This is a genomic window from Legionella saoudiensis (genome assembly GCF_001465875.1).
Classification (GTDB): Bacteria; Pseudomonadota; Gammaproteobacteria; order Legionellales; family Legionellaceae; genus Legionella; species Legionella saoudiensis.
Map to the genome: position 1 here is coordinate 1,556,899 of NZ_LN901324.1, position 57,671 is coordinate 1,614,569.

Consider the following 57,671-nt stretch of genomic DNA (forward strand, 5'->3'; position numbering starts at 1 on the left):
TAGGACGAAGCAAGCTCGCTTAGTTGCTTCGCTGTAATAGTAATGGCAAATATTCTAATTCAAAATATTGCTCAATGGGCAATTCCCAATTAAAAAAATAATAAAAACTTTTTTTCTTGCCCTTTTGGTTTAAAATTAAATCAAATACACATTAATAATGTTTCTTATGCCTAATTTTTCATTCGATACTCGCTTTCTTAAAAGAACCATTTTATAGAACCAGTTAATACCCAACAGATATCCGCATTATATAATGGTGAGCCACCGATCTACTTCGAGGCTACAGGAGATCCTGATACCAATGCTCAATTACAAGCTTTTAAAGCAAGCCCCTCATATCCGTCATTTCAGCACCAATACGAGCGTCTATTGGTCGACATAAAAAAATGGTGCGTAGCGAATAATGTTCCAGTAACACGAGTTAGAACCGATGATCCTCAAGGAATATCGGCAATTAGATTATTTTATTATCGTTTATTTGCTGCGGAAGACTTTTTTAGTATTCGTGCTGCTCTACTTTTTGATGAAGGTAAAAAGTCTTTAGAAGAACTATACATTTTATTGCTTGATGAACGAATTTCTCTTGATAATAAAAAAAATGTGTTAATGAACTTTCAAGAAGGGATTGTAGTATGTGGCGATGGAACATTAACCAATATTATTGACGCTAAAGATGATTTAAAAGCTGCAACAGGTCTTGAGCAAACTATAGAGTCAGCTAAAAGGAAACTACTTCAACAGCAGATATTAAATTTTATCAAACTAAAACGTATCAACATCAAAGCAGGTAATGAAATACACCTTGTTAATGCCTTCTATGATCTTGTAGCAGATAGCTATGGAGTCCTTAAAAGAAATGATAATGTAAAAACTCCTGGCGCTGAAAAATACGTCAATGAACTGGTAACCTATTTAAATAGTCAACTCACTCCCCAAGTTGTTATTCGCTATTTAACCGAGCAAATGAATCTGGATCTCAAGTTTGCTCAAGAAACCTTGTTTAAAGGGAAAGAAGCCGTAGAATGGTCCGCTGATTTCATAGTTCAAGCAGAAAAACTTATTAAGACATTTAATGATCGTTATAGTCCTTTAATGACGATTGATATGCACTCAATAATACACGCTCAGAAAAAAATAGAACTAATCAAACAACTTTTTCGAAATAAGGCAATAACGAGCACACAACTTGCTGTAGATAATCAATGGGAAATTTTGGCCTTATTAATAGCAGAAAACGCAATTCGCTCAGAACATTTAAGTGATAAAATAGGTTCAGGAACTAATTATCAAAAAAACACTGTTTTTATTTTAATCATGAATAATCAAAAGGATTTGTTTCTGAAATTACTCGATCAGCAGCTCCTCAAAACGGAGCACTTCATGGCCAAAGCCGGAAGCGGGATTTATAAAGGAAAAACCGCTCTAGATTTGCTCTTTAAAGCCGAAGAATTAGATTTAATTAAATCGCTCTTAGAGAGAAAAGCCATTAGCGTATTAGAACTTGCAGAAAAAAAAGAATTTCCCGCATTAGCTAAGTTAGTCGAACTTCAGCTATTAACGGCAGAAGATTTAAATGAAGAAGTTAGAACAAAGAGAGATACTAAATCCCTTCTCAAATTTCTTGTTAAACATAAACAGTTCGAGTTATTGCACAAATTGGCTGCTCAAGGTCTATTGACGGAGGAGCACCTGTCTAGGCGAGTAGAACCGGGTAAATACCTTGAGCAGTTACTAAATGAAAATCAACAACAAAGCTTAGTAAAGCATATCAGAAATGCCGCTGAAACAGCCTCAGCCCCAGAACGTATGGATGTAGATTTTGATTTTGAAAATCCTCCCAATAGGCCCAAAAGAAAGAATATGGGAAAAGATTTAGAGCAGGCATTTCCAGGGGAAGCACCTGCAGCTAAAAAAAGACGCTCTAGTGCTATTACATTCTTTTCTGAAACTCCGGAACCTGATGAAAATGATTCTTTATCTAATACGCTGCCAAATGTTAATAAGACTGGAAGATCTTAAGAATCACATTGTAACCATGGCGAAGCAACCCAGAACGATGCTTCGTTCAGACTCAGTACTGGGTTGCTTCACTTTGTTCGCAATGACAGCAGTTTTTTTAATACAATACATACAGCGTGACGCTTACGTAGATTGTATCCCTGGCCAATAAGTCGAGCCAGGGACAAAAGCGAGGCTACCCTAATGTAGCAAGAGGACGTACCCATGGGTTAAGCCGTTTCAATGAGGGAGGCAATTTCTTAATAGACTGCTGAGCATCAGTCATGTTACTGTATTCGCCGATTGTAAGTACATACCAAACAACATTATGCTCTGTGTAATGGTTTAGCTTCGCAGTAGAATAAAGTAATTTATTACTTTTGATGTAGCGTTTCATATCAATTTTATCAGTGCTGGCAACTAGTTGGATCGTATATAACTTCTCTTCCAAAGCCTTAGCAATCCCTGCTTTCTTCTGCTCAATCTTAGCATGCCGCTTTGCTTGCTCCACAATGGCAATTGTTGCTCCATTTGCCTCTTTACTGATCAAATCTAAATTTTGTTGGGCTGCCAAAGAATGTTTTATTAATTCTCGCGTAGCTGAATCTTGCCAGGAAGGAATTTGACTTGCTAATACTACTGATTGAGCAGATTTAGTGACTGAAGCAGTGATCTTACTGGCAGGAGGCTCTTGGTTAAAAGTCTTAGCAATAAACAAACAACACAGTGTAGAAAGCGCTGCACTTCCTATAGGGATACCAAATTTTTTCACTATATCAAAAGCTGTGAGTTCTTTTTTATTGCTACAGTTAAAAATAAATGATTCTAAACTCGAATTGATCTTGGCTACATTTCCCTTAGTTAGCTGGTAAATTTTTTTAAGCTGAGCTTCAGAAAGCGGTTTAGTAATCAAACGGGAAGCGGTAGCCCGCTCAAGAACATAAGTTCTCGTCTCTGCCTCAGTTAATGCACCCAACTCAATGGTATGCACTAAACCATTAAAGAATGACGCTGAAAAGCTATTTAACGCAGCAACAATCGAGTAATCGGATAATAAACACAGATGGAAGAAATTAAAATTCTCCTGGTTCTTAATTGCAAGCATTACTTCTTTAATAAAGACTTCTGGTAAATGTTGCGCCTCATCAATTAACAGCAACACGTGTGCTCTGCGCTCATTAATTTGCGCTACCAAAGAAGACATATCGGTATGCTCATCTTGTTTTAAATGAAACTGTTCAGCAATACTGCTGATAATGTCTTCGCGGTTGCAGGGGGCTTTTATGGTGATTAATAAGGGTTTTATTTGCGGGTCCAAATTCTCTTGCAGTAGTGAAGCAAATGAGGTTTTACCTCCAGATTTTTCAGATAATACGGTAATTAGCGTATTATTAAAAAGAATCAAATGGTTAATGAACTCAATCTTTGACAACCACGATTCTGGCTTTAACAATGTTCTAGGTTGTATCACCGCTGCTAACTCAGATTGAAACAATCCATCCCTCATTTTTACTCTCCTTCTACTGCAACACTCAGCGTATCATATAAACTATCTTCTGTTACCTGTTCTTCCAGATAACAATCTCCTGGATTTCTAATCAGCACAAAACGTAAACAACTATTTTTAATTTTTTTATCCAAACTCATCAGCGCTCTTAACTTTTGCAAATCAATCGTCGCTGGAATTTTATGAGGAAGACCCGCATCACGTAACATCTGTTCAATAAATTTAACGAGCGGCTCATCAATCAAACCGATTTTATGAGATAACACTGCAGCACAGTATAAACCTATAGCAACAGCCTCCCCATGCAACCATTGCTGATACTGAGTGTAAGCCTCCAAAGCATGCGCAAAGGTATGCCCAAGATTTAATAAGGCACGTTGCCCTCTTTCTCTCTCATCCGTTTCAACAAAACGAGCTTTAATCTGACAACAGGTAGCAATAAGCTGTGGCAGCTCTGGGCTCCTCGTACTCAAACCTTGCTTTAATGTTTGGCTTAATTGTGCTAAAAAATTGCCTCCTGCCAGCAAGCCATATTTAATTATTTCCGCAATACCCGCACGAAACTCTCGTTCAGGTAGAGTATCTAACGTTGCCATATCAATTAGCACAGCCTGCGGCTGATAAAAACTACCAATCAAGTTTTTACCTTGAGGATGATTAATTGCAGTTTTTCCTCCAACCGAAGCATCAACCTGGGCTAATAAGGTAGTTGGTATTTGAATAAAACCAACTCCACGTTGATAGGTTGCGGCAGCAAAACCAGCCATATCGCCAATTACTCCACCGCCTAGGGCGATGATTGTGGTATCGCGATGATGTTTATTTTGAATTAATGCATCATAAATGGCAAACAAACTATCTTGATTTTTATACTGTTCTCCATCTTCTAAAATGACTACATCGCATTGAATTCCGCTCAATGCGGATTGTATGTAGCTTAAATATAGTGGAGCAACAGTGCAGTTTGTGACAATCAGGGCTTGTGAGGACTTCACGAAGGTTCGCAACCAAGGAATACAGTCCAAACCATCGCGACATATATTAATGGAATAATTATGCCCGGTTAATGAAACATCAACCTGTTCATAAACCTTAAAGTTCGCCATAAATATATTTGATTATATTATTTGCCACCGCTTTAACTGTTAATTTATCTGTTTCAAAACTTACGTCGGCTAACTCATCATAGAATGGCTCACGCTCATCTCTTAGTGATTCTAATCGTCCCTCAAGGTCATTTGTTTGTAACAGGGGGCGTTTAGTATCACGTTTGGTTCGCTCAAATTGTTGTTGCAATGACGTTTTGAGGTAAATAACAGTCCCTCGTCCAGCAAGTGCATTTCTATTTTCAGGCGTAATGACAACACCGCCACCGGTGGCCAAAACTATATTGGTCTTTTGCGTTAACTCATCAATAACTTTTTGTTCACGGCGTCTAAATCCTTCCTCGCCTTCAATATCAAAGATCCAAGATATATCTGCACCAGCGCGCTCTTCAATGACCTCATCTGAATCAAAAAATTCTAATTTGAGCTCCTTTGCCAAAGCACGACCAATTGTGCTCTTTCCAGCACCCATAGGCCCAATCAGAAAAATATTTCGTACTTTAACTATGCTCATTTTTTATTACATACCTCGTTCAACTGTGATGTCATAAATTAAACATGTTATTATAACAATAAATTCTACTATCCGCAGTCATTAACTGTGCTATTTGTAGGAGATTTATCAACTATTCCTAAAACCACGTTCAATATTCTACACAAATACAGGACAAAAACCCATAAAATTATTTAATATGAGTCGGATATAACAAATAATACTACTTTTTATATCGATTTTGCGCCTAATTTACAACTGTAGCCCTATCACCATTACTCCCAACAAGATCAACCCTACAAGGTCACACTGCCTTTTATAAATTGTAGGTTGGGTCGAAACCCAACTTACAGGGCTGCCTGTAGAGGAATTACAAATTATTGGCCTACTTTTTAGGGGAAGTACTAGCCAAATAATTTATTATTTTCGGCGTAATAAAAATAAGCAACTCATCATTTTTTAATGAGACTTGCGTATTTCGAAATAAATTCCCAACCACAGGCAGCTGCCCTAAAAAAGGTATTCTCGTGATTGTCTTACTCTTGTCCTGTTGATAAATACCACCCAGCACAATAGTTTGACCATTACTTACTAGCACATTTGTCTTAATTTCCTTTGTAAGTATAGCAGGAACGCCATTAAATAGTTGCGTTGAGGCGGTATCTTGATTAATTTTTAATTCCATCAAAATCTTACTGTCTGGAGTAATTTGTGGCGTAACTTTTAAACTTAAGACTGCTTTTTTAAATGAAACTGAGGTGGCGCCACTAGGCATAGCCTCCTGATACGGAATTTCTTGTCCTGAGTTGATAACAGCTGGTTGCTGGTTAGTTGTAATCAACCTAGGGCTAGAAATTAATTCGGCGCGCCCCTCGCTTTCCAAAGCGGAAAGCTCCAAATCAAGTAAAATGTTATCACTTAGCTTTGCTAGAGCAATTCCGATAGAAGCCGGATTCATTCCCGCAATGGGCAAGGCAACCAAATCTAAATTTAATCGTTGCGAATAGGGGTTAACATCCGCAGGAGGGATGCCCTGCTCCATTTGCTTCACCCCGGCTAATGTACCACTGAGCCTACCTGGTTTGGAAACACCCCAACGAATCCCTAAATCACGAGAAAAGTCCTTTGATACTTCAACAATACGTGCTTCAATTAAAACTTGTTTGACTGGCACATCCAGCTGCCTCACTAAAGTACGAACCTCCACAATCTTATCGCTGCGATCTTGAATCCAAATGGAGTTAGTGCGAATGTCTGCACTAATCTTTCCCTGCTCAGAAAGTACAGAGTTTTGGCTGTCTTTCACCAAAGCAACAATATCAGCCGCCTTGGCATAATTAATTTGCACCAGTTCGGAGCGTACAAGTGCTGTATGTTGTCGGCCTTTTACATGAGGTGGTCCAAATTTATTCGCCGAGGCTTTAGTATCAATGAAAATAACATTATTTACTCTATGCCTCACCAAACCATGAGTCGTTAAAATAATATCCAAGGCTTGCTCCCAAGGAATATCATTTAAACTCAGTGTAATGGTTCCATGGACTCGCTTGCTTACCACAATATTCAAATGGGTAAACTCCGCGATTATCTGCAATACAGCACGAACGCTAATGTTCTGGAAATTAAGAGAGATGTGTTTACCCGCAATGCGGATTTTCTTAGTCTCCTGTTTTTGAGATAGTCCAGGCACGGTAATTAATCTGGAAGGATAAACACTATTTTGAGCACATACCTTCGTAAAGCAAGCCGTGATTAAGCTAATGAATATAATGATTTTTTGCACCGTCACTCCCATTTTTTTGTATGCAGCTTGAGCGTAGTTTTATGCTTTTGCCAAACTCCATCGTCCCTTTTAATACTCTCTTCCAAACTAATTTCATCTATAGTAATGGTTAAAATGCGCCCAGCATTATTTCCTAAATAATCACCAACGCGCACTTGGGTAATTGCCCTATCAGGCCCGGCAATTAACCCCCAACGGCGGGTTCCTTGGATTAAAACACCCACCAATTTTAATGAATGCAAAGGATGCGCTTCTAAACATCTTTTTCCAGGCAGTGGGTTTAATTTTTGCAAGCCCGTAGGTTTAAATGGATTACGCTGTTTCATTGCCCCAGGAAATTTAAACAGAGGTTCTGGCTCTAAAAGAGGATTTGTAGGTATGTCCCTTGGTTTTTGATGCTTTACTTGCTGAATATATGAGGCTAAATCTTGATTATCATTGGAGCAGCCTGCCAATAATAAAAAAAATAAACCCAATGGAATGTGCAGTTTATGGTTCATTTATGAATACGGTAGCGGTATATTTTAGCCGTGACATTCATCACCAATACATCTTCGCAGTGTGGTTGATGGCAATGTGACAGCTCCCCTTTAATACTAAAATCATGGAAGGTAATAAGACGCTCCATGGTTGCTATTCGACTTAGAAAGGACGCTAATTGAAAATAATCTCCTTCAATAGACATTTTTATTGGCTGTAGGATATAAAACCCATGTGTCTCTTCAGGCTGAGGGGCAAATAAGATAAATTTAAGACCAGAAGCGATACGGGTTTTAGAAATTTCCTCTAATAATCCATAGGGTTCATTTTCTGCAGGCAAGTACTTAAGCATATCGCTAAATTGCTCCTGCAACAGTTGTAACTGATGTCGGTAAGTATTCATATCAACCACCTGACGTTGCCTTGTTTCAAAATCGGCTTTTAATGTAAGCTCTTGAGCTTGTAAGTCCGCATAATGAGTGAGGTTGCCATGGAGTATCAGCCAATAACCTAAAACTATAATAAAGCTGTTGAAGCCCAAAAGCAGACTTACTTTAAGTATTTTGGGCCACTGCCCCATTGACTCTAAAGTTAATTCATGAAAAGAAATACTGCTCATGATGGTGTTCCAATTGGATGCTTCGGTCCAAGAATAAAGGTTAATTTAAAATAATTGATTAGCGTATTTTGCTTATCTTCTACCTGTTTCACCATGTGAAGAATTGGTTGTTTTATCCATTCGCTATGCTCCATATTTTGCAAAATCCAAGAAACATCGGCATTAGACTGTGCATAGCCTGAGAGAAAAATCACATTGCCCTTGCTTTCTACTTTACTCAAATAAATGCCTGATGGAACAACCCAAGTTAGCTCATCAAATAAATGAACAAGTAGCGTTCGCCGTGCAAGTAAGTTATGCATGGTAGAAATTTGTGACAAAAGCCGAATTTCTGTCTTTTGCAAAATTTTTGCTTCTTTTATGGTTCGCTCATAAAGAGTAAGCTCTTGTTGCAGCTTTTGATTTCTAATTTGCTGATTATTTATTAAATTTAATACATGATAATTAATTGAACCTATTGTTAATAAAGCGAAGGCACTGCCCAGGCCTAAACGCCTGATAAATACCCGTTTTTCTTGTTGGCGTTTAAGTTCACGCCAAGGCAATAAGTTAATTTGGACCATGATGTCAGGCTATATTCCTTAAGGCTAATCCACAGGCAATCATCAGTTCTGGAGCGTCCTGATGAAGTGCACTCCTATCAACGGCCTCTCCACACACCATGTGAGAAAATGGATTCGCAATCGATATAGTCACTCGAATTTGTTCCTGAATTATTCCTGCCAAACCGGGTACCTGCGCTAAATCACCCGCTAATACAATATGCGTCACATTATGCTCGGGACTAAGCGAACAGAAAAAGTGCAGCACGTGTTTTATCTGGATTAAAAGATATTCTTTAAGAGATGCAAATGCTGTAGGTAATTGAGCAGCACTCAATGGCGTTTCCCTAAAATAGATTAATTCCATTTTCTGCATTACAAACAAGTTGATACCTTGTGTATTAAGCTGAATAAGCGCTATTGTTTTATCACGGCTTTCTACAGGCAAATCCACACTTAGGTGTTGTATTGCTCGGGCCACTGCATAAGAGGCAACATCAACAATGTGGACATCCAAACCCGCCTTGTTTACTAAGGCAACCAGGCTGGTTACCTGTTCAGCCCGCGAGGCCACAATGAGCACATCAACCAGGGAAGAATTTTTTGTCGAGGCCCCCATTATGGTAAAATCAAAGTAAATTTCATTTAGAGGATAAGGAATATGTTTACTCGCTTCGAGGTAAACGTACTCCTCAATTTCGACCTCATTTAAATAAGCATTGACCTGAATAATTTTAGTAATAACCACCGCATCAGGAAGCGCCACAGCGACCCGCTTGTACTGAGGGTGTACCTGATGTAGTAATTTTTTTATCGTATTAGGGACTGCATCAATGGTTCCCAAAGCATTAGGCGATAAGAACTCGCGTCCATAGCAGTCGACGCACAGTACCTTATCTTTCTCGGACAGCGCCAATATAGCTACCGCTGTTGAGGATATGTCTATTCCTATAATTGAATTACGCTTAGGTTGAACCATGTTATGCAGGCCTCGTATTCCATTGAGTAGCCTATGCATCACAAAAACTCCATTAATCCAGCCGCGAATAGTAACGTAACTTTATAACAAATTGAATATTTTTTTTTACCTCCTACAAACGTCTTGAACTCCCAGAAAACATTTAATATAGTGAAGAATCAATCTGGCATGGAATTTCACATTTGTTTTATGGAGGAAGAGTTATATGGCACACTCACTAAATGATTTAATTATATCACTTGCGACAATTTTAATTCGTTATCACGACAGCCAAAAAATCAATGTCTGTATTAAAGAAAATGAACCTGCAGCAATGAAAAAAGCCGCTCGGGAATACGCAATGAAGCTGTTGCAATCAGAAGATTTTGACCAGGAATTTGCACGCCTCAATGTGGAATGTACCAAACAATATGCAGACTTTAAGCGCATTGATTTGCTCACATTTATCAAAGATGAAATAAAAATACTTAAAGAAGTATCGCTCCGAACAACTCCATTTCAAGAATCAGATGATGAGTCAACAAATAGCGAATTTAATGAATACAAGAACAAAATAGCCATGTTGCTTACGGACTTTAAAGGTTTATTAAACACGCAAAAAACTTCTGTATATGAAGCACGTATTAAAAAATTCAATGATCCCATTGTAACTAAATTAGGCCTACATGGCATGATTGACTCAGTAGGTGTTAGCAATATGTTTGGGATGCTAAAAAGCTCTCCTTTGTGTAACTCAGGGGATCTTGTTAAAGTCGAACTCTTAGATAGATTTAATCTTACAGAGCTATCTACTTCGAGCGAGATCAGAATGGTCGCAGAGCACATCTGCGAAGGTCATCAACACGCACTTATGGCTGCTCGTCACCGAGAATTACAAACAACAATTCTAGAACTGAAAGAACAACATGGCCAAGAACGTACTCGTTTTGAACATGAGTTGGCGCTTTTAGAAAAAAAGCTTCAAGAAAAAGAAGAAAAATTGCTGGAGTTACAAAATAGTACTAATGAACTGCAACGAAAAATCGAGGCCGAAGCCCAAGCACGTAAGATATTAGAGGGCAAACTAAAAGAAGCAGAAGATTCATTACAAGAGTCCAAAGTTAAAATTTCTGAGCAAGAAACAGAAATTCAACGATTGCAGCTGGAAGTAAAAACACTCAAAGAAGAAAAGGGAAGGCAACCGTTTACCTCGGGCATTGTTCCTCCATTTTATGTAAGGCCTTCTCAGTTTCTATTTTATCAAAACTTTCAACATGCAGTAAACCCAGATTCTAAACAGCCTGGCACTGCGAATAATACATCAACATCATCATTGGATATTTAATTTAGCATGGTGGAGCCGTATTAGACAAAGTCGAATACGAAATGTTTGACCTCAAATCCCGTATTACACTGTGCTAATGCGGGCCACAAGCTCTCAGCAAAATCAAATTTAATTACCAAATTCTGCTCTTTTTTGTACAAAACTCGCAATCTTGTGAGGAATCACGGTATAATACGCGCCTAATTTCATTTAACAACTTGACTCTATGAAAAAAATGGCATATTTCTGGCGTAAAGGTCTATGGGCATTAATGAGCTTGTTTTTCCTTTTATTAGCTGCAGGAAGCCTGGTGTACCTCTACCTAGAAAGCCAGCTCCCCAATGTAGACTCATTAAAAACAGTGCAATTGCAAGTTCCTTTGCAGATTTTCAGTAAGGAAGGCTTATTGATTCAAGAATACGGTGAGAAAAAACGTATTCCCGTAACTTATGATGAAATACCCCAAACTTTAATCCATGCTCTTGTGGCAACCGAAGATCAACGCTTTTTTGAACATCCAGGCGTAGACATTATGGGGTTGGGGCGTGCTGCAGTGCGTATGGTCCGTACCGGAACTAAGTCTCAAGGTGGTAGTACCATCACCATGCAGGTAGCGCGGAACTTTTTCTTATCACGTAAAAAAACATTTTTACGTAAATTTAATGAAATCATGTTGGCTATTAAAATAGACCGCGAACTAAGCAAGGAAAAAATCCTAGAGCTTTACCTAAATCGTATTTATTTAGGTAACCGTGCCTATGGCGTTGGTGCAGCCGCTATGGTTTATTATGGTAAGCCCTTAAAAGAGCTTAATTTAGCTGAGCTGGCAATGCTTGCCGGACTCCCCCAGGCACCTTCAACGCAAAATCCTATTGCCAATCCACTCGCCGCTAAAAAGCGCCGGGACCACGTATTAGAACGCCTTCTGGAAGAAAAGTATATTACGGAAGAGCAATACCAAAATGCGATTAATCAACCAATCACTGCAAAATATCATGGCACAGACATTAAAGTCAGCGCGCCCTATGTTGGTGAAATGATTCGCCAATCATTAGTCGATAATTTTGGCCCTGACGCCTACACTAAAGGATATAAGGTATATACCACCATTGACGGTAATCTGCAAAATACGGCAAACCAAGTCGTCGAAAAGAATTTAATTGCCTATGATCATCGTCATGGCTACCGCGGCCCAATTGCCACCATTGGTGAGCAAGACAGCAAATCATTACGTGCAATCCAAAAGAATTTGGAAAAATACCCTGCCCTTAATCATTTAGTTCCCGCAGTAGTTACAGAAGTTCATGACCGTGCAGCAACCGTTACTTTACAAAATGGCCATACAGTGATTATCCCTTGGTCAGGTTTATCTTGGGCCAGACCCGCACTTAAAAGTGGCTGGATGGGTAAGGCGCCCACTAAAGCTATGCAAATTGTTGCTGTTGGTGACATAGTTTATGTGCATTCCACTAAAGAACATTGGGAATTAGCGCAAATACCGGAAGCTGAATCAGCCATGGTAGCGTTAAACCCTAATAATGGTGCCATTGAAGTATTAGTTGGCGGATTTAACTTCCAAAAGAGTAAATTTAACCGGGCTACTCAATCAAGCAGACAACCTGGCTCCAGCTTTAAGCCTTTTGTCTATGCAGCGGCATTAAATAATGGTTATAGCTTGGCTACCTTAATTAACGATGCCCCCATCGTTGTTGATGATCCAAGTCAGCCTAATTTATGGCGCCCTCATAATGTTAATTTAAAATTCAATGGACCCACACGCTTAAAGCAAGCCTTAGTTCAGTCGAAAAACTTGGTATCCATTCGTATTTTGGATGATATTGGCATTAATTACACCATCGACTTCTTAGCGCGTTTTGGTTTTAACAAGAAAACTTTACCAAGAGGTTTATCTCTTGCCTTAGGAAGTTTATCAATTAGTCCTATGGATTTAACGGCCGCCTATGCGGTATTTGCAAACGGTGGTTATAAGGTAGAGCCTTATCTTATCGATCGCATCACCGATAAGGATGGTAAAATTCTCCTGCAAGCGAAACCTTCCGTTGCCTGCACTCACTGTGACCCGAGTGTTGATCATTCGGCCTTAGCACCAAGAGTAATTCCTGGCGACATTGCCTATCTAATGACTTCCGCCCTAAAAGATGTCATTCAACATGGTACAGCGCGAGCAGCAAGAGTACTTAATCGCCAAGATATTGCGGGTAAAACAGGTACCACCAACGATCAAGTTGATGCCTGGTTTGCTGGCTTTAATGGTGATTTAGTCGTTACTTCGTGGATAGGTTTTGATAACCCTAAATCTTTGCATGAATATGCCGCAAATCTTGCCCTACCCTTGTGGATTGATTTTATGAAGGTCGCTTTAAAAGGTAAGCCTGAACATGATATGAAGCAACCGGAAGATGTGGTTGCCGTTCGCATTGACCCAAGTAGTGGTTTACTGGCAAGACCGAACCAACCCAACGGTATCATTGAGTTTTTCCGGCAGAAGGAAATTCCTGCCGAAGAAGATCCAACTCCGATTTATAACGCCAGTAATGATCAGGGACAAATGGCGCCTGTCGAAGAGAGCTTGTTTTAATCAGTCTATAGGCTAAATTAAGCTTCCTAATTCCAGGAAGCTTAATTTAGATACGTCATTCAGGAGCTCCCTCGCAGGTGCTCGGGATGATGAGCTTCTCAAAAAACGAACTTATTGTTCATAAAATAGCAAAAAGACGAAGTTCAACTATACTCACTTTGAGGATATAACAACTTAAAAAAGGAGTGATTCTATGTCCCATATGAAAAAAGTTGTATTAGGCTTAGCTATTATCAGTTTTACCTCTACCAGCTTTGCAGCTTGGGTCACTAATAGAAATCAGACTAAATGTGTAGGCAACACATGCCATCATACCTCGGTTCATAAAACCTGCTACCACGGTAATTGTAAAGTCGTGAAGCGTGGTAACACCTGGCATAGATAAGAGCTAGATTGACCTTATCAAAAGCCTCTGTAGCCTTGCATTAAGGCTACAGGTTTTGCATCCAGTCATTGATAGTGAAGCTAAATTTAATCATAGCTTTTTTTATGAACATCCTTATCTAATAATAGTGCAAACGCTCCAACTCCCTTCAAAGACAAGCCAGCATTCAGGCCATAACAGTGAGCATTAAATTTACATGCCATTTACAATTCATTTGAATAGGTATTATTATGCAGATAATCTTGGAAGGAAATCTCAACTAGTAATGATTACACTACGTGATGTTCACAAATCATTTGATGGCAATGTATCTTACGCAGTTAAAAACGTTAGCCTATCGATTGCTGACGGTGAAACATTAGTGCTTTTAGGTTCTTCAGGTAGTGGAAAGTCCACATTACTGCAATTAATTAATAATACCTTGGCCCCAAGCTCTGGTAGCATAGAAATTGATGGGAAATTAATCAGCGAATATCCTCAAACCCAATTACGACGCTCAATGGGATTTGTATTCCAGCATACAGGCTTATTTCCTCATATGACTGTAGCTCAAAACGTAGCCGTTCTCATGCGCTTAATGAGAATCAAAAAAAGAAAACGAATTAGTCGTGTTAATCAATTATTAGAGTTAGTGAATTTGGAACCATCACACTATGTGAATCGCTATCCTGATGAGCTATCCGGTGGCGAACAACAACGAGTTGGCGTAGCTCGAGCCTTAGCTACGAATCCTAACTACATACTCATGGATGAACCTTTTGCCGCCCTGGATGCGATCACCCGTGAAGCCTTACAAAACGAAGTCATCAGCTTAAAGGAAAAAATTAATAAGACTATTATTTTTGTCACTCATGATATTAATGAAGCTTTTCGTTTGGCCGATAGAATTGCCATTATGCATCAAGGTCACTTGGAACAAATTGGCTCCAAAGAAGATGTATTCGCTCAACCTGCTACTGATTTTGTGAAGCAATTACTGAATAAAACAAAATATGGATAATTATTGGGATCTAATAAAAACACATTTACCTGAGCTATACACAAAATTAATTGAGCATGTCTCCATATCGCTTTCAGCCTTGCTTCTAGCAACTGGCATTGGCATAAGCCTAGGGCTGTTAATTAATCATTTGCCAAAACTAAGAACCCCAATCCTTACTTTAACAAATATATCCCAAACCATACCTAGTATCGCCTTATTAGGATTTTTGATCCCCTTTGTAGGAATCGGATTAACCCCTACATTAATTGTGCTGATTATCTATGCATTATTACCGATTACCAGCACTACGTATACCGGCTTAAAAGAAGTTCCAGCCAACTATCTGCATGTTGCAGATAGCATGGGTTTTACCCGTTGGCAGCGCTTATACCTGATTGAACTCCCCCTCGCCCTTCCAGTAATTATGACCGGCATTCGCACCTCAATGGCAATGGTAATAGGGATTACCACCATTGCAGCGTTTATCGGTGCTGGTGGCTTAGGCGATTTTATTACCCAGGGCTTATCGTTAAATGATCCTACACTGATTTTATTAGGTGCAATCCCGGTAGCCTTACTTGCCTTAAGTGTCGATTATGTCATCGGAACCTTGAGCGTATTACTATCAGGCAGACGTCGCTTAACACTATGCTTTAAAAAAACGAAACTCATTTTAGTCAGCCTCATTATGGGAATACTGTTTTTTATGGCAGCACAACCGCTAATCTCTTCGTGCCTCCCCAAAAATGTTCTGATTATAGGTTCTAAAGATTTTACCGAACAATACCTCTTAGGTCATTTAATGGCTGAAATACTAGAGGCAAAAACTGATTTGCATGTAGTTAAAAAATTTAATCTGGGAACCACCGCGATCTTACATAATGCATTATTAGCAGGCCAAATTGACCTTTACCCAGAATATACAGGAACAGCATATCATGTTGTGCTTAAAAAAAATGAGCCGCTCAACTCCCAGCAACTTTATAATTACATCAGCTCAGTTTACAAAAAAAATTACGATCTTATTTGGCTACCACCTTTTGGATTTGAAAACTCTGAAACCTTAGCCGTTAAAAAAGAACTGGCGCAACAATATCAGTTGCGCAATTTAAGCGACTTAAGCCGAATAGCCAACACGCTTAAGCTTGCCGTCCCTGCTGAGTTCTTAAAACGTTCGGATGGGTTGCCAGGCCTTACACGAACTTATAATTTTCATTTTCAGAAAATCGTCCAAATGCAACCTAACCTAGTTTATCAAGCGATTAAAAACGATGCTGTGCAAGCAATTGAAGCCTATACAACCGATGGAAAAATATCCGAATTCCAGCTAAGTATCTTAAATGATGATAAGCATTTTTACCCACCCTATGATGCGGCTCCTATAATTCGTAACAGCATTCTGAAGAACAATCCTCAAGTTTTATTGGTATTAGCTCCATTATTAGGTACCCTAGACAATAAAACCATGCAACATTTAAATTATCTAATAGATGTTAAAAAAATCCCGCCGCAAAAAGTAGCTCATGATTTTTTAGTTAGCCGAAATCTTATTTAAACCTCACTTAGTGAAAAATAGATGATGTTTTAGTGTGGTGACCTAAAAAGTATAAAAAAACCTAAAAACCAGCTGGAATGGACATTAGTTTAGAAAGCATTTGCTTAATCTAAACATGAGCATTTATTATTTATGCTTTCAATTATTAGACCCTATAAGATTTATGTTTCATATTGTTCTTTATCAACCCGAAATCCCTCCGAACACCGGAAATATTATTCGCTTATGCGCCAATACGGGTGCAAAATTGCATTTAATTCATCCGCTTGGGTTCTCCCTGGAAGAAAAAGCCTTAAGGCGGGCAGGCTTAGATTATCATGAATGGGCCTCTATTACTCAATATGAAGATTGGGCGGCTTTTATTCGGCAACATCAACACAATACTATTTATACCTTTAGTGCTCGTGCAAGCACATGCTATACCAGTGTTCGATATACCGCAGATGATATGCTTTTATTTGGTCCTGAATCCCAAGGCTTACCACAAGAAATAAGGGAGCAATACCAGTCACTTTACATTCCCATGCGAGAGAATAATCGTAGTTTGAATCTTTCAAATGCAGTAGCTGTTGTTTTATATGAGGCGTGGCGGCAATTTAATTTTATGTAATGCTCTCTTATTTAGTTCGATGATATTTATTTACGGCCCTAAAATTGAACCGAATCAAGAAGTTCAAGTTACTTTGAAACCCCTACCAAGGGCGAGGTTAAAATTTTCTCATCAACTTGAGAAATATCTTACACAAATTTAAGCATATTTTATGATGCTTTTTTAACCTGCGTGTTCTAAACTTAAAGAGTAAGAAGAGACAATGGATGTCGGCACAGGGAGTATCAACGCTTCAGGGACGCGAGGCGGCGCCACAAGGACGTGGCATATCTTTCCCTTTACCCCCAAGAATAAACCACTATTTGCCCGCTTGACAAAATCCCAAGAGAGAACCAAAGTTAAAATGTCTTGCCTTAGATGTTTTCTCTATTGGAAATTTACAGTTTAATAAGGATATTTGTCATGAAAAAAGGTCTAATCTGTATCCTATTATTGCTAATTAGTTGCTCTGCCAGCGCCAAAAACTCTAATTTTACTGTATGCAAAAGTAAATTTGCTTTATGTACTACCGCCTTGTGTGATCCAATACCAGGAAAAAAAGATTGGGTTTCTTGTCATTGTAGCGTTCAGCAGGGGTATTCGGCTGGTACAGAATCCTGCGCAAGCTTAGAAAAAAACACCCATGGCTCAGCGATAAGATCACGTTATTATCCTATTAAATCCTATGCGATTTGTAAAAATAATAGGCCTTGGGCTTGGTGCTTAGATAGCCCCTGCAAAATTGACCCTAAGTCCCCAGACAAAGCAGCCTGTCTTTGCTCCGTTGTCAAAAATAAAGGGGATTATATTATTGTAACCGATACATATAATGATAAAACCTGTACTACTGGCATTTATTCATCGGCAACCATTAAAGGAGTCAATGAGGTTCATAAGTTTTTAAAAACCAATAAGAATTTACAACCCTTTGCCATTAAAGTATTAAATTAATGTTGAGGCTAAATATAAGCTTTAGCTATCTCCTACGTCTTGCAGCATGCCTGGGAGACGTAGGAATGTAGCGCAGGACCGATTATCCCTTACATACCTGAAGATCATTTTCTAAATATTCATAACTACAAAATGAATTAATATTGACCAGATTTGGAATTTTGTTATACTCCTGGCTTCTAAAATATTCATATCAGAGGCCTTATGAACTACAGTAATGAATTGAATCAATTAACTAAAGATGGTTATTTACCTGATAGCAATTATCTTTCTGCTGAACGATTTACCGCGCCCTTTGAAAACAGCGCAGAATTTTGGTGCCATGTTGTTATTTCAGGGGGACTACCATTGGTCAATGGTTTGGCAACCTGCGCTTACGCGGCTCGTGCGGTATGGGCTGTCATGCGTGCTGTAGGGAATTTATTAATTTTAAAGCCGGGTTATATGTTAGATGCACTCGAAGATGTAAGTAGTTGCATTACCCTAGGACTTTGCCTGGCGGTTATGGCTCCAATTCATGCCTTAACTAAATCAATTGAACTACTTACTCGACTCATGGCCTCATGGTTTGTTGGGCAAGAGCCTCTTGAAACTTTAAGCGAACGCGGATTGAGCGACAAGTTTTCTAAAGAAATTGATAAGCACCCAACGACCCTTCCCTCAAGAGCTTATTTCCAAAGTCCACGATTCTTCGCTCCATATAAAGATGCAACAGCGCTTATAGGTCAGTTTTTTTCTCCTGTTGCAATTACATTTGAAACCAGCTTTGATTCATTAGTGCGCGCAGTGAAGGCTGTCACTGAAGCAATTGATTTACTTACTAATATAGCTATATGTAAACCAAGACATGCTTTGCAAAATGCTCGTAATCTAGGCATAAACTTTAGCTTATCTTTGGGGCTTGCCGTTATGACTCCAATTAATGCTCTAGTAGAAAGTTTTGCCTTTGTTACTCGACTATTATCAACTTGGGTTGATGCATGTCAGGCTGATGAGCAACAGAGTGAATACAGGAGAATGTCAGTGAACTAATCTATCCGTAAGGCCTGTTACAAGCTCGACGGCTAGAATTGCTGGGCTAATAATAGCCCAGCCTACTTTTGCTTTTACCCCTGTTTGACTTTATTCTTTTGGCGGAGTGGGCGATGTTTTGAAAGGATTAAATGGGCTATCATCCGGACCAGTCATCTCGCTCAGTGGAGATTCCAAACCTATACGTTGTGTTCTCTCCGAAATGGCAGAATTAAATTGTTGTAAACCCGCGATTAAATCATTTTGCTGTTTACTGCCAAACCCACTTTGTTGAATATCATTTTGAATCTGAGATTTAATGTTATTTGCACTTCCCTCATAAAGAGTACCTGAGCCAGAAGAAAACATATATTTATCAAGATTTTTAAAACTCACTGAACCATCGATGCTGTTAGACACCCCCATGGCACCACAACAAAATTGCGTGCAATTTTCTGCCTCTTTATCATAGAACTCTTTTTTTTGTTTTTCATAAAACGATAAAACTGGGGGAAAAGCATTTAAAAAAAGTTTTCGCTCACTATTAGGCGGTTCATCCTTTAAGTAAGTATCCTTATAGCGATCAATAAAAGGAGAGTTTTGCGTTCCAGGAACTAAATTTTGAAAAAAAATTAACTGTTGATTATCTAATTTATTTTGACTCATTTTTTTCCCTGCTTGCCATTATTATTAATGAGTATAGATCAATCATTCATTGTCTACTTCAAGCGATATGCATTATTTTTCCCATCGTCTTTACTCTCTCCCGTAAGTACCGAGGCTAAGAATCCAAATTGATGTAATCCTGCTGTCGAGCGAAATTGAAGATGCTCAATGACTTGGCCATGGCATGAACTTAAAATAAGTTGTCCTTTATTATTAAAAAGGGAAAAGTTCGTACGGTCGGATAAGTTTTCTATGGCCCTCTTCGATAAAGAAGCCATCCTGGGATTAGTAATAAGTGCCGTATATAAAAAATCCATCTTCTGTTCTAAAGTTGCCTGAGGAATCGCTGCAAAATATTTTTGCACACAAAGAGATAAGGACGCCGCACTACCTGCAAGTATTTTTACTAAACCTTTTTCACCAGTCGGCAGAATTCCCTCTTTCATCAGAAAATCCCCTGTACCATTGGTCAAATAAAAACTCGCCTGCTCTTGGCAAATATCCAGTGAGCCTAGTTTATATAATCCATTCTTGCACCCCGCCGGGCCTAAAGCATCGGTTACCAGAATAATCTTATTTTGAATCGTACTATGAATCAGCGAAATAAAAGAATTGGATAAATGTACTCCGTCTGTAATTAGCTCTACGCCTGGTGGACAGCGTTCGGGATTGTTAAGTACCCATTGTACTAAATTGCTTTTTACATCATGCACACTAAGTTCGCGAGGATCTCTGCTACACGACTCTTGACATGCATTACCTAGATGAGTAAATCCACAAGCTCCCGCATCAATGGCACGTTCAATCGCGTCCCTATTTTCTGGATTACAATGTCCAAGAAAAACCTTTACAAAAATACCTTGTTGCTCCAGCGTCTTACTTTGTTTAATAAATTCTTCAGCACCGGGCAAATCAGGTGCAAGAGTTATCTTCCAGTGTGTAATATTTGGAGCCACATCAATAATCTCTCTAAATAGGCTCATAGAAATGCTCTCTTGCAGCACCTCTTCAGCATGGGCTCCCTTGCATTGTTTTGAGATAAAAGGGCCCTCTAGATGTACCCCTAAAATTTGTGTGCAACCGGGAGTCGGATTTTGTTCCTGCTTTTGCACAAATCCATTAATTTTTACCAATGCTTTTTTTAAAGAAGCAATAGGCATCGATACCAAAGTGGCCAAGGCATATGAAAGGCCAGTTGCTCCTAGCGCCTTAACGATATGTTCTAATTGCTCTTCCTCTACCTCATCATCTAAATCAGCAAAATCAATGCCGCCTTGGCCATGCACATGTGAGTCAAGCATCCCAGGCATTAAGAAGTACTCGCCCCTCGCATCGATAATATCTGTTTCTTGAATCTGAGTTATGTCCGTATCGATAGGAAATGCTATTTGCTCTCCCTCATCAGTAATTAGAACATGCTTTAATTCCTTAATTCCTACAGAGTGATACACATACGTATTTTTAATTAGCATAAAGCCGCTCTCCATCCTTGTAAAAGCTAGTTGATCGTCAAGCTTGCATCGTGCGTAGACACATCCGCTTTTATTTGACGAGGACTTGCTGGCCTATCAAAAAAGCCACTTCCTTGTTGCCTTGATGTTGCTTGCTCTTTTTGCTCAAGTAATAAATTTACCACTTGTTCTAAACGTAGAACCATTTTATATATATCTGAAAATCGGGTGTAACCATAGTGTGCTGTGACGCGGATATTATTGGGCGGACGCACATCTACTTCAAACCTCCCTAAACCACTTTCTTGCTTTAGTAAAGTTTCTACCTGCCTCACGTCATTAATGCCACGCAGGCGAAATACGAGCATAGCACCACGCTGTGAAGGCGCTTCAGGAGTAATCCACTCGATATTCTCTCCCATATGCTGTTGCAACACCAAGTACATATAACGAGTTAGGCATTCTGATTTAGCATAAAGCTTATCCCAGCCAATTTGACTCATTGTCTTGATGTAAGTTTTTACAGGGGCAAGATCGACGGGAGAAGGATTACTGCAACGAAAGGCCCATGCTCCTTCTGACATCATAATTTGGGCATCATAGCCATCAATCACACTAAAAACTTTTTCTGAAGCAGCAGCTTTCCATCCTTGAATAGGCGGATACTTTTCTAAGTCCGTTGCATTACTCACATAAATACCAAAACCGCTACCTGCAGAACCGCAGATGTGCTTATAGCTACATCCTACAGCATAAGTAATGGGCAATTCGCGTAATATTAATGTTCTATTTCCACCGGTATGGGCTAAATCCAAACCCACAATAATCTGATGTTGCTCAAGCAGTTCTTTTAATTCAGTGAAGATATGCTTTAGATTAAGGCGTTGGCCTGTACTAAAAACCACATCTGATAAATGAATAATTTGAATTTGTTCGACATGTTCTTTAATAAAAGCGATTATTGCCTCTTCAGAATAAAGGCCCTTTTCATTAGGTTGAATTTTTAAACTAAGTTGTTCTGCATTTGGGATGGATGTGGATTGGGCAAATACACCAAAATTTTTCGCCTGTTGGATTCCTCTTTTTAAAACGGATTCAATAATCGCCTGATCCGAAAAAAACTCCTTTCCTAAATGACAAATTGCGGTTTTTCCTGTCTGCCAATCAATTAATGTTGGTCGGTAAAATGTATCGAGCAAACGACCGAGGTTAGCTGATAAGCCCTCTTGTGTATAAAGAAACTCATTAGGCTTTGCAAAACCTAACATGTCTTGCATGGCCAAAATAGCATCTTGCTCAATGTCACAGTCAAACCAATTTCCACTTGCATCTTTTGTTTCAGAAAAATGCCCTTCATGTAATTGCGTTACCTGCAATTGATGAATACGTTTTATTTCCTCAACAGCAGGTTTAAATACTGGTCCTAAAGAATGGCCGGCAAAGGGAATCAAGTCCGCATAAGCAAATAATTCTTGGGTACTTTTTAGGGGATCGAGTTCATCTAAATAGGTAGCATACTCCAGGGAAAAGCCTTGGGGATTTTCTGAAAGTAGGCGGATAAATTCATCCGGGTTCGTGGTTATAGCCTGTATTAATTCCTTCATAATTCCCTCTATAAATAATTCTTTGCTGTGAATTCAATCCGGTTCTGGATTGTAAAACACTTCCAACAAATCGAACAGAACCCTATAAAATTAACCCACTATAAACCAGTAAAATTATGCTATAAAATGCAGGCACAAAAATTTAGGGTAGATTGAGCGTGACCTATCGTCCAGATATTGATGGATTAAGAGCAATTGCTATTTTATTTGTTTTATTATTCCATAGCGGACTTAAATTATTCCCCTCTGGCTTTGTAGGGGTTGATATATTTTTTGTCATTTCTGGATTTTTAATTACCAGCATTCTGCATAGTTCTTTACAAAAAAATCATTTTTCTTTCACTGAATTTTACAGCCGCAGGCTGTGGCGATTACAGCCAGTCTTTATTTGTTTAATTCTTACCACCATCTGCCTCACCTGTATTTTTTATTTACCTGAAGATTTAGTGAATTACTTCAAAAGTGCTCGTAAGACCACTCTTTTTATTTCTAATACCTTTTTTGAAAAAGCTACCAAAGGGTATTTTTCAGCTAAGGCAAACGAATTGCCTTTATTACATACCTGGTCCTTATCCATAGAATGGCAGTGCTATCTTATCCTTCCTTTGGCCATGTACGCGTTACACCGTCTTGTTGCTCCTCAAAAGCTGAGCAAAATCATCTACCTGCTCACCTTAGTCTTTTTGGTACTTGCCTTATATTACTCGGCAAAGGCACCCGCCAAAACCTACTATTATCTATCAAGTCGTATTTTTGAATTTTTAATTGGCTCCTGTGTTGCCATTGGCTCACATCGGGTTGTTTTAAATAAATATGTATCCGAATCGCTTAATGCCGCCGCACTTTTTGTAATTTTTTATATCGCAACACGCAGTAATATTAGCTGGGGCTTTCCAAATGCTTATGCATTTATTTTATGTGTCGCTGTAAGTATTCTCATCGCCGCAGGCAAAAATAACTCTCACTCTCTGCTTACCCGTTTACTCTCCATAAAACCTTTAGTATTTATCGGCCTCCTTTCTTATTCATTGTATATTTGGCATTGGCCAGTGTTTGTATTAATGCATTATTTGGCAGTCCCTGAAACAGCTCCGTTTTTCGTACTAGCGTTTAGCTGTATTTTTATTATCTCTTTTTTGTCCTGGAAGTTTATTGAGAAACCAGCCCAAAAATTTAATACGCTTAAATTCGGTTATAGCTTAGCGATTTTATTCATAATCCCTCTGGCGTTAATTTATATAAGCAGCTCTTTAGTCAAGCACCATGATGGTTATCCACAGCGTTTTGCAGAAACAGCTCGAATTGCAAGTCAACTTAAACGTTACCATAACTCCCAAAGACCATTGTGTCTGGATGAGAAAAATGTAGCCATTCATAGCAATTGCATGCTTGGAGCCCATCATTCCAACAGCAAACGTGGCTTTATGTTTGGTGATTCACATGCAAACCATTTATGGGGGTTTATGGATAGGCTAGCTCAACAAGCCAATTTATCAGTACTTTCTCATGCCACTTCAGCCTGTCTTTCTTTACCCAAGATACGTCAATATGACTGGAATGTGCAAAATTACACCGCCTGCTATGAGCAAACTCAACGCTACTATGCGATGATCAAACAAAATCATTATGATTTTGTAATATTAGGCCAAAATTGGGATGGTTATTTAGCCAATAAATTGATTCCTGAAAAGCCTGAAATTCCGATAAAAAAGCGCATTGAATACGCGTTGGAGGAAGCATTACAAATTATTATTGATTCAGGGGCAAAGCCTGTTTTAATTAAATCCATTGTAGTCGGTAATTCATATCAGTGTTTCCTTCATCACCTAAAAACACGCACAAATTATGATCCAGAACAATGTGAGTTTGATGTAACTTCGAAAAAGTCACAATGGCAGGATGATCTATTTTTACGCATGAAAAAAAAATATGCTCAACTAATTATTATCGACCCAGCAAAAGTGCAATGCCCACAAGGTAAGTGCCAAGCAGAAATAAACGGCATCCCCTTGTTTCGTGATGCTGCGCATATAAATGATTACGCGTCTTATCATTTAGCAACCAGGTATTTAAAGCATTATAACAATCCTTTAAATTCATAAATCTCAAACCTCGTCATTCTATTTAGAATAACATACTGAGATGAAACCTTGTGACATCCCCATAAGTGTCCTAAAATAAATCAATAAAGCTCAAAAAAATCACTTTGTGAAAAATATAAGCGCCGGGGATTATGACTAAATTAACCCATTATGATTTATATACTTTAGGTAAGTTACTGGGTTATCAACTATCAGAAATGGGTCTATGCCATGGTGTTTCGTTAATGTTGACCCAAGCATTTTTAGCTGAAGATGAGCAATATTTTTTTGATCGACTGCACTTTATTGCATCTTATAAGCCCCATTTTGTGCAACTAAAAAAAGACATCCAAAAAGCTAAAAAGAAAATTCAATCTGTCATAGAACCTATTGGTGAACAAAACGAGAAGTTGCTTGAAGTACTGGCTTTTTTTGATGGTATAGAATTATATTTAAAACCTAATGAACATCTTGATTTATTTGAAGAGAGTACCTCCCAGGAAGACATCAATAAGGTTTATTCCTTCCTGAGCCCAGAAAAACTTAAAGATACGAAATTAACCCACCTACTCAATAGACCGTATGCTTTTGATAAAAAAAATCTAAACAATTATTTAAGCAATTTAGCAAACATATTTAAAGATACAAATGCCTCGCCCCCAATTATATTAAGAAATATCCACCATACGGTTTGTTTCAAATACAATAAAAATGGTGGAACTTGGCTCTATGTAGACACCAATGACTTTGATGATCCAGAGAATAACTCTTATTTTCGTAACTTGAATACAGAAGAACTTGCCAATAGCATTTTTAAATCATTTGATTCAGAAGAAAGGCCGCATGTTGTTATTAATATAGAAATATTAACGAACCAGGAAAACTCCGCACTCGAAGCGCAGCTTGATAATTTTCAGGCTCAGCACCCTATTACAGCAGAACAGGCTACGATACATGATCATCTCAATACAGGGCTACTTGTTTTGGCATGTAGACATAGAAATCTAAAGATTGTTCAGGATTTATTAAGACAACCTAATATATTGATTAACACGAAAACCCAAAAAGGTGAAACTCCTTTATTAATTGCCTGCGCCCAAGGGTATATTGAAATTGTTCAAGAATTAATAGCACATCCGGATACTGCAGTTAATGAAAGCAATTTAAAAAGACAAAGCCCTTTATCCTTTGCTTGCGCAAAAAGACATGCTGAAATCGTTCAAGCACTATTACAACATTCAGAAATCCTAGTTAATGAACCATCCGAAGCAGGTGAAGCTCCCCTACACCTCGCATGCCAATACGAGGATGAAACAACTGTTCAAGCATTATTAGAGCATGAGCTAATTAAGGTGAATCAAATAATTGATGATGAAAATAAAAAATTTCCTTTGTACATCGCTTGCGAGTATGGTACAGAAAATATTGTTTTAAAATTGCTCAAACATGACGATATTCTAGTGAATCAAGGCAATGCTGAAGGTATAACCTCTTTGTGTGTGGCTTCTTATCAAAGTCTTGTTAATATTGTTTGGGAATTATTACAAAAATCAGATATAAAAATTAATCAGCCTACAGATGCTGGGAATACCCCTTTGCACTATGCTTGTTCCTCCTCTGAGTCAACAGAAAATCAGTATGTAATTCAGCTCTTACTAGAACATGGGGCCAGTTTAACAGCGAAAAATGAAGAAGGTAAAACTGCAATAGACATTGCATTTGCCTCAAGTAATGAGCTAGCCCTTTATCTTTTGCTGGAATTTACTTTAAAAAACAAGCTTTATCCAGAGAAGGTTATGTCTGTTGATACATTTGAAGAGCTGGATAAAGAATGGCTGGAAGAAAACCTGCCGGGATTTATGGATTATGTGTATCAGGCTGGGCAAGAAAAGGCGAGTAGCTCTGGGGTAAGCAGACATTCTTTTTTCATCCCCACTGTTGAGTCCGATGGGATTAATGACAATACATATAATAATACTATTAATAATACTATGGAAAAGAAATAAATAGTTTAGCCCGTATTATCTTTCGCTAATACGGGCCTCGTTGTTTATGGTCCAGTTGGGCCTGCGTTTCCAGTATCAACTACGGTTGCAGGTTCTTGCTGCGCTGTAAACGGATCACCACCCAGTTGTTTGATGCGCTCATTCATTTGCTCCAAGACATTTAACTGACTTTCCGTGGGTGTTTGTCCATCGGGAACAAAGGTAATACTGCGATCAGGATGATGTAACTCAAGAAGCGCCTCAAATGCAACATTAATGTTCCCCTGATTCACAAAACCAGAAATGACAATCGCTTTATTATGCAAGTTTTGATAATAATTCACGACTATATCGTTCTGCTGGAAGGTGAAACTTGCTGCAAAATAATTATTAATCGCTTGCTGTAAATTTGAAGTCATATTAATAACCGCAATGCGGAAATTGCAGCGTAAATCCTGAGGAAATCCACTAACTTCTACCAACAAATCGCGCAAAGTATCTGTAGGAAAATAAGCATGTTTATAAGGAAATACCCCAGAACAACCAGATGATTCTGGAGCTTTGGAAGAAGAATAATAGGTAGTGTAATATTCGGGTGTAACTTCCTCATCCATAAAGAACCATTGAACTGCTGGATAGGTGAAATAATTGTCTATTTCAAAATAAGGTCGCACCGGATACCAAAATCCACCATAAAATCCCCATCGATACCAAGCGCTGTACCAATCATGGTAGTAGTTATTTTGCCAGTAACGGCCATAAACGTTAAAACGCCGCAGGTTATTATTGTAAAATTGATTATGATACTGCTGTCGATACCCATTGATTTGATGCAAAAACTGCGCATTATTTGGGGCATTAATAAATTGCTGATTTTGATGTATCGAAGTATGCAGGTTGCCCTGAGTATAACGGTTAGACAGATAGCTGGGATTAGTATTGGTAATTACACGTACGGGAGCATGAGTATTAATAGTATTCGGTTGTGCGTGGTTAGTGATATGTCCTGGGGCAGGAGTTGTTTGCTGAATCACGTTAGGTGCCCCTGGATGCATTGGCTGGTTAGGCGCCTGATGCCCTTTAACTCCCCCCTGCTCAATCGCAGGACCATGAAGATTAGGATTTGGAGCGCTCGACGGTTGATGCATATGTCCCTGATGTATTTGCACATGAGGTTGTTCTACATGGGGTTGCCCTACATGAGGTTGCCCTACATGAGGTGCTTGCACATGGGGTTGCTCCACATGAGGTGCTTGCACATGGGGCTGCTCTACATGAGGTGCTTGCACATGGGGTTGCTCCACATGAGGTGCTTGCACATGGGGTTGCTCCACATGAGGTGCTTGTACATGGGGTTGCTCTACATGAGGTGCTTGTACATGGGGTTGCTCTACATGAGGTGCTTGCACATGGGGTTGCTCCACATGAGGTGCTTGCACATGGGGTTGTCCTTCTCCCCCATGGTGCTGCTCAGGTTCAGCTTGTGCTGCTGCAGCAAAAGCCAATAAGGATATTAATGTGGTTCGCCGTAGAGTCGTGATTCGCATTATTTTTACTCCTTTAAAAATTAAATGGATTCTGATTTTTCGCCATACGCACAAATTTTAAAGAAATGTCATTCGGAAGCATAACGTGTTCCTCTGCAATAGCCTCATAAGCTAAAGCAGAATATAATCTCACTCCAGGAAGTGTAGCCATCATTTCAAATTGAGTAAACCCATGTAAATTAGCTTCTCGCTCACAATGATGTAATAGCATGCTCCCAAGGCCTTGCCTAGCAAATTTCGGATGAATAAAAAAAGCTCTTATTTTGGCTGCATCTTTTTTTGGATCAAGATAAACAGGTTCTTCCCTTGCTGAGAATTGATTACCACCAAACAAAGTTTTACGTCTACTCCATCCCCCACATCCTGCTGTTTCGCCATTTTTCTCAATCACGAAATAGGTCTTATCATTAAGTAATTCGCTATCTACGCCGAATATATACTGGATAGCAGCTTCAATTTCTTTTTCTGAATAAAGGTCACGACTTAACTCCCTGGCCGATAAAGTAATTAATTCATTTAGACTTGGGGTGTCCTCAAGCTTGGCAACTCTTATGCGTATCATATTTTTCTCTATGTTTTTAGGGAGATACAATCTAACATAAAATTACAATGCCCACTGTTTTATCTGAAGACTAAATGAATAAAGAATGCATCTATATCTTGCTGTACTTTTTTTCCTGTTTTTTATCTCAGGACTTATTCATCGCGCGTATAAAAAAGAACCGCGAACTCAAACGGCTGATGGCAGTATTGTGATGGCCAAGGGATATTTCCTTTGATGCCTTACCCCAAATTCCTGGTATTCCTGAGGCGATTAAACAGTTTATTATTCTCGAGTTACTGATTATTTGCTTATATTTAGTAAGGAACTACTTTGGCTGTTTTTATTTGGTTGAGTTATGTATCCTGCATCAACTTAGGAATGTTTGTTGTTAAACGAGATAGGGTAACAAGGGGTATTATTTTATTACCACCGTAAGCACGCAAGCAATAGCCTTATTGGGCTACGCTTTATTTTCCACCACCCTTCCATATGGTGTTTTGACAATTTTATTATTTGAAATAATGAATTACCCAGGGCATCAACTTAAGAGTAGTTGCTAACGTGATGCCAATTTTTATCTTGGCGCTCACGGCAGCATATGGCAATACCAATGATGCCAAAGATTCTGGACAGAGGTCAAAATGAGGCCTCAGATTTTAAATCTAACGTATTGCTCTGTGCTGATTTAGAAATATCCTGTAAAAGAGTTTCTGTAGTGCTGTGGCTTGTCATTTTTGAACTAATAAAATAAAGCCCAGTGCCTCTGTTAAGAATTAAACTGTGGTTCTTGTTTTCAAGAATAGCATCTACTCGCTGTTTTATTTCCTCTGCAGGCAGGGTTTCTAATTCTTCGACTAAAAATTTTATTTCATTGCCTTTAATTTTCCCTTTGATCTCATTTCCCTCACTTAACTTTTGGCCATACTCTCTTAAAGCTGTAATGGCTTTTGCTAATTCCTCTGAATGCTCAACTTTTGGACCTTTTGGTTGTTTTTGAATGCAGCCCATATCGGTTAATCCAGAAAAAAGATCCTGTTTGGGATCATTTTCGTAAGGTAATTTATACACGGTAATAAATTTAACCTCTGAATTGCTGGCTTGGGCCTCATGCAGTAGATGACCTGCCAGGAAATTAACTGCATCTTCCCGCGTATCAAAACGTACTATACCGTAGTTATTTTCATAATATTCAATGCCATCTCCCACCATTCTTAACCCTGTAGAGTGAAAGCCACTGGTTAAAAAGTTAAAGTTGAAAATTGTTTTCTCATCTAAATCTTTTAACGCATTCCAAATTGCGTCTCTCATTTTTTGTTCTTGTTGTACGGAGAAATACCAACCAACTCTCCTAAAAACAATATCTGCCAAGGTAAAGTTAGTTTGATATGTGTTATATACTTTTTTACTTGATGCCTGAGTGAGATTCTCCAAACGCCCTTCAGAGGATAATTTTCCATATTCATGAGTATGTCCCCAACAATATCCTTGGAAGTCGGATCCTTTAAAAGGATCATTAGATTGGTTAAAAGGGATGTAGTGGGTTGCATAGCTCTTTGCAAGATCATAATAATGATCATTATTTACATAGTCCTCATAATTTTTAAGTTGAGACTTGGCCGTTGTTTGAATATCTTTAAGAATCAGACTAATTAATGAAAAACTAGGTTCATTTTTAATAGCCGCTTGCTCCTCAATGCTTTTCCGTATTGATTTAATGCCATTAACTACTTTTTCCAATTGCATAAGATCATATTGTTTACGTAACGCAAAAATATCTTCACCACTATCTTTATTTTCTTTTAAAAAATCAACAATGTTAGGGTTATTGGCTTCTAACTCTAAATTTTTTAAATCTTGCTCTAATTTTTTAGCAAAGTCTTTATCTTTTATGTTCTTGACGTATTTATAGCAATCAGAATAGTGCATAATAAAACCATGTTGATGTTTAGTTAGCCTTATTATAGCTTAAAACTAATTCGTGTGCCTCGGACAACCAAAAACCCAGCTCTAAACCTGACCTTTACTAACGCTTAAGTAAGTTAACCGTTTCATTACGTCAGATCCACATGAAAAATATACTAGAATTATATACAAGCTATAGTTAGGAGCTTTTATGCCTAAACCTCTAACCCCATTGTTCCCTCAAAATGAAAAAATCCATATTATTCAGGGTATGGTTAGTGATTGTTATTTATTAGCATCCCTTGATTGCATGTTTAGTTCAGAGGAAGGATTAAAAAAAATAAAATCTCTATTCATTGAAAATCCAGAGGGAGTTTTTCTACGTATTCCTGCTAAATTGGCATCCAATAGCTTAAATGCAGCTAAGTTAAATAGTCGCGGTAAATACAAACACTACCGTGATGTGGATACTCAAGAGGAAATTTTCTTCATTCCCAATGAGCAACTAATAGACATTGATAAGGAAGATTCAAAGGGAGTTAAAACAAATGCCTTAGCAGTAAAAATTTTGGAACATGTTTTTCCTTATTATTTTAGATACGATTGGGACAGTAAAACAGCAGAGGCTTCTTTAAAAGCGCATGGGGTCAAAGGTCAGGGCGAGCGGTTTGAAAAAATGGCTGATGGTGCATTTATTGCTGCTCTGACTAAGGTGCAAACCGCTGATTTGTCATTAACATCAAAATCGCCTCAAGATGAAGACCTACAAAAATTGTTGCGTCTGAAAATGCTAAATCCCGATCATCCTGTATATATTGGTATTGATTTTGAAAACTCGCACAATGAGCGGGGAAGGCATGGCTTACGTCTTGCCGAAATCAGACCTAATCAAGCCGGAAGTTATGATTTTATAATGGCAAACCCTTGGGATAATCAACAAAAAATTGTGACTTACTCTTTAGATGAAATCCTTAAACGAGATCCCAAATTTATAATTTATCATATCCCAAAACGAAATTTAGCTTTGCACAGCCTTTTAGAGGATTTACCTCTCGAAGAAGTAGAATATATTTCTTTAAATCAAGATGTTTATCAATTATTAGTTGATTTTTCTTCGGTTGATTTTTCTTTAGCTGATATAAAACTTTTTAATAAAAACATGATTGAGGGATTATTGACTCTTCATAAAAAAATTCCGCACTTATCGTTTTTTTTGCACGGATTGAACGAGAGAGAGAAAAATGAATTTGTAAAGATAATGTGTGCTGAGGGCACTTTATCTACCAAAGAAATCATTAATAACCTGAGCCGGTTAAGTGAAACCCAAAGTGAATTGGCCAATAGCTTAAAACATCAATTCCAAGGAGCTAACCCAGGCTTGAAGATCGTATTAAAAGAAGGTAAAGCCCAACAATGGTGGCAAGGGGACGTCTCTGAAAAAGCGCTAAGTTATTCGTTAATATCAGATATTATTTGGCAAATAAACAAGTTTCCAGCTTCTTTTGAATCAATATATGAGCCAGACGCTGTTGCCCAGCATAAAGCACAAGTGATTCAAGCACTACATGAGACGATTGAGGCATTAACTCCAGCTCATCTAAGCCCCGAAGAGAAAAATCAAATCACCATTCATCTTAACAAAAAAAGCCAGGAGATTAATGAGAGCGCCTCAAAAAGACATCGATATTTAAAGGCTGCTGAAACTATTGAATATAATGCTATAAAACAAATAGAGGCATTTTCATTTTCTTTGAAAACAAGCAGTATGAAGGTTTTGAGTCTTCAAGAGAAGTTAATTTTCCTTAATTTACATGATCTTGTGGACGAAAATCCTAACCTCCAAGGATTCCAATCACAAGGATATCCTTTTTCCGGAGTAAAAAAAGCCCTTAAAAGTAAAGAAGAGGAAATCAGACTAGCTTTATCAATACAAAAACAATTGTTAGCAGTCGATCTCCTCGAATCGGTAATCACAGACACACCTAAAAAATTGAGTGAGTGTACAACTATTGAGGATTTGAATGAAGAAAAAGAGGAGGTCTTTAATTTGTTAGACCGCATCAAAACCCACCCTAAAATAGTTACCATTTTAGAGAAAAACAAACTCCATCATTCAATATTAGATGAATTCATTGATGAAAAAAGAGAAGAAATAAATAATTTATATTATGAGCGCGTTACGCTCCTAGGGGAATCTACCACTGCCCTTCTTAATTGTATGAAAGCTATTGATGCAATAGTTTTGGATTTTAGCGAGTTGATTACTACCTCTGATATTGAATCTCATGCGCAAGCTTTAAGAGAGAAAGTAATAGAACTAGTTAGTTCTGAAGAGGTAAAAAAAGCTAAAAAAGTGCTTTCTGATGTCCATCTCTTAGACATTGCACTCGATGTAAAGCTTAAGAATATTACTAGAAGAAAAGAAGATCGCTTGAGAGTAGTGGATGAATCAGCCACTATCTTACTGGATTGTATTGCAGAAATTGAAGGAATAGCAGTGGATTATAATAATCTATCTACTGAGGTAGAGGTGGAAGATCATGCTAGAAAACTTATAGAGCAAGCAAGAGGCATGCTAAAAGATGAAAACATAAAAAATGCTTCCATTATACTTAATGAGTATGCCAACGTTGTTGAATTAGCAGTGGAAAAAAAAGTTACTGAAATTACCCATAAAAAAGAGGAGCAACTCTTAATATTTTCAGCAAATGCGCTTTTAGCAAATATACAAAAAGTTAATTATAGCTTTTCTACAGCAAACTCAATTACCCAAATTAGTGCCTTACATGAAAAATATAAGTGCTTATTGGAAGAAGCAAAGGAAAAACTGATTGCCATGCTACCAAGTGATCATAAAGGGCGTATTGGAAAATTAATTGATGAGAAATTACAGCAAATCAACGAGCTTGCTAATGAGGCGAAAAATGAGTATTTAACTCATCAAGAGAAAAGTGTGAAAAGTATTTCAGAAAATATTGAACTACAAACACATCTTGATAGCTTCTTACATAAAACTGAAGAGTTAGAGCAACAAGCAGAAAAAACTGCAGACCCGAAAGTTAAAGCAGCGGCTATTAGTGCAAGAGGGACTTACAACAAACTTGAGCAAGCAAAAGAAGACTTAAAAAACTGCTTGCCATCTGAAGAACTGAAAGAAACTCTCAATAATTTATATCAAAAAGGACAAAAGGCCATTGAGGAATCACGAGGTATTTTAGAAAAGTATCAAGGTTGGAAAGAAGTTTTTGAAAAGGTTGATAATTGCTTACATAAAATGACCTCTTTTTTTGACACTTATTCCACAACAAATCGATTTAGAATGCACAATGATTCCTTAAGAAAACTTCAACAGTCAGAAGAGATGAATAACGACGTGCTTAAAGGCCCCACTTAACGTATCCCACTTATTGAGGCCCATTCTTGGAGATAATATTAGTTTATGCTCGCTCATTCAGGCTCATTGCAAATGAACGATGGTTTATACTGCATATCTAAAACTATTAATGAAATATCAAATGCAAATCTCATTATATGTTTCTAATTAATAGTCGCTTAATTTTCTCTCTAAATAGCTGATTAAGTTCAACAGGTAACGGTAATTTACAGGTTCACTTCCAACAATAGTTAATTAATCCCCTCTCACGCGTGAAATAGAGCCTTTTTTTACTATACTTAATAAAATTCCCCAAAAGTATGAATCTGTCTTTCTTTAATTTAGGTGGTAAATATGAGTGCTCAAGTTAAAAATGTTATTGAGTTATTTCAAGAGCGCGTACAAGGTACTCCTGAAAAAAACGTGTATCATTTTTCCGAAACAGGATCCTTTAAAGATAATTTAACTTATAACTATGGTTCGCTCGAGGAAAAAATAATACCCATTGCAGCGATAATTCAAGCGCATACATCTCCTGGAGACCGAGTATTAATGATTTTTGCTCCTGGAATCGACTATATTCTGGCATTTTGGGCATGTTTATATGCGGGAGTAATTGCTGTTCCTGCATACCCTCCTTTTAATAAAAATACCGTCGAAAAAATTCAAGCAATTATAGAAAATGCTCAACCTACAGTAATTCTCTCCAATACGAAAATCATTACAAGCATAAAGCGTTTGAGCCTCGTAAAACAAATTGCCGAAAATCGTTTGATGAAAAAGTTATTAAAGCAATTTGCCAGCAAAACAACAGATCTTTTAGAGTGGGATTTTAAAAGCTTTTTTTGGCTTGATATCAATCAAATTACCACTGTATCAAAAAACTGGCAACATGTAGATAAAAGAAGTGAGGATGTGGCTTATCTACAATACACCTCTGGTTCTACCTCAATGCCTAAGGGTGTTGTTATCACTCACCAAAATATTCTAGCGAACATAGAATTGGTTTTTCAGACAATTGGAAAAACAAAAAATGAACGTTTGGTATCTTGGTTGCCGCCTTACCATGACATGGGATTAATCAGCAGCTTACTATTTCCCGTCTATTGCCAATATGAAGTAATGATGATGTCACCAATAGTATTTTTGCGCAATCCTCTTTTATGGTTGCAAGCAATATACGAATTTCATGGAACAATCAGTGGGGGACCAAATTTTTCCTTTGAATATTGCGCCAATAAAATAAAAAACGAAGAACTCCCATCTGAATTTAATTTAGCGCATTGGCATGTAGCATTTAATGGAGCCGAACCTATCCAGCACAGCACGTTAGAAAAATTTTCTAACAAATTTTCTGCTTTCGGATTTAAAAAAAATGCTTTTTATCCTATTTACGGCTTAGCAGAAGCAACTGTATATGTCAGTGGAGAAAAGACCCACTCAAATGACTCTCCTCAATATCTTTGTGTAGAGCAAGAAGGTCTAAGGAAAAATAAAATAATAATTGCTGCAACACAACAAGACTCAAAAATATTAGTAGGTTGTGGCAAACCCAAAATGCCTACTCTAATTGTTAATGTAGAGACTCCTGCTCCGGAAATATGTAATGACGGATTAGTCGGTGAAATATGGCTAAATGGTGAAAGTGTTGCGAAGGGGTATTGGAATAAAGAGCAAGAAACGCGAGAGTCTTTCGCTGCTTCACTTAATGATAAGTCTAAAACTTCTTATTTACGAACTGGTGACTTGGGATTTCTTTTGGATGGCAATTTGTATATTACTGGCCGTATTAAAGATTTAATCATTATCAATGGAAAAAATTACTATCCCCAAGATATAGAATTGGGTATTGAAACAAGTCATCCCGAGATTCGCCCAGGATGTAGTGTAGCTTATGCGAGTAACTATGGTAATAAAGAGGAAGTTACTGTTGTTGTAGAAATAAATAAGCATAATTTAGTGCACTTTAAGGAAATCACCCAAAAAATTTATGAACACGTTAATTTGAATTTTTGTATTCCTATAAGTGAAATTATACTTTGTCCTGCAAAAAGCATCCCGAAAACAACGAGCGGAAAGTTAAGAAGGCAACATACTAAATTAATGGTTGAAAACCATGGGTTACCCATCCTTTTTAAATGGAACTCTACAGGTGCATAAATGAAAGCCCAGAAAAATTCTCAAACAACCTCATTAGCCGATTTAGAACATTGGTTAATTTCTCGAATTTCCAACGTATTAAAACAAAAACCAGAACACATTGATCCAGAAAAACCCTTGTACACTTATGGTCTTGACTCCATACATTTACAAGAGATATTTTCTGAAATTCAAAAAACTTTTTTAATTGAGCTTGATGAAAACTTTATTTTAAATGAAGAAAATATTAAAGAAACCGCAGAAATTATTAAAAGCCTCATTGATTCTCAACAGGTTTCTTCGCTTGCGAAAGTCGAAAAACTTCCCAAGGAAAAAACGAAACCTAGTAACTATAGAGAAAAGGCTATTGATTTTACCAATTCTGTTACCTATAAAGAGTTTAAAAAATCCCAAAAAAATCTTCCCAATATATTTTTTGACAAGCAAGAAAAGGCTGCAACAGATAGTTGCTTTATAGGTGGAAAAAAAATAATAAATTTTACCTCTTACAATTATTTAGGCTTAAGTACACACCCACAAATAATCAACCAGGCTGTTCGTGCCATGCGTCAATATGGAACCTCGGTATCAGCAAGCCGTATCGTTTCAGGAGAAAAAATACTTCATGGTGAGCTGGAAACTGAAATAGCCTCCTTAATTGGAGCAGAAGATGCCATAGTGTTTACCACAGGACATGCTACTAATGTTAATACAATTGCTCATTTATATGGTGCTGAAGATTTAATTCTTTATGATGAACTTTCCCATAATAGCTTAATTTTAGGTGCTCTCTATTCAGGAGCAACACGTATCAGCTTTCCTCATAATGATTGGGAGACTCTTGAGGAATTATTAGCGAAGAATCGTCAACATTACCAAAAAGCGCTTATTGTAATCGAAGGTATTTATAGTATGGATGGAGACATAGCTAATCTACCCAAATTTATTGAAATAAAACAAAAATATCAATCTTGGCTTATGGTTGATGAAGCGCATTCGATTGGTGTACTGGGAGAAAATGGTGGGGGGATTCGTGAGTATTTTGGTGTAAATGCTGATTCGGTGGATATTTGGATGGGAACGCTGAGTAAAGCATTTGCCAGCTGTGGCGGATATATAGCAGGAAAGTCCGAATTAATTGAATACTTAAAATACACATGTCCTGGATTTGTTTTTTCTGTTGGTATGCCACCAGCAATGGCTGGAGCTGCTTTAGCCGCAATTCGCTTATTAAAAAATGAACCAGAACGAGTTGCAAAACTGAAACAATTAAGCTCTTATGCACGAGAGATTGCATTAAGTTATGGTTTTAATATTGGTTTAAATGATCATACACCCATTCTGCCAATAATTATTGGCAAATCCTTTGATTGCATAACTCTTTCGCGCCAGTGTTTTTTAGAGCAAGTTAATATAAAGCCAATAATTTATCCTGCTGTTCCAGAGGATTTAGCCCGTTTGCGAATTTTTATAACCGCAGATCATAAAAAGAGTCAGATAGAAAAAGCATTTAAGGTTTTATATAAAAATATCAATAAAATTACCTAATTGGTTTTATCCTGTTAACCCTTGCAGGGCAAGGGAATTAGGGACCATCACATCTCGATAACTGTCACTAAATCGAGGATAACTCCATGCCGCAATCCTTATGAGCTCCATTAGTAACGGTATCTTTTCGACTTCTTTTCTCACATTTATGATCTTTTCGTAATTAATTACAGTTTAGCTCATTAGTTACTTGTAACCCAAGCCATTCTAATGAAGCATAAACGTAAACGAATTTATCTAAATTTTAAAACCATCCGAAACCGTGCAGCATTGCTCTTCATTTTATTATATGCCTCTTTAGCCTGCTCAAAAGGAACCACTTCATTCATCGAATGAATATGTTGATGACAGCTAAATTTCAGCGTATCTTCAATATCTATTGCCGTACCTGAGGCTGCACCATGGATATCTTTGGTGCCGGAAATAAGTTGCGGAATAGAAATCTCAATTGGCTCATTAGAAACACCAACTACAATTAATTTACCACGTGCCTTTAGACCTGCAATTAAACCACTCATCGATTTTCCGCTCGCTGCAGTAGCTAAAATTCCATCGGCTCCGCCTAGTTTTAATAAAGCTTCCGCGGGGTCCTCTCTGGTGCTGTCAATGTATTTATCAGCGCCTAACTCCAAGGCCAATTTCTCTTTTTCTTGGCCGCGAGCAATAGCAATGGTATAAAATCCCATTCTTCGTGCAAATTGAACACCCAAATGGCCAAGACCACCAATACCTTGTATCGCAACCACCCCGCCAGAACGTAGTTTGGCATTTCGCAATGCATTATAAGTGGTAACTCCTGCACAGAGTAAAGGAGCAGCCTCTTCTGCACTAAGCTCCTCGGGAATAGATGCTAAAGCACGAGCCTCTACAATAACCAATTCTGCATACCCTCCATCCCTAGTAAAACCAGGAATGATCAGTTTGATACAATTGATAAAATCACCACGTCGGCAAGACTCACATTCTCCACACTCGCCACCAAACCAACCTACCCCAACACGTTGTCCTACCTTCCAAGTAGTTACTCCTTCGCCAAGAGCATCAATACGGCCAGCAATTTCATGACCTGGCACTAAAGGATACTGTAACCCAGGCCACATTCCTTCAACGGCTAATACATCCGTGTGGCAGACGCCTGCTGCTTCTACACGTAAACGAACTTGCCCTGGTCCAGGTTCACGAACAGGTCGTTCAACAATATTTAATTGACCAGGAGTCGTAATTTCCACTGCCTTATACGTTTTCATTTAACTCTCCTTGTTACCTTACTCTTTATTATAAAAACTCTAGCCTAATTACTTCAGTTTGCAATTCAGCTGCCGACCTTCCTTGTTTGATTTATGGTATATACTTGATATGGATGTCTTTTTTGTTGTGCACCTAGACGCTGATGAAAATAGAGACTGAAAATGAAATGGACCATTTTAGCATTAACGATTTTATCGCTTCAGGGATGTTGTCTTAGCTCTGAAATTATATGTAGGGAACGAGCATCTGCTACAGTGGTTGAACCGCTCATACGATATCCTTATAGAAGTCCCGTTGATATAACGACCACGACGATTGATTTTTATTAAGATAAGTTTTAGTTGGATGCAATTACATCCTAGTCATCTCTCTTGCCAACAGCTTAAGATGTAGACAAGAGAGTATTGTTACCAGGAATTACGGAATTCTAGCTCCCCAGCCTCCTTTTCTTCAAAACTCAAATCCTTAATCAATGCAGCCCCATAAGGGCCGCTCATATGTTCTTTATAAGAGCTTAGTGCTTTGATCTCTGCGGGAATGACTTGCTCATAAAAAGCACACAAGTCCTCTTTCTCTTCAATAAAATTCATAATAAAGCTCAGTGGCCGCATTACCTCAAAAAAAGAATGATGTCCTAAAGCAATAGTGGACGAAGCAACTAATAACCCTAAGAGTTTATATTCGGTGGAAGAAAAATTCAGTAATGTGGTCAAATAACTTATGGTCTTACCAATGCCTCCTGAAGCACCACTGATAACGGGTATATAATGCTCGCGAAGCCAATTGGCCATTTCACTGTCTTCTTTGGGTGCATAAAATTGCTTACTGGGATAGTTTTCAAATTTTAAATAATTTACCAGCTCCTCAGGAATAGAGGTTCCAGAAGTCTCAGATAAAATTCCTATATTAAAACTTGGAACCACTGGCTCCTCCTCCTCTAACTCAATACATCCTCTATTTTCATCTGAAAACAAATCGTTTGGACGCATCTTCTCCAATAGTTTTTTCTGATATAAATTGGGTGTCGTATTAAATAAACTATAATGTATTAGCCCCTTCAAAGACTCCAAAGAACTCTCTCGCTTTAAAGAAGGATAAATCAGATTGGGTATAGTCATAACTCGTTCTATAAAATATTTTAGAAAAGTATCCCAAATGATTAATGAGCGTGATTTTTTTACGGCATCAAAATTTTCAAGGGAAGAATCTTGACTCAAAGTTTCTGTAAACGCAGCAAAGAGTCTTCTATCAAAATCGCTATTCTTTGAATTAGCCTGAATCAAAGAATCTATTGCTATAGCAATCTTATCCAAGAGTGGCTCAAAAATTTCGGGATGTTCAATAAAATATTTCGCTAGAAAACTTTCAAAAAGACAAACTTCAACAATGTTATTTTTGTCATCAAAGGTCACAACAAGCCCCTTTAAAAATAAATAGAAAACAAAAGGATCACATTGTACCTTTTAAATCCATTCCGGTCAATTCCCCTGAAATCATAATGGCTAAAGGCCAAAGACAAACCCTGTCCATGTCTCACCTATTGTCGGCACTATGGCAACACCGACAGTTCATCTCCAAATTAATTGCACTAAATTATTTACAGCTCAGGACAAGGATAATTATTTTCCTTTTGTGCACCTATTTGATGTTCAGAAAATGAGGAAAAAAGTATCACTGAAGCGAGTTGCATTTTGATCCTGGTATTTAACAAGCTCCTGATATTACGTGATACAACACTCCAACTTTTTTGAATGAATGAGTATTCTGCTTAGCCTCTTAACTAATTAAAAAAAAGAGTATAAAAATCAGGCTTAAAATAATTACTAACGGATTCAGCTTTTGTCGAGTCAACAGTTTCAAAATACTATAAAGAATAATGCCACCACCAATGCCATTAGCAATAGATGAAGTAAAGGGAATCATCATTATAGTGGTCATACTTGGAGCCGTTTCACTAATATCTGATAATTTCATATCCGTTAAATGTTTCATCATACAGCAAGCTACATAAAGCAATGCTGGACCTACTGCATAAGTGGGAATCATCTTTGCCAAAGGGAAGAAAAACAACATAAGGATAAAGCCTAGGGCGATAACTAAAGAGGTTAGCCCAGAGCGCCCGCCTGCTTCAATACCAGTGGCTGATTCAATATAGGGCGAAGTGCTCGCCGAACCTAAAAGTCCAGCTAAGGTTGATGCAGCAGCATCCGCAGTTAAGGTATAACTAATACGGCGCGCGTAATCTTCTTGCTGCTTAAAAATAGTGGGATTAAGTAAACCAATTAAAGTTCCTGTCGCATCAAAAATAGCAATTAAGAAAAAAGTGAATATGGCTTTTAAAGCAACTGCACTGGTCATACCCGAAAAATTAAGCTTCAAAAAAGTAGGTTCTATCGAAGGAGGAATATCGAATACTCCTTGCCATTGAGTCATTCCCAATATCAAACTCAAAATACTAATACTCAGTATGCCAATAATAATCGCCCCAGCAATCCGATAATAATCGAGCACGAGAATGATTAGAAATCCTAGAAAGAACAAGCCAATTTCCGGCTTGCGCACATCGCCTAAACGCATTAAGTTATGCGCATCATCCACAATAATATGATTGGCTTGAAGTGCAATCAGAGCGATTAGCAAACTGATGCCAATCAAAATCGCAATTTGTAAATTATAAGGGATTGCTTCAATTAATAAGCGCCTTACTCCGGTTAACGTTACGATAAAAAACAATATCCCTGAGATAAATACCATCGCCAGCGCATGCTGCCAGTCAATCCCCATTCCCTGAACAACGCTGTAGGAAAAATAAATATTTAAGGCCATGCCCGGTGCAATACCAATTGGCGTGTTCGCAATGATTCCTGTTAGAGCACAGGCAAATGCCGTCACAAGGCACGTTGCAGTAAACACCGCCCCCTGCTCCATACCCGCATCATGTAAAATCGTTGGGTTTACAAAAACAATATAAACCATGGTTAAAAAGGTAGTAATACCCGCCAAAAATTCTTGTCTTAGGGTCGTTCCATTAAGAAAATACGATTTTAAATAGTTCATGACACAGGGGAATGGGAAGAAAAACTAATCCTACACAAAGCATGGGGATCCTTGCAACTATTCATTTAGGTTGGCTTTGCAAGCCATTTACCTGTTAACGCCGCAACCCCCATAGCTCCGCAGATTGCAAACATCACCGGTGCTAAAAAAACAAAATCAACCCGTGTAAATTCAAAAATTATAATGGTCGCCGTTAAGGGCATTTTTTGAGCTGCGGCAAGAAAAGCTGCAGCCCCAATCACCGCATAAGCGGCCAATGGAGCGCCTGGCCAAATGTAATTCCACATTCCACCTAAAAGCACCCCAAATAATGCACCATTTGCTAGTGAGGGCGTTAAAAGTCCACCCCAGGCCCCAGCACGTAAACTACTCCACACAATAAAACTTCTTAAAATCAAGATCAAAGCGCTCATGCTTATTGACAATAACTGGCTAAATTCCAACTGTGCGGCACTCTTCCCATTCCCCAATAAAGAGGGAAAATAAATGGCTAGAAATCCAATCATGATAAAGTTTGCCAGGCAAGCAAAGAACATAGGCCAACCATGAAGCGCTTTAGTTCGTTGTCTATTTGCAATTTCAATAAACCAAAAAGCAAAAAAACCTAATATAGGGCTCGCGGCAATAGACCAAATGACTAAAGAGGCATCAATCCTTGTTAACTCAGGAATATGATAGGTCGCCTCCTGCCCCAATCCCCACCAAGATACCACCGTAGCGATAGCAGATGTAGCAAAAGCTGGCAGCAAAATAGCCCAATGGAAATTAAACAAGAGAACCTCCATCACAAAAACTGCTCCCCCCAAAGGAAGGTTATAAACCGCTGCTAATCCTGCGCCAGCACCGCAAGCGAGCATAATTTTTGTTTCATCCAAACTAAGGCCTGCTTTATGAGAAAGCCAGGTAGCAAACACCGCCGAAGCCTCACGCGGAGCAACCTCGCGGCCTAAAGGTGAGCCTAAAGCAATGGTAATGATCTGCATTAAAGCATGGCAGATTGTAGTTAAGGGCGGCATTATTTTGCCTGTTTTGATGGCTTGGGCAATACTCACTAACGGCTTACCAAAACGTTGGATAATTAACCAGCCCCCTCCGGCAATTAAACCACAACTCCCTAAAACTAAAAGCCTGCGTGTCGGACTAGACGCACTAACCCCCTCTAAAAAGCTTTCAGGGCTAATAATATGTAAAGGGCTATAACCGTAAGCGATATGTTGTAAATAGTGGAGTAATAAAGCCAGCGACATGCCAATCAAACCTGAGCCAATACCTACGCCGATGGTTACTAAAATTAGTACGCCTATTGATGTATTAGAATTTGTGCTCTGTTCCTCTAATAACTCCATTTCTGCTAGTCCTTCTGGGGCGCTTTTTTATCTGCATCCTTCAAATTAATCAAAATATAAAACTGGGTCAAGGCCTACGAGTGACAGGCAGCCGTCTTACGCTTACGGATTTAGCCAAAATCCTGTAGTATAAAAAAGAATTTTTTCAAGCTGTTTTTTCATTTTTTTTTTTGTTATCATGCTGAGGCAATCTTCTTATGTTATGCACAGCCTCTGTGAATAACTTTTAAATCTTCTCAAACTTTTTAGTAAAACAGAAATCAAACAAGATCCGTTAGCCCTTTATTCATATGCCACTTCGCGCAAAAACCTGCTCATAAATTTCTTGAAATTTATCCACAAATTCTGTGGATAAGTCTGTTAACAGACGCTGAAAAGATTGGTGAAAATGCTTAAGCGCTTTCTCAAAAACCGCAAGTTGCAGCTAACTGTAATCACTCTTTATTTTTCTACCCGTCATATTTGCGATGATTTATTTTACAAACAAAGCTTTGTAAGCTACATAATTAATTACTATTAAAGACTACTAATAAAAATAATCATGAAAAAATGGATTGGTTTGTTCTGTCTCGTTGTAGTCGTTCTCTTTGCCTATTATATTATGGGGGTAATGGCAAAAAACACCCTGACCAATAATATAGATTCGTTTCCTAAATCCTCTGTAATAAATGTTCATTTGGAGCATTATCAACAAGGATGGTTTTCATCAAAGGCGCAAGTCAATGTAAAAATGCATATACCTGCGCAAAAAATTACCGATCAAAATGGCATTACCAAAATGGATACGCCTCTTGATCTATATATAAGCATTCCTATTCGCATTAAACATGGGCCATTTATTAAGACCGACAACGGCTTCCGCTTTGGAATTGCCGAAATCGCGACCCGTCCAGAAACTCACTATAAGGCATTGATCAATTATTTAAGAGAAACCGTCATAAAATATTCTCTCCCCTCTTTTAATCTAAAAGGCAATGATGGGACTGCGGATGGAGCAGTACAAATCAATTGGAATGGTTTAAATACTAAACTACGTTTTTCATCCAAACTCGACAAGATTAATACTAGTTTAAACGTATATGGTCTTAGTGGCTCTGCCAGCAACATTGAGTTTAATTTTGAAAAATTTGAACATGAAGCACAGCTATGGCGGCATCAAGAGTGGTTATGGCTTGGACAATCTAATTTGAGTCTCGCCTCCGTTATAATTAATGCACCCGATGCTCAGAATTTTAAACTGCAAGGACTCGATATGCGGTTTAATTCGGCAGTGAATGATAATAAGGTAGCCATTGACTGTAATTTATCTTTAAAAAAATTCACAATCGATAATCAAAATTATGGTCCGGGCGTTTTTAGACTCAACATTAAAAATTTAGACCCAAATGTAATGGCTAAGCTCAATCAACAAGAAGCCAATATGGTTGAAAATAATGTGGATCCCAACCTTGCGATGCTTGCTGTTGCTGCTGAATTACCTAAGCTATTGACTAAAGGGCCAATTATTGAGCTCTCCGAGATGAATCTAAACCTGCCTGAGGGGCAAATTAACGGTAACTTTAAAATATGGCTGCCTGAAAATGAAGCAAAAGACTCAGCCCAAGCAATGCAAAAAGTACGAGGTGAAGGTCATTTTAAAGCCCCTATTCGCTTGGTTAAATCATTAACGGTCTCCTCAATTAAGAGTGATTTAGAAAAGAAAACGCAGAAGCAACAGCCTGCATCAGTAACCAATCCAACTGCAGCCTTCCCTGCCCCCTCTGCGGCTAACCCCGAGGCAGAAGCAGAAAAACAGGCTGAGCAGTTAATTTCCGACTTAACAAATAAAGGATTTTTGAAAGTCGATGGTGATTACTATGTGGTCGATTTTACCTTAGAAAACCAAAAAGTAATGATTAACGGGAAACCTTTGAATATTTAAAATGAGCCTACTATGATGTGTCATTCCCGCGCAGGCGGGAATCCATTTCTTCTCAAACCCAAAGTGAAGAATAAACTGATGAAAACTGGAGCTAAATGCTTTATTACTATTATATCGATTATTAAAGACCCTTAAACATAAGAACTATGAAGAACCAGAACGAAGTGAAGCAACCAGAGTTTCGGGCTGCCTGCTCAATTAGCAAATACCTCTCTCATGTTAACTTCTAAAAGCATTACGTCCTGCAGGCCCTTCTAGGCTCCCTTGGGGTTCCTGTTCCTGCTGTTCCCTCAACGACGTGATAAAGCAGGTTAATTTGTCTCTTACGGCAGCATTAAAGTATGTTTTCCCTTCATCATTTAAGTTTGCAATAATTAGTTCAGGCTTATTTAAAAAAATAGTTATTGGCTCTAATTCTTTAGGCAAGTTAGGAATATTCTCCCCATCAAGTAACGCTTGTAAAATATTAGCCAATTCGATGGGAGATTGATTATTTTTTTTTAATTTATTGAAAAAATCATGTAATAAATTCTGTACCGTATTGATTTCAGTAAAAAATTTATATTTATTCGCATTTGTATTCGTCATAAGAATCTTCTATTTTTACTTTGCAGAAAGGAAAAAAAATATTAACCTGATACAATTATATATTAATTTGGTCAAAAATCTTATGAATTTTAAAACTGAATTTTCTTTTTTTCAAAAAGACAGCCAACAGCTCACCCTGGATGACTTTGATCAATACTTTAGAAAAATGGTACTAGACTCCTATGAAAAGCGATTTGATAGTGTCGCCAGTGCTAAATTTCATCTCGCACTGCAAGGATGTGATTTGCAAACTATGGTAAATGTGTTCCTTGTGTTTGAGAAAATGGGAGGCTTGGAAAAATCGATTGAACAATCTTTATTTTTTCCTGTTGGTTGTGGGGATATCGCTAATGCTTTCTGTCAACTTATAACCCAAAATACCTTATTTACTCCCCTTACACAAAAACCACCCAAGCTCCCCTCTTTAGTTAGAGAATTGGATAAACACTTACCTAAATTGATTCGCATTGATATTCCAGGACATTCCTATGTGATGCTTGCTAGCGAAAAAACCACCCAGGGGGTTTTAGGCTATGTTTATCAATCAAATATCGCTGAGGGCATGGAGGATAATTCTTTCTCACTGAGTGCCTGGCTCATGGATCCTCGCTCCCATAAAATAAATCTTACTGAGCATTTAAACAAAGTAATTCAACTAATTGATGTGGATACCTTTGATGAAATTAAAGCTGCTCTTTATGAGGAATTATTTATTGCACAACCCATAGTACCCGTCAAAAGCCCAGCAAATCTCAATACATTGATAAAACATATCAATGAAAATCCCAACTCCTCCCGATACAAAACAAAACGGGTCTCGCCTGCGAGAATGCTTACCATCTTACAACTATTCGAACAAGAATACAGTGGCTCTAGTATGGAACAAACTCAATCGCTTGAAAATTATATTGAACACTGTCGCACGCTCATGAAAGAGCAAGAGCAGGGGGGAGATAATCCGATTCCTGATTCACCTAAACTATAAGCCACCTTGTCGAGATACTGTTGCAATTTGCTCCACATTGCGCACAATATTTTTCGCAATATTATTTAGCGGCAAATCATTATCCCCTTTTCCAAAAGGCTCTTCCAACTCTTCAGATAAAATTTCCAAACCCAGTAGGATGTAGACAATCATCACCATCATCGGGATCACCAAGAAACCAAAAGTATTAACCCAGCCGAAGGGAAAAATTAGCGCATAAAAGAGCAAGGCTTGCTTTACAAAAAAAGCAAATGGTGGAGGGACATGCGTATTAGCTATACGCTCGCAACCACCAATAAGATCAATTAGATTTGCCATATGCGTATCTAATGCTAAATATTGCTCTAATTGTAATTTATTTTCTTGGCGTAATTGATTGAGAATGCCATACATCCTCTGCATTACTAAGAGCACGGGATTATTGGAGTCTAATTCATGAATACATACAGATAATAATTCCGTTTGCAACTCGTCCGTTTCTTTACGTAAATGCGCTTTCATAATAATGGGTAGTTTCATGAGTAATTCATAAAAATCCTGATGCTTATTTAAACCAATAAATGCATCAAACTTTAAACCTAAATTACGGCAATTATTATTAATGCCGCCCCACAGGATGCGCCCTTCCCACCAGCGCGCATAACTGGTATTTACTCGAAAGCTAATAACAATGGCTAAAATAAAACTAAAAATTAGATGAAATTGCCCTATATTGTATTTTTTGGCATTTTCAAAAAAACAAAGAATCAAAATTGCATAAACCGTAACGATTGCGGTAATCGGCAATAATTTTCGAAATACCTTTTCCTTATAAAACAAAAAAAGATGGGGTACCCAAGTTAGTAAATTATATGATTTTAATTTCAAGAAGGCTCCTATAGGGATTCATTAGCATCATTCTCATGCATAAATATAGCAGATGATTACTGCCAGCAAGTAAGCATCTATCAGCTAAACTAATTATGCCCATTACCATAGAAGCAGCAGTTATGGTGCACCAAGATTGAATGTCTTTTGATAGAAAAAAAATAAATATCAATAAGTTATCTCGCCATGGCGAACGAAGTAAAACAATCCAATGGTTCGTGTTTCGAACCCCGTTGCTTTACTTCGTTCGCAATTCACGTAGCTGCCTATTACTGCCACATTTGAATTCGTCGTTCTACTTCCAAAGACAAGGCCCGATGAGCCATATCCGTTGGATGTACCGAATCAGCAAAAATATGACCATTCGAAGTTGTATCACAAACGATCGCCGGCAAAGTTCCACATACTGGTGTATTGTAATTAGTAAAGAAAAAAGATTGCCCATTAATTATCGTAGGTTGTCCTAGCTTGGCATTATCAATCAAATTATCCAACGCAGTATAGGTATCAAAATATAATATTTTAGTTCGATGTCTCTTTTGTACTGAACCTAACTTCTGATTCATGAAGGAATCAAACAGAAAACTGTAATTTTTGATATTTGCTGGGATTGACGGATCACCCGTTTCCAACACCAAATCATTGGCATATGGTGTGGAACCTACATTAGGAAGTGACATTACAACAATTCGCTTTGCTCCTCGCGCAGCCAAAGTAGCCACCTCATTAACTACTTGAGTACTGGTAGTATCCGCCACTTTTAATAATTGCGCCGGGGTAGGTAATGGCATTGAATCCAAAACAGCTAATAAATCATTGGCTCCCGACCAAACAAAGTATATTGCTTTTGGATCAAGGTGTTTGGGTGTCGTAGATAAATACCGTTGGATTTGCTGATGCAACGAGGGGGCCCAAATAAAATCAACGCCAGGGTTAGCATTAGTTCGACTTCCACCACAGGCATAATTAACCCCAGTTAATTCCGGAATCACATAGGGTACTACGGGGTTAATCGGGGTGGTATTATTAGTAATCTTATCAGCTAGGGTAGGAAATGGCCCCGTAGCTAAGGGAAAGCCTTTTATGTCATGCGCAACATACTGTGACCAAGTATAACCATGTAAGGTAGTGAACGTAGGGGCCTTCATGGGAAACCCCATGAGTGCTGTATAGTTATTATTAAAACCGCTATCTGTCAGGCTATCGCCAAAAAAATAAACCTGGCTAATCTCACTAAATGGAAGTGCCTGGGCACTGTGAGGAATCATTCCTGCAGCCGAAGAAACCATGCACATCAATGCCAACATATGTTTTTTACCCTGCCCTATGATTTGGCGTAACATTAAATAATCTCCTTATTAGTTAAGCATTGCGAAGTAAAAAGAGGGAATAGAGTTTCACTTTTCCTGAGGAAGGTCAAGAAATCATCTATTTTAAAATTCATTAAAATCCAGCTAATATAAGGTATCTTAAAAATCATAAGGAAGGATTCCAGATGAATGATTTTTTTCAAACACCACCAAGCTTAACTAATCAATACGATGATGATCTGGTACTCAAAAATTACCTGGAATGGAAACTTCCTGCCTCCATACTTAATGAGATTCAACCTGACTTACAGCATTTAGGACAACGGGTCATTGAAGACATCTATAAATTAGGCCAAGAGGCAGAAGCCTTTCCCCCCAAACACGTTCCTTATGATCCTTGGGGAAAGCGAATTGATCATATTGAAGTACATGCTGCCTGGAACGCGCTAGACCGAATTTCCGCCGAAGAAAAGCTCATTGCTATTGGCTATGAACGTAAGCATGGCGCACTATCACGTATCCATCAATTTGCCAAACTTTATTTATTCCACCCCTCCTCAGCAATTTATACCTGCCCGCTTGCAATGACCGATGGAGCAGCACGTGCCTTAGAACTTTATGCTGATCCAGCCCTTAAACAACATGCTTTTCCACATTTAATCTCAGCAGATCCATCCCAATTTTGGACTTCTGGCCAATGGATGACTGAACGTACTGGTGGTTCTGACGTGAGCGGTACTTCAACTATTGCTAAAGCAGATGGGGCTCAATTTCGTTTGAGTGGTGTTAAATGGTTTACCTCAGCAACCACCTCTCAAATGGCCATGACCTTAGCTCGTATCGAAGGAGCTCCTGAAGGCAGCCGTGGGTTAAGCTTATTTTATTTAGAATTACGCGATTCCCAAGGCCTCCTTAATGGAATTCGTATCAACCGCTTAAAAGACAAACTGGGAACGCGTGCCCTTCCTACTGCTGAATTAACTCTGGATAATGCACAAGCCCTCTTGGTGGGAGGTATGGGAGATGGGGTAAAAAAAATCTCATCCCTGTTTAATATTACCCGCATTTACAATGCCTGCTGTGCTGTGGGTTATATGCGTCGTGCACTTGCGCTCGCTCGTGATTATGCCAAAAAGCGTGTTGCTTTTGGCCGGCCATTATCTCAGCATGGCTTGCATGTGGAAACCTTGGCCCATATGCATCTGGAATTCACAGGCGCTTTTCATCTTGTTTTCCATGCAATTGAATTACTCGGTAAAGATGAGGTAGGAACTGCTACAGAACGTGAACGCTCCCTATTAAGGCTTTTAACCCCACTTGCTAAATTGTATACCGCCAAACAGGCCATTGCGGTAGTTAGCGAGGCGTTAGAGGCTTTTGGCGGAGCCGGTTATATTGAAGATACTGGGCTGCCGCAATTATTACGTAACGCGCAAGTCTTATCTATTTGGGAAGGAACCACCAATATTTTAAGTCTTGATGTTTTACGTGCCCTTGAAAAAGAAAATGCAGCGGTTGCTTTTTTTGAGGATGTAAGCAATCGTCTTAATTTAGTTAATGACCCAAAACTACAACACGCTAAAAACAAAACCGTAGAGGCAGTACAAAAAATACATAATTATCTGGACTCTATGAGTCGAATGAAGAGTGAAGAACAGCAAATTGGAGCTCGTCATTTTGCTTTTGCATTGACGCAAACCTATATAGCGAGCCTGCTTTTGGAATATGCGGAGTGGTCTGCAAAAGGAAATAAAGATTCCCTTGCCCTAGTTAGTGCAACACGTTGGTGCGACAAGAGTCTGGTTAGTTTATGTGAACCTTCTGAGGTGCATAAAAAAGAATCTTACCTGTTGGCGATGAATGAGCTAGATAAAGTATATTAGTACAATGCGTCTAATTCGAGCCAAGGTCATCATAAATACTCTATGAGCAAAAAATAGATCAAAAAAGCGCTTTTGTTAATATTTTGTTAATTTTTCCTTCTTACAATAGCGCCGATTTAACGCGAACATAGAGGTTTATGATGCCAGGCGATCCTAGAACATCTGCCAATACTGATAAAGAGCAACAACAAGGGCCAGGCTTTAACATGCCTTCAATGAAAATACCCCCAGCTATTTGGCATGCGAGCAATTTAGTTACTGCTGCAGGCGTAACCAATCTTGCTATCCTTAGTGTACAAAGTCCGGTAAAAACCTTACTGGCGCGCATGGCGGCTCAAGCTCCAGCAGTACCCCCTCTATCTGGAGGAACCTTTGGCTTTTTTAGAGCGCTCTATGCAGGAACAAAAACCAGCCTTTATGGATCGGCTGCACGCACCACATATGTGACTACTACCAAGAATAATAAGCCCACTGAAAACTTAGGCGGGGAATCTATTATTCGAGAAGAAGTGGTTCGTGAAGAACCGCTTAAACCAGCACAAAAAATCCCATTTAGCTTTACTATGCACGCCGCTTTTTGGGATCTTGCCCTAACCCAAATACCTGAATCATTGGGGCAAATGAAAAAAACACCAGGTCTTTTGCCGGCCAATTTTATATGGTACACCCCCCATAACGTGCGATCCCTTTTATTAAATGGTGTTTTAGTACGATATGCGTCGGGAGTTACATATTTTACTGCCATGCTCCAATTTGAAACCTGGATGGCGAGCCAATTAAAAATGCAGAACTCAACCTCAAAACATGCTACTGCGGGAGCAATTAGCGGTGCCTTTGGTGCTTTAGCTGCATATCCTTTTGCCTCACTAAAAGATTTGATTGTAGCGCGTACTAAAGTTTCAGCGAACGGACAATTAATCAACGAGAATACGTACAATGTAGTAAAAAGCCTGTATGGTGAATTCTATCAAAATCCGGCACAAGCTATTAAAACCTTTCTTACTTATTCAGGGAAACAAGTCCCTTTAAGAATGACACTTTCCGCGGTAATCTTTTCACTTATTGCAGGTATTGGAGAAAAACTGGGGCCCTATCCCCTAGCTAAGGTGGTTCCACTAGAAAATCAACCCGATGCAGAAGCATTAAAATCGTATCGATTTTTTAAAGCTAAAGAGAAAACCTCAGAACCGAAAACTAGCGCTGAAACATCTCCCGCACCAAAAGGACCTAATTAATTCGCATGGCCTGGTTTTTTTAACCAGGCTGCATTTGCCCGTAAAGTTGAAAAAAATATTCTTTTTGTCATGTTAACGATATAATACGAGCATTTCAATAAAGGGAAACACCTATGCTAAGTCTATTTTGTAAGGCTGCGACCAATACAGGAGTAGTAATAGCCTCTACAACAATTGCCCATGTAACCTATTCTATTTCTCAGGACATCCATAATAGATATCTTTTATGGCAACGTGCCTCGCCCAAACCCACAGACGCCAATCTTTCTAAAAAAGAAGCACTAGACGTTAACCTACTCACCCATAACTAATTATTTTTAAAATAAAAGCATTAAAAACCATGCTTGAACTCTTGAATAATTCCTCCTATGATGACCAACGGAATTTAAACTCATCGAGGGAATTTTTTATGAAAAAAATATTAGGATTTATTTTATTAGTATGTTGTGCCCCATTTGCTTTGGCAGATCAATTAAAAATTGGTGTAGTCAATGTTACTGAGCTGTATAACAAATCAGCATTCATCCAAAACAGTAGCAAAACGCTTCAAGAGGACATTAAAGGGATGGAAGAAAAATTACAGGCTCAAAAAGCCAAGATCCAGACCTTAATTAGTTCCTATGAAAAAACCAGTGATGATAAAAAGAAAACTGTTGCTCAGGAAATTACTGCGGAGCAAACCCAATTAAATAAGATGAGCCAAGCTTATCAGAAAAAAATTCAAGAGACACAAGCCGCTGGTTTGAAAAAATTCACTGACTTGGTGAAGTCAACAGTTGATAAAATAGCTAAAGAAAAACAACTTAATGCAGTGTTAAACTCAAATTCTGTGGTTTATTCTGATAGCTCATGGATTGATATTACTAGCGATGTGGAAGCGGCTATGCCTAAAGAATAATCATAATAATATTATTATTCTCCTTCTGCCCTCACTGCTATTATCCCAACGTAGTGAGGGATGAGTGTGGGGGGCTGTAGGGTTAACTTTTCGGATTTATCTTTTCCCTTCCAAAAACCGCTTCACTGCTAACAAATCCGCATAAGTCTTTTTCTTATCAGCAGGCCTTCTCAACAAATAAGCCGGATGGTAACTCACCATAAATGGTATTTCTTTATAATAATGAACCGTATTTCGCAATTGGTTTAACGCCGCAGGTTTATTAAGTAAAAACTGACCGGCAAAACGCCCCAGAGCCAAAATAAGATCCGGCTTTATAAGTGCAATTTGCTGCTCCAAATAGCTGCTGCATTGCACAATTTCTTCTAATAAAGGATCACGATTATTCGGAGGACGGCATTTTAAAACATTAGCAATATAAAAATCATTCTCAAATAAATTCACACTGTGCATCATGAGGTTCAATAAACCACCCGCTTTCCCTACAAATGGTTTGCCTTGCTGATCCTCATAAAAACCAGGCGCCTCTCCAATAATCATCAACTTTGCTTGCGGATTACCACGAGAAAAGGCAATTTGCTTACGAGTTTTATGAAGCGGACAACGAGTACAACCTGCGGCCTCTTTTGCTAGTGCGGATAAAAGAACCTCACAGGAAAATTCTGCTGGGGTTTGAACATCAGACATGAAACACTCATAACATCAAATAACAGGCATACACTATAAGAAAAAAAGCTGCCAAGCAAGATTTTTCAAACGCCCTTGACCTTGATGCAATGCGATATCAACACCAAAGTAGCTCTATAAAAAAATTTATTTTATACTGCGCGCAAGCAAAACTGCGAGACTTCATTCATGGCTTTAGAAAAACCAATCAATCCACATACAGCAGATACCGCATTAAGCGATGGTCGCTTAAGACAAGCCCAATTAAAAATGCTGGCAATGTTAGAAGTTGTCGATGCAATTTGTCAAAAATATAATCTGGATTATTGGCTTGATGCAGGCACGCTTTTAGGTGCAGTTCGGCATCAGGGGTTTATTCCCTGGGATGATGATATGGATATCGCGATGCCTCGAGCAAGCTATGAAGAATTCTTACGCCTTGCCCCCCAAGAACTTCCCGAACATATCTGGTTACAAACCATCCATACTGATCCAGGCTATTTTAACATGGCCACCCCCTTAAAAATCAGAGATCGCTCCAGTCGCTACATTGAAAAACACGAACAAGGCAATGAGCCCTATGTGCAAGGAATTTTCATCGATGTATTCGTTTATGATTGCATGCCCGAAGATCAAAAATTACGTAAGCGTTATAAGTTTCTAGCTAAAAAAATCTCGCGTTTTTTAAGTACTAAATATGGTGCCGTCAGTATTGGTCATCATGCCAAAGTATATAAAACCATCGGGAAAGTTATTCCTAAATCGATATTGGAGTCCAGCTTGAACAATATCATTCAAAAAGCTAATGCTAGCGGCAGTCCCTATTTGGGCCGTGGCTATAATTGTGTAGGAAAAAACTTTTTAAAACAGGAGGATATTTATCCTTTAAAACGCGCTGTATTCGAAACGGGAAGTTTCAATATTCCGAATAATGCGCCTGAGTTATTAACCCAACAATTTGGCGACTACCTCACCCTTCCCCCAGAAAATCAACGGGTAATGCGTCATTGCAAAGAGTTGGTTCCGAATTTGGAAATTCCGCTGTAGGTCTATATTATCGTTCAAAAAAAGTAGCAATCTCTCAGGCAGCCTACTCTTTAGTAATTGACAACCCACTTTACTTTGATTAGCATAATAAGAATAAATTATCTCCATGAGGCTCGAACACGTCATGAACAAAGTTTCTTAAGTATGCCCTAACCCGGGCAAGTTAACTCATCGCCCTTTAGAACACTTAAGAGAGTTTATGATGCATAAGCCAATTCAATTTGAAAGCCTTAGTCTTTCTTTCTCCCATAAAACCTGTTTTTCTGATTTTTCTGGTCAAATTACTTCTGGCAGCCGTATTGCCATCATCGGGCGTAATGGTTCCGGAAAATCTAGCTTACTGAATCTATTTGCTGGTTTAGAAACTGCTGTGGAGGGTACCTTGTGTATGCCCAAAGACCTCTCCCATGGATACATACCCCAAATTGTTGATGTGTTTGACTCTTTAAGCGGTGGGCAATGCTTTAACAAATTACTAACTCAGGCACTAGCTCATGCTCCCGAACTGCTACTACTTGATGAGCCAACGAATCATTTAGATAGTTATAACCGACGTTCATTGATGAGAATGCTCTCTAATTTTTCAGGTACATTAATTATGGTAACCCATGACATCGAACTATTACAAAATACTGTTGATACAATTTGGCATATTGCACAAAATCAAATTCACGTTTTTTCTGGGTGTTATGATGACTATATGCGAGAGCAAGCCATACAACGTACTGCCTTAGAAAACGAAATAAGCCATCTGGTCCGCGAAAAAAAGCAAATGCATGCCAATTTGATGAAAGAACAGGCGCGTGCAAAAAGTAGCCGCCAGCTAGGTGAAAAACAATTGCACCAAAAAAAATGGCCTACCCTTGTTTCCGGAACCAAAGTGAGAAATGCTCAAGAAACTTCCGGACGTAAAAAACAAGCATTAAACCATAAAAGACAGGAGCTCACAGAACGCTTAACAGAATTACACGTAGAGGAAATAATTACTCCCAAATTTATATTAAGGGGCCAGCCCACCAATCAGGCTCTAATAACGATTAGCGAAGGTAGTGTTCGTTATGCCACAACCTCCACCATTCTACAGAACTTAAATTTTGTCATCAAAGGTCATGAGCGGGTAGCGATTCAAGGCAATAATGGTTCTGGGAAATCAACCTTAATCAAAGCACTCCTAACAATGCCTTCTTTAGTGAGAACTGGAATGTGGCTGCTTCCTCCCGCCAAAGAAATTGGTTACCTGGATCAGCATTATCACAACCTAAACAAAGGAAATACAGTATGGCAAACTTTAAGTTGTGTGTTACCTAATCGATCCTATACTGAAATCAGGAGACATCTAAATGACTTTCTATTTCGTAAGAATGAGGAAGTGGAGGCTTTAGTTGAAACCCTTTCTGGAGGAGAGAAAGCGCGACTCTCTCTGGCGCAGATCGCAGCCATTAGTCCTAAGCTACTGATCTTGGATGAAATAACCAATAATTTGGATAGAGAAACACGCGCTCATATCATTCAGATACTTAATGCCTACCCAGGAGCATTAATCGTTATATCACATGACTCTGATTTTTTAGCAGAGATTGGTATTACCACAAGCTATGAAATTAGGGACGGATTATTAAAATGAATACAAAAATTTCGCTTTACCACTTTTTTATTAAGCTATTAAAACCACATAAATATTATGTAATTTCATTACTTTTAGTGGCTTCTTATTGGGGAGTTAATAATACGCTTTCTCCCTATGTGCTTAAACTAATTATTGATAAAGTAGCTGCTTTTGAAGGAAGTAGAGGTGCTGTATTCAATGCCGTACTCCCTATGGTAATTCTTTACATAGTATTATGGGTAGTAATTGCCATTGACATGCGCTTAGTTGACTGGATTCGTTTACAATTATTTCCCAAGTTACGCTATGATATTGTCGATACTATGTTTTCTTACTTGAATCGACATTCACATCGCTATTTTCAAAATAACTTTGCGGGCAGCCTCTCCAATAAGATTTCCGACATGACCGCCGGTACCATTACCATTTTTACAACAATTGATGATGCCTTAGCACAAATCATTGGCGTGTTGATTGCAATCATTAGCATGCTGCTGGTTCATCCTGTTTTTGCACTCATTCTATTAGTATGGACTATATGCTTTCTTAGCATTGCGGCTGTATATTTTAAACCCGTCCGTGATATGTCCAATGTTTTTGCTGCCAGTAAAACCACACTCGTGGGAAAAATCGTGGATAGCATCAGTAATGTAACCAATTTACGCCTATTTTCCCGAGCAAGTTATGAAAATAATTTAATTCAAAACGCAACTCAAGATACGGTTGTTACCGATCAAGCCATGCAGTGGGTCATTCTCAAAATGCGTATCTATTGGGATGTGAGTATCATTGTTTTAATTGCCACCAACTTATACATGCTTGTGGTGATGTATAGTAAAAATCAAGTCTCAGTAGGCGATTTTAGTTTTATTATTTCTTTGTCCATTAGTATTTTTTATAACCTATGGTATCTGGCTAGCCAATTTGTACTCTTTGCCGAGGAATTAGGTAAATGCCGCCAAGCGTTAACCTTAATAACTGAACCTCATGAAATTACAGATAAACCTAATGCCAAACCCTTGGTTGTAACACAAGGACGCATTGAGTTTAAAAATGTGAGTTTTCATTATGATGAATCAGCCCACCTATTTAAAAATAAATCCATTGTCATTGAGCCTGGGCAAAAAATTGGTTTAGTAGGCTTATCCGGTTCTGGCAAAAGCTCCTTTGTTAATTTGATTTTGCGTTTATTTAATGTGGAGTCCGGTCGCATTTTAATCGATGGTCAAAATATCAAGGCAGTGACCCAGGATTCATTACGCGAGCATATTGCCATGATTCCTCAAGACGTC

General features: G+C 38.4%; 43 protein-coding genes and 1 pseudogene (1 of these 44 running past the window's edge). 22 read left to right on the plus strand and 22 right to left on the minus strand.

The window, feature by feature from the left end:
• The first annotated feature begins 561 nt into the window (after positions 1 to 561).
• Positions 562 to 2,019 (plus strand): hypothetical protein, encoded by a 1,458-nt coding sequence (locus tag BN3124_RS15715; RefSeq protein WP_149865284.1) that lies wholly within the window; start codon positions 562 to 564, stop codon positions 2,017 to 2,019.
• 175 nt (positions 2,020 to 2,194) lie between these two features.
• Here the strand turns inward: BN3124_RS15715 and BN3124_RS15720 are convergent, their stop codons facing one another.
• The 8 genes and pseudogenes from BN3124_RS15720 to pilM form a co-directional block, all read right to left on the minus strand.
• Positions 2,195 to 3,505 carry an AAA family ATPase gene (locus tag BN3124_RS15720; RefSeq protein ID WP_058535707.1) on the minus strand — a complete coding sequence of 437 codons (1,311 nt, stop codon included), beginning with the start codon at positions 3,503 to 3,505 and terminating at the stop codon, positions 2,195 to 2,197.
• A 2-nt stretch (positions 3,506 to 3,507) separates the two neighbouring features.
• Positions 3,508 to 4,611, minus strand: a complete 1,104-nt coding sequence (gene aroB, locus BN3124_RS15725; protein ID WP_058535708.1) for a 3-dehydroquinate synthase — start codon at positions 4,609 to 4,611, stop codon at positions 3,508 to 3,510.
• Positions 4,598 to 5,125, minus strand: coding sequence for a shikimate kinase AroK (gene aroK, locus BN3124_RS15730; RefSeq protein WP_040534720.1), 528 nt, complete (start codon positions 5,123 to 5,125; stop codon positions 4,598 to 4,600). The genes aroB and aroK overlap by 14 nt, the downstream gene beginning before the upstream one ends.
• Positions 5,126 to 5,489: 364 nt before the next feature.
• Positions 5,490 to 6,746, minus strand: a pseudogene (locus tag BN3124_RS15735) (type IV pilus secretin PilQ); the annotation flags it as partial.
• Positions 6,747 to 6,889: 143 nt separating this feature from the next.
• Positions 6,890 to 7,387, minus strand: a complete 498-nt coding sequence (locus BN3124_RS15740) for a pilus assembly protein PilP (RefSeq protein WP_058535709.1) — start codon at positions 7,385 to 7,387, stop codon at positions 6,890 to 6,892.
• On the minus strand, positions 7,384 to 7,986 hold the full coding sequence (locus BN3124_RS15745) for a type IV pilus inner membrane component PilO (protein ID WP_058535710.1): 603 nt from the start codon (positions 7,984 to 7,986) through the stop codon (positions 7,384 to 7,386). The genes BN3124_RS15740 and BN3124_RS15745 overlap by 4 nt, the downstream gene beginning before the upstream one ends.
• Positions 7,983 to 8,549, minus strand: a complete 567-nt coding sequence (locus tag BN3124_RS15750; RefSeq protein WP_058535711.1) for a PilN domain-containing protein — start codon at positions 8,547 to 8,549, stop codon at positions 7,983 to 7,985. The genes BN3124_RS15745 and BN3124_RS15750 overlap by 4 nt, the downstream gene beginning before the upstream one ends.
• Positions 8,550 to 8,553: 4 nt before the next feature.
• Positions 8,554 to 9,546, minus strand: coding sequence for a type IV pilus assembly protein PilM (gene pilM / locus BN3124_RS15755; RefSeq protein ID WP_058535712.1), 993 nt, complete (start codon positions 9,544 to 9,546; stop codon positions 8,554 to 8,556).
• 166 nt (positions 9,547 to 9,712) lie between these two features.
• On the opposite strand from pilM, the gene BN3124_RS15760 reads away from it, so the two are divergent.
• The 7 genes from BN3124_RS15760 to BN3124_RS15795 all read left to right on the plus strand — a co-directional run bounded on the left by BN3124_RS15760 (position 9,713) and on the right by BN3124_RS15795 (position 18,903).
• Entirely contained in the window at positions 9,713 to 10,831 is a 1,119-nt protein-coding gene (locus BN3124_RS15760; RefSeq protein WP_058535713.1) for a hypothetical protein, read from the plus strand.
• Between the two features lie 205 nt (positions 10,832 to 11,036).
• Positions 11,037 to 13,409, plus strand: coding sequence for a penicillin-binding protein 1A (locus tag BN3124_RS15765; RefSeq protein WP_058535714.1), 2,373 nt, complete (start codon positions 11,037 to 11,039; stop codon positions 13,407 to 13,409).
• 650 nt (positions 13,410 to 14,059) lie between these two features.
• On the plus strand, positions 14,060 to 14,794 hold the full coding sequence (locus BN3124_RS15775; protein WP_058535716.1) for an ATP-binding cassette domain-containing protein: 735 nt from the start codon (positions 14,060 to 14,062) through the stop codon (positions 14,792 to 14,794).
• Positions 14,787 to 16,331 carry a glycine betaine ABC transporter substrate-binding protein gene (locus BN3124_RS15780; RefSeq protein ID WP_058535717.1) on the plus strand — a complete coding sequence of 515 codons (1,545 nt, stop codon included), beginning with the start codon at positions 14,787 to 14,789 and terminating at the stop codon, positions 16,329 to 16,331. Before BN3124_RS15775 ends, BN3124_RS15780 begins: the two co-directional genes overlap by 8 nt.
• A gap of 163 nt (positions 16,332 to 16,494) precedes the next feature.
• A complete protein-coding gene (locus BN3124_RS15785; protein WP_058535924.1) occupies positions 16,495 to 16,941 on the plus strand; it encodes a tRNA (cytidine(34)-2'-O)-methyltransferase in 447 nt (148 codons plus the stop codon).
• A 402-nt stretch (positions 16,942 to 17,343) separates the two neighbouring features.
• Entirely contained in the window at positions 17,344 to 17,871 is a 528-nt protein-coding gene (locus BN3124_RS15790; protein ID WP_058535718.1) for a hypothetical protein, read from the plus strand.
• A 204-nt stretch (positions 17,872 to 18,075) separates the two neighbouring features.
• Positions 18,076 to 18,903 carry a hypothetical protein gene (locus tag BN3124_RS15795; RefSeq protein WP_058535719.1) on the plus strand — a complete coding sequence of 276 codons (828 nt, stop codon included), beginning with the start codon at positions 18,076 to 18,078 and terminating at the stop codon, positions 18,901 to 18,903.
• A 90-nt stretch (positions 18,904 to 18,993) separates the two neighbouring features.
• Here BN3124_RS15795 and BN3124_RS15800 read toward each other — a convergent pair whose 3' ends face one another.
• Genes BN3124_RS15800 through BN3124_RS15810 form a run of 3 tightly spaced genes read right to left on the minus strand, consistent with a single transcriptional unit; the run spans position 18,994 to position 22,603 of the window.
• Positions 18,994 to 19,548: a hypothetical protein gene (locus BN3124_RS15800; RefSeq protein ID WP_058535720.1), complete on the minus strand. Its 555-nt coding sequence runs from the start codon at positions 19,546 to 19,548 to the stop codon at positions 18,994 to 18,996.
• A gap of 53 nt (positions 19,549 to 19,601) precedes the next feature.
• Complete coding sequence (locus tag BN3124_RS15805) at positions 19,602 to 21,020, minus strand: N-acetylglucosamine-6-phosphate deacetylase (RefSeq protein ID WP_058535721.1); 1,419 nt, start codon at positions 21,018 to 21,020, stop codon at positions 19,602 to 19,604.
• Between the two features lie 26 nt (positions 21,021 to 21,046).
• Positions 21,047 to 22,603, minus strand: coding sequence for a kynureninase/PvdN C-terminal domain-containing protein (locus BN3124_RS15810; protein WP_058535722.1), 1,557 nt, complete (start codon positions 22,601 to 22,603; stop codon positions 21,047 to 21,049).
• Positions 22,604 to 22,761: 158 nt separating this feature from the next.
• Between BN3124_RS15810 and BN3124_RS15815 the strand changes: the two genes are divergently transcribed.
• The gene (locus BN3124_RS15815; protein WP_058535723.1) at positions 22,762 to 24,705 is read left to right on the plus strand and encodes an acyltransferase family protein; all 1,944 of its coding nucleotides are present in this window, start codon (positions 22,762 to 22,764) and stop codon (positions 24,703 to 24,705) included.
• Positions 24,706 to 24,836: 131 nt separating this feature from the next.
• Positions 24,837 to 26,690 (plus strand): ankyrin repeat domain-containing protein, encoded by a 1,854-nt coding sequence (locus tag BN3124_RS15820; protein WP_058535724.1) that lies wholly within the window; start codon positions 24,837 to 24,839, stop codon positions 26,688 to 26,690.
• 44 nt (positions 26,691 to 26,734) lie between these two features.
• On the opposite strand, the gene BN3124_RS15825 is transcribed toward BN3124_RS15820, so the two are convergent.
• From BN3124_RS15825 to BN3124_RS15835, 3 genes are all read right to left on the minus strand, one after another.
• Positions 26,735 to 28,216: a hypothetical protein gene (locus BN3124_RS15825; RefSeq protein ID WP_058535725.1), complete on the minus strand. Its 1,482-nt coding sequence runs from the start codon at positions 28,214 to 28,216 to the stop codon at positions 26,735 to 26,737.
• A 13-nt stretch (positions 28,217 to 28,229) separates the two neighbouring features.
• Entirely contained in the window at positions 28,230 to 28,778 is a 549-nt protein-coding gene (locus BN3124_RS15830) for a GNAT family N-acetyltransferase (protein ID WP_058535726.1), read from the minus strand.
• A gap of 618 nt (positions 28,779 to 29,396) precedes the next feature.
• Positions 29,397 to 30,686, minus strand: coding sequence for a hypothetical protein (locus BN3124_RS15835; protein ID WP_058535727.1), 1,290 nt, complete (start codon positions 30,684 to 30,686; stop codon positions 29,397 to 29,399).
• Between the two features lie 187 nt (positions 30,687 to 30,873).
• Between BN3124_RS15835 and BN3124_RS15840 the strand changes: the two genes are divergently transcribed.
• The 3 genes from BN3124_RS15840 to BN3124_RS15850 all read left to right on the plus strand — a co-directional run bounded on the left by BN3124_RS15840 (position 30,874) and on the right by BN3124_RS15850 (position 37,722).
• Positions 30,874 to 34,056 (plus strand): hypothetical protein, encoded by a 3,183-nt coding sequence (locus tag BN3124_RS15840; protein WP_058535728.1) that lies wholly within the window; start codon positions 30,874 to 30,876, stop codon positions 34,054 to 34,056.
• 333 nt (positions 34,057 to 34,389) lie between these two features.
• Positions 34,390 to 36,195, plus strand: coding sequence for a fatty acyl-AMP ligase (locus BN3124_RS15845; protein WP_058535729.1), 1,806 nt, complete (start codon positions 34,390 to 34,392; stop codon positions 36,193 to 36,195).
• Positions 36,196 to 37,722 carry an aminotransferase class I/II-fold pyridoxal phosphate-dependent enzyme gene (locus BN3124_RS15850; RefSeq protein WP_058535730.1) on the plus strand — a complete coding sequence of 509 codons (1,527 nt, stop codon included), beginning with the start codon at positions 36,196 to 36,198 and terminating at the stop codon, positions 37,720 to 37,722.
• A gap of 233 nt (positions 37,723 to 37,955) precedes the next feature.
• Here the strand turns inward: BN3124_RS15850 and BN3124_RS15855 are convergent, their stop codons facing one another.
• The 4 genes from BN3124_RS15855 to BN3124_RS15870 form a co-directional block, all read right to left on the minus strand.
• Positions 37,956 to 38,969 carry an alcohol dehydrogenase gene (locus BN3124_RS15855; RefSeq protein WP_058535731.1) on the minus strand — a complete coding sequence of 338 codons (1,014 nt, stop codon included), beginning with the start codon at positions 38,967 to 38,969 and terminating at the stop codon, positions 37,956 to 37,958.
• Positions 38,970 to 39,377: 408 nt separating this feature from the next.
• Positions 39,378 to 40,382: a hypothetical protein gene (locus tag BN3124_RS15860; protein WP_058535732.1), complete on the minus strand. Its 1,005-nt coding sequence runs from the start codon at positions 40,380 to 40,382 to the stop codon at positions 39,378 to 39,380.
• 364 nt (positions 40,383 to 40,746) lie between these two features.
• Positions 40,747 to 42,027: an NCS2 family permease gene (locus tag BN3124_RS15865; protein WP_058535733.1), complete on the minus strand. Its 1,281-nt coding sequence runs from the start codon at positions 42,025 to 42,027 to the stop codon at positions 40,747 to 40,749.
• A 65-nt stretch (positions 42,028 to 42,092) separates the two neighbouring features.
• Positions 42,093 to 43,373, minus strand: a complete 1,281-nt coding sequence (locus BN3124_RS15870) for a chloride channel protein (RefSeq protein WP_058535734.1) — start codon at positions 43,371 to 43,373, stop codon at positions 42,093 to 42,095.
• Between the two features lie 541 nt (positions 43,374 to 43,914).
• Here BN3124_RS15870 and BN3124_RS15875 point away from each other — a divergent pair.
• A complete protein-coding gene (locus tag BN3124_RS15875; protein WP_058535735.1) occupies positions 43,915 to 45,294 on the plus strand; it encodes a YdgA family protein in 1,380 nt (459 codons plus the stop codon).
• Positions 45,295 to 45,513: 219 nt separating this feature from the next.
• Here the strand turns inward: BN3124_RS15875 and BN3124_RS15880 are convergent, their stop codons facing one another.
• Positions 45,514 to 45,882 (minus strand): hypothetical protein, encoded by a 369-nt coding sequence (locus BN3124_RS15880; RefSeq protein ID WP_058535736.1) that lies wholly within the window; start codon positions 45,880 to 45,882, stop codon positions 45,514 to 45,516.
• Positions 45,883 to 45,964: 82 nt separating this feature from the next.
• Here BN3124_RS15880 and BN3124_RS15885 point away from each other — a divergent pair, with 82 nt between their 5' ends.
• On the plus strand, positions 45,965 to 46,867 hold the full coding sequence (locus BN3124_RS15885; RefSeq protein WP_149865286.1) for a hypothetical protein: 903 nt from the start codon (positions 45,965 to 45,967) through the stop codon (positions 46,865 to 46,867).
• On the opposite strand, the gene BN3124_RS15890 is transcribed toward BN3124_RS15885, so the two are convergent.
• Together BN3124_RS15890 and BN3124_RS15895 are read right to left on the minus strand one after the other, a co-directional pair.
• Positions 46,862 to 47,734, minus strand: a complete 873-nt coding sequence (locus BN3124_RS15890; protein ID WP_058535738.1) for a bestrophin family protein — start codon at positions 47,732 to 47,734, stop codon at positions 46,862 to 46,864. The two genes, BN3124_RS15885 and BN3124_RS15890, sit on opposite strands and share 6 nt — an antisense overlap.
• A 269-nt stretch (positions 47,735 to 48,003) precedes the next feature.
• Entirely contained in the window at positions 48,004 to 49,077 is a 1,074-nt protein-coding gene (locus tag BN3124_RS15895) for an SGNH/GDSL hydrolase family protein (protein ID WP_058535739.1), read from the minus strand.
• 152 nt (positions 49,078 to 49,229) lie between these two features.
• Between BN3124_RS15895 and BN3124_RS15900 the strand changes: the two genes are divergently transcribed.
• The 4 genes from BN3124_RS15900 to BN3124_RS15915 all read left to right on the plus strand — a co-directional run bounded on the left by BN3124_RS15900 (position 49,230) and on the right by BN3124_RS15915 (position 53,060).
• Entirely contained in the window at positions 49,230 to 50,927 is a 1,698-nt protein-coding gene (locus tag BN3124_RS15900) for an acyl-CoA dehydrogenase family protein (protein WP_058535740.1), read from the plus strand.
• A 137-nt stretch (positions 50,928 to 51,064) separates the two neighbouring features.
• Complete coding sequence (locus tag BN3124_RS15905) at positions 51,065 to 52,162, plus strand: hypothetical protein (RefSeq protein WP_149865287.1); 1,098 nt, start codon at positions 51,065 to 51,067, stop codon at positions 52,160 to 52,162.
• Positions 52,163 to 52,275: 113 nt separating this feature from the next.
• Positions 52,276 to 52,473 carry a hypothetical protein gene (locus BN3124_RS15910; RefSeq protein WP_058535742.1) on the plus strand — a complete coding sequence of 66 codons (198 nt, stop codon included), beginning with the start codon at positions 52,276 to 52,278 and terminating at the stop codon, positions 52,471 to 52,473.
• A 98-nt stretch (positions 52,474 to 52,571) separates the two neighbouring features.
• Positions 52,572 to 53,060 (plus strand): OmpH/Skp family outer membrane protein, encoded by a 489-nt coding sequence (locus BN3124_RS15915; protein WP_058535743.1) that lies wholly within the window; start codon positions 52,572 to 52,574, stop codon positions 53,058 to 53,060.
• Between the two features lie 96 nt (positions 53,061 to 53,156).
• Here BN3124_RS15915 and BN3124_RS15920 read toward each other — a convergent pair whose 3' ends face one another.
• On the minus strand, positions 53,157 to 53,747 hold the full coding sequence (locus BN3124_RS15920) for a uracil-DNA glycosylase (RefSeq protein ID WP_058535744.1): 591 nt from the start codon (positions 53,745 to 53,747) through the stop codon (positions 53,157 to 53,159).
• 168 nt (positions 53,748 to 53,915) lie between these two features.
• Here BN3124_RS15920 and BN3124_RS15925 point away from each other — a divergent pair, with 168 nt between their 5' ends.
• The 3 genes from BN3124_RS15925 to BN3124_RS15935 all read left to right on the plus strand — a co-directional run.
• On the plus strand, positions 53,916 to 54,773 hold the full coding sequence (locus BN3124_RS15925) for a LicD family protein (RefSeq protein WP_058535745.1): 858 nt from the start codon (positions 53,916 to 53,918) through the stop codon (positions 54,771 to 54,773).
• A 199-nt stretch (positions 54,774 to 54,972) separates the two neighbouring features.
• Complete coding sequence (locus BN3124_RS15930; protein WP_058535746.1) at positions 54,973 to 56,397, plus strand: ATP-binding cassette domain-containing protein; 1,425 nt, start codon at positions 54,973 to 54,975, stop codon at positions 56,395 to 56,397.
• On the plus strand, positions 56,394 to 57,671 hold the 5' portion of the coding sequence (locus tag BN3124_RS15935; protein WP_058535747.1) for an ABC transporter ATP-binding protein. It continues 486 nt past the right edge of the window; only the first 1,278 of its 1,764 coding nucleotides appear in the window; the start codon lies at positions 56,394 to 56,396; its stop codon lies off the right edge, out of view. Before BN3124_RS15930 ends, BN3124_RS15935 begins: the two co-directional genes overlap by 4 nt.

Coding starts and splice junctions, on each gene's coding strand:
- BN3124_RS15720 (WP_058535707.1), bottom strand. CDS start 3,505: ATGAGGGATGGATTGTTTCAATCTGAGTTAGCAGCGGTGATACAACCT.
- aroB (WP_058535708.1), bottom strand. CDS start 4,611: ATGGCGAACTTTAAGGTTTATGAACAGGTTGATGTTTCATTAACCGGG.
- aroK (WP_040534720.1), bottom strand. CDS start 5,125: ATGAGCATAGTTAAAGTACGAAATATTTTTCTGATTGGGCCTATGGGT.
- BN3124_RS15740 (WP_058535709.1), bottom strand. CDS start 7,387: ATGAACCATAAACTGCACATTCCATTGGGTTTATTTTTTTTATTATTG.
- BN3124_RS15745 (WP_058535710.1), bottom strand. CDS start 7,986: ATGAGCAGTATTTCTTTTCATGAATTAACTTTAGAGTCAATGGGGCAG.
- BN3124_RS15750 (WP_058535711.1), bottom strand. CDS start 8,549: ATGGTCCAAATTAACTTATTGCCTTGGCGTGAACTTAAACGCCAACAA.
- pilM (WP_058535712.1), bottom strand. CDS start 9,546: ATGCATAGGCTACTCAATGGAATACGAGGCCTGCATAACATGGTTCAA.
- BN3124_RS15760 (WP_058535713.1), top strand. CDS start 9,713: ATGGCACACTCACTAAATGATTTAATTATATCACTTGCGACAATTTTA.
- BN3124_RS15765 (WP_058535714.1), top strand. CDS start 11,037: ATGAAAAAAATGGCATATTTCTGGCGTAAAGGTCTATGGGCATTAATG.
- BN3124_RS15775 (WP_058535716.1), top strand. CDS start 14,060: ATGATTACACTACGTGATGTTCACAAATCATTTGATGGCAATGTATCT.
- BN3124_RS15780 (WP_058535717.1), top strand. CDS start 14,787: ATGGATAATTATTGGGATCTAATAAAAACACATTTACCTGAGCTATAC.
- BN3124_RS15785 (WP_058535924.1), top strand. CDS start 16,495: ATGTTTCATATTGTTCTTTATCAACCCGAAATCCCTCCGAACACCGGA.
- BN3124_RS15790 (WP_058535718.1), top strand. CDS start 17,344: ATGAAAAAAGGTCTAATCTGTATCCTATTATTGCTAATTAGTTGCTCT.
- BN3124_RS15795 (WP_058535719.1), top strand. CDS start 18,076: ATGAACTACAGTAATGAATTGAATCAATTAACTAAAGATGGTTATTTA.
- BN3124_RS15800 (WP_058535720.1), bottom strand. CDS start 19,548: ATGAGTCAAAATAAATTAGATAATCAACAGTTAATTTTTTTTCAAAAT.
- BN3124_RS15805 (WP_058535721.1), bottom strand. CDS start 21,020: ATGCTAATTAAAAATACGTATGTGTATCACTCTGTAGGAATTAAGGAA.
- BN3124_RS15810 (WP_058535722.1), bottom strand. CDS start 22,603: ATGAAGGAATTAATACAGGCTATAACCACGAACCCGGATGAATTTATC.
- BN3124_RS15820 (WP_058535724.1), top strand. CDS start 24,837: ATGACTAAATTAACCCATTATGATTTATATACTTTAGGTAAGTTACTG.
- BN3124_RS15825 (WP_058535725.1), bottom strand. CDS start 28,216: ATGCGAATCACGACTCTACGGCGAACCACATTAATATCCTTATTGGCT.
- BN3124_RS15830 (WP_058535726.1), bottom strand. CDS start 28,778: ATGATACGCATAAGAGTTGCCAAGCTTGAGGACACCCCAAGTCTAAAT.
- BN3124_RS15835 (WP_058535727.1), bottom strand. CDS start 30,686: ATGCACTATTCTGATTGCTATAAATACGTCAAGAACATAAAAGATAAA.
- BN3124_RS15840 (WP_058535728.1), top strand. CDS start 30,874: ATGCCTAAACCTCTAACCCCATTGTTCCCTCAAAATGAAAAAATCCAT.
- BN3124_RS15845 (WP_058535729.1), top strand. CDS start 34,390: ATGAGTGCTCAAGTTAAAAATGTTATTGAGTTATTTCAAGAGCGCGTA.
- BN3124_RS15850 (WP_058535730.1), top strand. CDS start 36,196: ATGAAAGCCCAGAAAAATTCTCAAACAACCTCATTAGCCGATTTAGAA.
- BN3124_RS15855 (WP_058535731.1), bottom strand. CDS start 38,969: ATGAAAACGTATAAGGCAGTGGAAATTACGACTCCTGGTCAATTAAAT.
- BN3124_RS15865 (WP_058535733.1), bottom strand. CDS start 42,027: ATGAACTATTTAAAATCGTATTTTCTTAATGGAACGACCCTAAGACAA.
- BN3124_RS15870 (WP_058535734.1), bottom strand. CDS start 43,373: ATGGAGTTATTAGAGGAACAGAGCACAAATTCTAATACATCAATAGGC.
- BN3124_RS15875 (WP_058535735.1), top strand. CDS start 43,915: ATGAAAAAATGGATTGGTTTGTTCTGTCTCGTTGTAGTCGTTCTCTTT.
- BN3124_RS15880 (WP_058535736.1), bottom strand. CDS start 45,882: ATGACGAATACAAATGCGAATAAATATAAATTTTTTACTGAAATCAAT.
- BN3124_RS15885 (WP_149865286.1), top strand. CDS start 45,965: ATGAATTTTAAAACTGAATTTTCTTTTTTTCAAAAAGACAGCCAACAG.
- BN3124_RS15895 (WP_058535739.1), bottom strand. CDS start 49,077: ATGTTACGCCAAATCATAGGGCAGGGTAAAAAACATATGTTGGCATTG.
- BN3124_RS15900 (WP_058535740.1), top strand. CDS start 49,230: ATGAATGATTTTTTTCAAACACCACCAAGCTTAACTAATCAATACGAT.
- BN3124_RS15905 (WP_149865287.1), top strand. CDS start 51,065: ATGATGCCAGGCGATCCTAGAACATCTGCCAATACTGATAAAGAGCAA.
- BN3124_RS15910 (WP_058535742.1), top strand. CDS start 52,276: ATGCTAAGTCTATTTTGTAAGGCTGCGACCAATACAGGAGTAGTAATA.
- BN3124_RS15915 (WP_058535743.1), top strand. CDS start 52,572: ATGAAAAAAATATTAGGATTTATTTTATTAGTATGTTGTGCCCCATTT.
- BN3124_RS15920 (WP_058535744.1), bottom strand. CDS start 53,747: ATGTCTGATGTTCAAACCCCAGCAGAATTTTCCTGTGAGGTTCTTTTA.
- BN3124_RS15925 (WP_058535745.1), top strand. CDS start 53,916: ATGGCTTTAGAAAAACCAATCAATCCACATACAGCAGATACCGCATTA.
- BN3124_RS15930 (WP_058535746.1), top strand. CDS start 54,973: ATGATGCATAAGCCAATTCAATTTGAAAGCCTTAGTCTTTCTTTCTCC.